Annotated in this window: 60 protein-coding genes (1 of these 60 running past the window's edge); 2 read left to right on the forward strand and 58 right to left on the reverse strand. The window is 40.8% G+C overall.

What is annotated here, in order from left to right; all coding sequences use genetic code 11:
* Positions 1–214 precede the first annotated feature (214 nt).
* From flgG to smc, 38 genes are all read right to left on the reverse strand, one after another.
* Positions 215–1,129: a flagellar basal body rod protein FlgG gene (gene flgG / locus A33I_RS09210; RefSeq protein WP_022628167.1), complete on the reverse strand. Its 915-nt coding sequence runs from the start codon at positions 1,127–1,129 to the stop codon at positions 215–217.
* 74 nt (positions 1,130–1,203) lie between these two features.
* On the reverse strand, positions 1,204–1,596 hold the full coding sequence (locus tag A33I_RS09215) for a TIGR02530 family flagellar biosynthesis protein (protein WP_031311534.1): 393 nt from the start codon (positions 1,594–1,596) through the stop codon (positions 1,204–1,206).
* 9 nt (positions 1,597–1,605) lie between these two features.
* Positions 1,606–2,115, reverse strand: coding sequence for a flagellar hook assembly protein FlgD (flgD, locus tag A33I_RS09220; RefSeq protein WP_022628169.1), 510 nt, complete (start codon positions 2,113–2,115; stop codon positions 1,606–1,608).
* Between the two features lie 9 nt (positions 2,116–2,124).
* Entirely contained in the window at positions 2,125–3,348 is a 1,224-nt protein-coding gene (locus A33I_RS09225) for a flagellar hook-length control protein FliK (protein WP_022628170.1), read from the reverse strand.
* A 32-nt stretch (positions 3,349–3,380) separates the two neighbouring features.
* Complete coding sequence (locus A33I_RS09230; protein WP_022628171.1) at positions 3,381–3,944, reverse strand: MotE family protein; 564 nt, start codon at positions 3,942–3,944, stop codon at positions 3,381–3,383.
* Between the two features lie 9 nt (positions 3,945–3,953).
* Positions 3,954–4,397 (reverse strand): flagellar export protein FliJ, encoded by a 444-nt coding sequence (gene fliJ, locus A33I_RS09235; protein ID WP_022628172.1) that lies wholly within the window; start codon positions 4,395–4,397, stop codon positions 3,954–3,956.
* 10 nt (positions 4,398–4,407) lie between these two features.
* Complete coding sequence (gene fliI, locus A33I_RS09240; RefSeq protein ID WP_022628173.1) at positions 4,408–5,715, reverse strand: flagellar protein export ATPase FliI; 1,308 nt, start codon at positions 5,713–5,715, stop codon at positions 4,408–4,410.
* A 3-nt stretch (positions 5,716–5,718) separates the two neighbouring features.
* On the reverse strand, positions 5,719–6,531 hold the full coding sequence (gene fliH, locus A33I_RS09245) for a flagellar assembly protein FliH (RefSeq protein ID WP_022628174.1): 813 nt from the start codon (positions 6,529–6,531) through the stop codon (positions 5,719–5,721).
* The gene (fliG, locus tag A33I_RS09250; RefSeq protein ID WP_022628175.1) at positions 6,524–7,540 is read right to left on the reverse strand and encodes a flagellar motor switch protein FliG; all 1,017 of its coding nucleotides are present in this window, start codon (positions 7,538–7,540) and stop codon (positions 6,524–6,526) included. The genes fliH and fliG overlap by 8 nt, the downstream gene beginning before the upstream one ends.
* 11 nt (positions 7,541–7,551) lie before the next feature.
* On the reverse strand, positions 7,552–9,126 hold the full coding sequence (gene fliF, locus A33I_RS09255) for a flagellar basal-body MS-ring/collar protein FliF (RefSeq protein WP_022628176.1): 1,575 nt from the start codon (positions 9,124–9,126) through the stop codon (positions 7,552–7,554).
* A 52-nt stretch (positions 9,127–9,178) separates the two neighbouring features.
* Positions 9,179–9,457 (reverse strand): flagellar hook-basal body complex protein FliE, encoded by a 279-nt coding sequence (fliE, locus tag A33I_RS09260; RefSeq protein ID WP_476489876.1) that lies wholly within the window; start codon positions 9,455–9,457, stop codon positions 9,179–9,181.
* A 42-nt stretch (positions 9,458–9,499) separates the two neighbouring features.
* Positions 9,500–9,955: a flagellar basal body rod protein FlgC gene (flgC, locus tag A33I_RS09265; RefSeq protein ID WP_022628177.1), complete on the reverse strand. Its 456-nt coding sequence runs from the start codon at positions 9,953–9,955 to the stop codon at positions 9,500–9,502.
* A gap of 3 nt (positions 9,956–9,958) precedes the next feature.
* Positions 9,959–10,354 carry a flagellar basal body rod protein FlgB gene (flgB, locus tag A33I_RS09270; RefSeq protein WP_022628178.1) on the reverse strand — a complete coding sequence of 132 codons (396 nt, stop codon included), beginning with the start codon at positions 10,352–10,354 and terminating at the stop codon, positions 9,959–9,961.
* A 347-nt stretch (positions 10,355–10,701) separates the two neighbouring features.
* Entirely contained in the window at positions 10,702–11,481 is a 780-nt protein-coding gene (codY, locus tag A33I_RS09275) for a GTP-sensing pleiotropic transcriptional regulator CodY (protein WP_012959395.1), read from the reverse strand.
* Between the two features lie 22 nt (positions 11,482–11,503).
* Positions 11,504–12,898, reverse strand: a complete 1,395-nt coding sequence (gene hslU / locus A33I_RS09280; RefSeq protein WP_022628179.1) for an ATP-dependent protease ATPase subunit HslU — start codon at positions 12,896–12,898, stop codon at positions 11,504–11,506.
* 79 nt (positions 12,899–12,977) lie between these two features.
* Positions 12,978–13,529 (reverse strand): ATP-dependent protease subunit HslV, encoded by a 552-nt coding sequence (gene hslV / locus A33I_RS09285; RefSeq protein WP_022628180.1) that lies wholly within the window; start codon positions 13,527–13,529, stop codon positions 12,978–12,980.
* A 36-nt stretch (positions 13,530–13,565) separates the two neighbouring features.
* Positions 13,566–14,531 carry a tyrosine recombinase XerC gene (gene xerC, locus A33I_RS09290; protein ID WP_022628181.1) on the reverse strand — a complete coding sequence of 322 codons (966 nt, stop codon included), beginning with the start codon at positions 14,529–14,531 and terminating at the stop codon, positions 13,566–13,568.
* Positions 14,532–14,591: 60 nt separating this feature from the next.
* On the reverse strand, positions 14,592–15,899 hold the full coding sequence (gene trmFO, locus A33I_RS09295) for an FADH(2)-oxidizing methylenetetrahydrofolate--tRNA-(uracil(54)-C(5))-methyltransferase TrmFO (protein WP_022628182.1): 1,308 nt from the start codon (positions 15,897–15,899) through the stop codon (positions 14,592–14,594).
* A gap of 258 nt (positions 15,900–16,157) precedes the next feature.
* Positions 16,158–18,230, reverse strand: a complete 2,073-nt coding sequence (gene topA / locus A33I_RS09300) for a type I DNA topoisomerase (protein WP_022628183.1) — start codon at positions 18,228–18,230, stop codon at positions 16,158–16,160.
* A 165-nt stretch (positions 18,231–18,395) separates the two neighbouring features.
* Positions 18,396–19,268 (reverse strand): DNA-processing protein DprA, encoded by an 873-nt coding sequence (gene dprA, locus A33I_RS09305; RefSeq protein WP_022628184.1) that lies wholly within the window; start codon positions 19,266–19,268, stop codon positions 18,396–18,398.
* An 88-nt stretch (positions 19,269–19,356) separates the two neighbouring features.
* A complete protein-coding gene (gene sucD, locus A33I_RS09310; protein WP_012959402.1) occupies positions 19,357–20,271 on the reverse strand; it encodes a succinate--CoA ligase subunit alpha in 915 nt (304 codons plus the stop codon).
* A gap of 98 nt (positions 20,272–20,369) precedes the next feature.
* A complete protein-coding gene (sucC, locus tag A33I_RS09315; RefSeq protein ID WP_022628185.1) occupies positions 20,370–21,530 on the reverse strand; it encodes an ADP-forming succinate--CoA ligase subunit beta in 1,161 nt (386 codons plus the stop codon).
* 300 nt (positions 21,531–21,830) lie between these two features.
* The gene (locus A33I_RS20250; protein ID WP_022628186.1) at positions 21,831–22,004 is read right to left on the reverse strand and encodes a small, acid-soluble spore protein, alpha/beta type; all 174 of its coding nucleotides are present in this window, start codon (positions 22,002–22,004) and stop codon (positions 21,831–21,833) included.
* 107 nt (positions 22,005–22,111) lie between these two features.
* On the reverse strand, positions 22,112–22,387 hold the full coding sequence (locus A33I_RS09320; protein ID WP_022628187.1) for an EscU/YscU/HrcU family type III secretion system export apparatus switch protein: 276 nt from the start codon (positions 22,385–22,387) through the stop codon (positions 22,112–22,114).
* Positions 22,384–24,138 carry a hypothetical protein gene (locus A33I_RS09325; RefSeq protein ID WP_022628188.1) on the reverse strand — a complete coding sequence of 585 codons (1,755 nt, stop codon included), beginning with the start codon at positions 24,136–24,138 and terminating at the stop codon, positions 22,384–22,386. The genes A33I_RS09320 and A33I_RS09325 overlap by 4 nt, the downstream gene beginning before the upstream one ends.
* Positions 24,139–24,162: 24 nt before the next feature.
* Complete coding sequence (locus A33I_RS09330) at positions 24,163–24,945, reverse strand: ribonuclease HII (protein ID WP_022628189.1); 783 nt, start codon at positions 24,943–24,945, stop codon at positions 24,163–24,165.
* Positions 24,946–25,128: 183 nt separating this feature from the next.
* Positions 25,129–25,986, reverse strand: coding sequence for a ribosome biogenesis GTPase YlqF (gene ylqF, locus A33I_RS09335; protein ID WP_012959408.1), 858 nt, complete (start codon positions 25,984–25,986; stop codon positions 25,129–25,131).
* A gap of 9 nt (positions 25,987–25,995) precedes the next feature.
* On the reverse strand, positions 25,996–26,547 hold the full coding sequence (lepB, locus tag A33I_RS09340) for a signal peptidase I (RefSeq protein ID WP_022628190.1): 552 nt from the start codon (positions 26,545–26,547) through the stop codon (positions 25,996–25,998).
* Between the two features lie 155 nt (positions 26,548–26,702).
* A complete protein-coding gene (gene rplS, locus A33I_RS09345; protein ID WP_012959410.1) occupies positions 26,703–27,047 on the reverse strand; it encodes a 50S ribosomal protein L19 in 345 nt (114 codons plus the stop codon).
* A 150-nt stretch (positions 27,048–27,197) separates the two neighbouring features.
* Positions 27,198–27,932 carry a tRNA (guanosine(37)-N1)-methyltransferase TrmD gene (gene trmD, locus A33I_RS09350; RefSeq protein ID WP_022628191.1) on the reverse strand — a complete coding sequence of 245 codons (735 nt, stop codon included), beginning with the start codon at positions 27,930–27,932 and terminating at the stop codon, positions 27,198–27,200.
* Positions 27,929–28,450, reverse strand: a complete 522-nt coding sequence (gene rimM, locus A33I_RS09355) for a ribosome maturation factor RimM (RefSeq protein ID WP_022628192.1) — start codon at positions 28,448–28,450, stop codon at positions 27,929–27,931. Before rimM ends, trmD begins: the two co-directional genes overlap by 4 nt.
* On the reverse strand, positions 28,450–28,854 hold the full coding sequence (locus A33I_RS09360; protein ID WP_022628193.1) for a YlqD family protein: 405 nt from the start codon (positions 28,852–28,854) through the stop codon (positions 28,450–28,452). Before A33I_RS09360 ends, rimM begins: the two co-directional genes overlap by 1 nt.
* 128 nt (positions 28,855–28,982) lie before the next feature.
* Positions 28,983–29,213, reverse strand: a complete 231-nt coding sequence (locus A33I_RS09365; protein ID WP_022628194.1) for a KH domain-containing protein — start codon at positions 29,211–29,213, stop codon at positions 28,983–28,985.
* 24 nt (positions 29,214–29,237) lie between these two features.
* Positions 29,238–29,510, reverse strand: coding sequence for a 30S ribosomal protein S16 (rpsP, locus tag A33I_RS09370; RefSeq protein ID WP_012959415.1), 273 nt, complete (start codon positions 29,508–29,510; stop codon positions 29,238–29,240).
* Between the two features lie 106 nt (positions 29,511–29,616).
* Complete coding sequence (gene ffh / locus A33I_RS09375) at positions 29,617–30,975, reverse strand: signal recognition particle protein (protein ID WP_022628195.1); 1,359 nt, start codon at positions 30,973–30,975, stop codon at positions 29,617–29,619.
* Between the two features lie 11 nt (positions 30,976–30,986).
* Positions 30,987–31,295, reverse strand: a complete 309-nt coding sequence (locus tag A33I_RS09380) for a putative DNA-binding protein (RefSeq protein ID WP_235806183.1) — start codon at positions 31,293–31,295, stop codon at positions 30,987–30,989.
* A 177-nt stretch (positions 31,296–31,472) separates the two neighbouring features.
* Entirely contained in the window at positions 31,473–32,474 is a 1,002-nt protein-coding gene (gene ftsY, locus A33I_RS09385) for a signal recognition particle-docking protein FtsY (RefSeq protein WP_012959418.1), read from the reverse strand.
* Between the two features lie 11 nt (positions 32,475–32,485).
* On the reverse strand, positions 32,486–36,052 hold the full coding sequence (gene smc, locus A33I_RS09390; protein ID WP_022628196.1) for a chromosome segregation protein SMC: 3,567 nt from the start codon (positions 36,050–36,052) through the stop codon (positions 32,486–32,488).
* A gap of 200 nt (positions 36,053–36,252) precedes the next feature.
* On the opposite strand from smc, the gene A33I_RS09395 reads away from it, so the two are divergent.
* On the forward strand, positions 36,253–36,477 hold the full coding sequence (locus A33I_RS09395) for a DUF1128 domain-containing protein (RefSeq protein WP_022628197.1): 225 nt from the start codon (positions 36,253–36,255) through the stop codon (positions 36,475–36,477).
* A gap of 49 nt (positions 36,478–36,526) precedes the next feature.
* On the opposite strand, the gene rnc is transcribed toward A33I_RS09395, so the two are convergent.
* From rnc to A33I_RS09455, 12 genes are all read right to left on the reverse strand, one after another.
* Positions 36,527–37,318: a ribonuclease III gene (rnc, locus tag A33I_RS09400; protein WP_012959421.1), complete on the reverse strand. Its 792-nt coding sequence runs from the start codon at positions 37,316–37,318 to the stop codon at positions 36,527–36,529.
* Positions 37,319–37,412: 94 nt separating this feature from the next.
* Entirely contained in the window at positions 37,413–37,646 is a 234-nt protein-coding gene (gene acpP / locus A33I_RS09405; protein WP_012959422.1) for an acyl carrier protein, read from the reverse strand.
* An 89-nt stretch (positions 37,647–37,735) separates the two neighbouring features.
* Complete coding sequence (gene fabG / locus A33I_RS09410) at positions 37,736–38,479, reverse strand: 3-oxoacyl-[acyl-carrier-protein] reductase (protein ID WP_022628198.1); 744 nt, start codon at positions 38,477–38,479, stop codon at positions 37,736–37,738.
* The gene (gene fabD, locus A33I_RS09415; RefSeq protein ID WP_022628199.1) at positions 38,479–39,426 is read right to left on the reverse strand and encodes an ACP S-malonyltransferase; all 948 of its coding nucleotides are present in this window, start codon (positions 39,424–39,426) and stop codon (positions 38,479–38,481) included. The genes fabG and fabD overlap by 1 nt, the downstream gene beginning before the upstream one ends.
* Positions 39,427–39,444: 18 nt before the next feature.
* Positions 39,445–40,446, reverse strand: coding sequence for a phosphate acyltransferase PlsX (plsX, locus tag A33I_RS09420; protein ID WP_022628200.1), 1,002 nt, complete (start codon positions 40,444–40,446; stop codon positions 39,445–39,447).
* 29 nt (positions 40,447–40,475) lie between these two features.
* Positions 40,476–41,036, reverse strand: coding sequence for a transcription factor FapR (fapR, locus tag A33I_RS09425; protein WP_012959426.1), 561 nt, complete (start codon positions 41,034–41,036; stop codon positions 40,476–40,478).
* A gap of 185 nt (positions 41,037–41,221) precedes the next feature.
* A complete protein-coding gene (gene recG, locus A33I_RS09430; protein WP_022628201.1) occupies positions 41,222–43,270 on the reverse strand; it encodes an ATP-dependent DNA helicase RecG in 2,049 nt (682 codons plus the stop codon).
* The gene (sdaAA, locus tag A33I_RS09435) at positions 43,267–44,154 is read right to left on the reverse strand and encodes an L-serine ammonia-lyase, iron-sulfur-dependent, subunit alpha (protein WP_022628202.1); all 888 of its coding nucleotides are present in this window, start codon (positions 44,152–44,154) and stop codon (positions 43,267–43,269) included. The genes recG and sdaAA overlap by 4 nt, the downstream gene beginning before the upstream one ends.
* Before the next feature lie 26 nt (positions 44,155–44,180).
* Positions 44,181–44,843 (reverse strand): L-serine ammonia-lyase, iron-sulfur-dependent subunit beta, encoded by a 663-nt coding sequence (gene sdaAB / locus A33I_RS09440; protein ID WP_022628203.1) that lies wholly within the window; start codon positions 44,841–44,843, stop codon positions 44,181–44,183.
* A gap of 128 nt (positions 44,844–44,971) precedes the next feature.
* Complete coding sequence (locus A33I_RS09445) at positions 44,972–45,826, reverse strand: DegV family protein (RefSeq protein ID WP_022628204.1); 855 nt, start codon at positions 45,824–45,826, stop codon at positions 44,972–44,974.
* A 21-nt stretch (positions 45,827–45,847) separates the two neighbouring features.
* The gene (locus A33I_RS09450; RefSeq protein WP_022628205.1) at positions 45,848–47,536 is read right to left on the reverse strand and encodes a DAK2 domain-containing protein; all 1,689 of its coding nucleotides are present in this window, start codon (positions 47,534–47,536) and stop codon (positions 45,848–45,850) included.
* A gap of 23 nt (positions 47,537–47,559) precedes the next feature.
* Positions 47,560–47,922, reverse strand: coding sequence for an Asp23/Gls24 family envelope stress response protein (locus A33I_RS09455; protein ID WP_022628206.1), 363 nt, complete (start codon positions 47,920–47,922; stop codon positions 47,560–47,562).
* Between the two features lie 226 nt (positions 47,923–48,148).
* On the opposite strand from A33I_RS09455, the gene rpmB reads away from it, so the two are divergent.
* Positions 48,149–48,337, forward strand: a complete 189-nt coding sequence (gene rpmB, locus A33I_RS09460) for a 50S ribosomal protein L28 (RefSeq protein WP_012959433.1) — start codon at positions 48,149–48,151, stop codon at positions 48,335–48,337.
* 51 nt (positions 48,338–48,388) lie between these two features.
* Here the strand turns inward: rpmB and spoVM are convergent, their stop codons facing one another.
* The 8 genes from spoVM to priA all read right to left on the reverse strand — a co-directional run.
* Positions 48,389–48,469, reverse strand: coding sequence for a stage V sporulation protein SpoVM (gene spoVM / locus A33I_RS09465; protein ID WP_022628207.1), 81 nt, complete (start codon positions 48,467–48,469; stop codon positions 48,389–48,391).
* Between the two features lie 396 nt (positions 48,470–48,865).
* Positions 48,866–49,513, reverse strand: a complete 648-nt coding sequence (rpe, locus tag A33I_RS09470; protein WP_022628208.1) for a ribulose-phosphate 3-epimerase — start codon at positions 49,511–49,513, stop codon at positions 48,866–48,868.
* A 3-nt stretch (positions 49,514–49,516) separates the two neighbouring features.
* Positions 49,517–50,413: a ribosome small subunit-dependent GTPase A gene (gene rsgA, locus A33I_RS09475; protein WP_022628209.1), complete on the reverse strand. Its 897-nt coding sequence runs from the start codon at positions 50,411–50,413 to the stop codon at positions 49,517–49,519.
* A 68-nt stretch (positions 50,414–50,481) separates the two neighbouring features.
* A complete protein-coding gene (gene pknB, locus A33I_RS09480) occupies positions 50,482–52,575 on the reverse strand; it encodes a Stk1 family PASTA domain-containing Ser/Thr kinase (RefSeq protein WP_022628210.1) in 2,094 nt (697 codons plus the stop codon).
* Between the two features lie 5 nt (positions 52,576–52,580).
* Positions 52,581–53,348 carry a Stp1/IreP family PP2C-type Ser/Thr phosphatase gene (locus A33I_RS09485; protein ID WP_022628211.1) on the reverse strand — a complete coding sequence of 256 codons (768 nt, stop codon included), beginning with the start codon at positions 53,346–53,348 and terminating at the stop codon, positions 52,581–52,583.
* A 141-nt stretch (positions 53,349–53,489) separates the two neighbouring features.
* Complete coding sequence (rsmB, locus tag A33I_RS09490; RefSeq protein WP_022628212.1) at positions 53,490–54,836, reverse strand: 16S rRNA (cytosine(967)-C(5))-methyltransferase RsmB; 1,347 nt, start codon at positions 54,834–54,836, stop codon at positions 53,490–53,492.
* Positions 54,829–55,779: a methionyl-tRNA formyltransferase gene (gene fmt, locus A33I_RS09495; protein ID WP_022628213.1), complete on the reverse strand. Its 951-nt coding sequence runs from the start codon at positions 55,777–55,779 to the stop codon at positions 54,829–54,831. The genes rsmB and fmt overlap by 8 nt, the downstream gene beginning before the upstream one ends.
* 68 nt (positions 55,780–55,847) lie before the next feature.
* A protein-coding gene (priA, locus tag A33I_RS09500; protein ID WP_022628214.1) for a primosomal protein N' crosses the window boundary here: on the reverse strand, positions 55,848–57,671 show its 3' portion. It continues 588 nt past the right edge of the window; only the last 1,824 of its 2,412 coding nucleotides appear in the window; its start codon lies beyond the right edge, outside the window — the gene reads right to left on this strand; its stop codon occupies positions 55,848–55,850.

Consider the following 57,671-nt stretch of genomic DNA (forward strand, 5'->3'; position numbering starts at 1 on the left):
GAAAAAGAGAGTGGTTGGTCGAATAAATTCGACCAACCACTCTCAGAAAACAAAAGGACTTTTTCAGTGGCCTCCTCTAGCCCCCACAGGAGTCTTCGTATATTTCATCCGCTAGATTAGTGCTTTGTCCGTATTCTTAGTCAAACACTCTAATTATGCCCCAGCCTCAAACCTCCTTTACCTAGTGGATCACCTAAGTGATACCGCTATATAATTAACGTTTTAGATTTACTAGTTCCTGCAAAATTTCATCCGATGTCGTAATAATACGTGTATTTGCTTGGAACCCACGCTGTGCAACGATCATCTCTGTGAATTCTTCAGATAAATCTACGTTAGACATTTCAAGAGTGCCGGCTACTAAGGTGCCAGCACCGTTTTGATCAGGTGCAGTTAAATAGCTAGTTGTCCCTGCTGCAATATTAAAGTTACCACCTGCAATTGGTGGGATTGTTAAGTTTCCAGAGTTCGCAGTTTGTTGATATAAGTTATCTCCAACTTTTGCTAATCCTTCACTATTAGCGAATTTAGCTAATGCAAGTTGCCCTCCAGTCCTTAAATTATCACCGTCTACAAATACTAACTTTCCATCTTGACCTATACTAAAACTCTCAGCATCTGTAGGGATTCTAATCCTTCCGAATATATCCATATTCTGGTCTGATAATGGGAAATCATCTGTGCTAGCAGCATTATTAATAACATTATTTGAAAGGCCCATGACATACATTCCATCTCCGTTAACCAGGAACCCTTCACTATCAAGGTAAAAGTTCCCCGCTCTTGTGTATCCGTAATTTCCTGTACCATCATCGACTACAAAGTAGCCATCCCCAGAGATCCCCATATCTAGTGATCTGTTGGTATTTTGCAAGCTACCTTGGGTATGAATCGTATCAATACTTGCTAACTGCGAACCTAGTCCTACCTGTCTTGGATTCGTGCCACCTCTACCAGGATCATTTGGTCCACTAGCCCCCGCAATCTGTTGGCTTACCATATCTTTAAATGTTGCGCGGCCTTTTTTGAAACCGAACGTATTCACATTTGCAATATTATTTCCAATTACATCTAATTTTGTTTGGAAGTTTCTCATTCCTGAAATACCCGAGTACATTGAACGTAACATGTCAGTCACTCCTTTTAGTGTATGCTGCATCAGTCAGTCAGCAGCGACAGCCTCCCATAAGGGTCCAGCCTTTTTCAATCAATTACAATCGTTCCATTTATATTCGTGAAAATTTGCGATTTTGCTTCTTGGCGGTCCATGACGGTGATGACAGTGTTATTTTTTGCACTGACAACCAAAGTTGCATCATCCGTTATAACTAGAGAATCGGTTACGCCTTTTTGTTTTGCTTCAGCAACTTTTCGGTTAATTGTCTCCCATTGCGCTGAATTAATTTCGATCCCGCGTTTATCCATCCGTTCGTTGGCGTGCTTGCTTATTTTAAGAGGAGCCGGCTTGACAATCTGCTGCTGTAAGACATCTTTAAAAGATGTTTTAGCTGCTGCATTTTTGGGTATTTCTTTTTTTGAATAAGGTTTCGGCAGAGCATGCACTGATTGGATAGGAAACCCATTATTCAAGGTCATCCCCCCTTTTTATTCTGCTGTTTCTTCACTACTCGAATCTCCGCTTGGCGGATTGGCCGGTTGGTTTTCTTTTACTGCACTAACTTGAGTAAGTTGTTCGTGGTGAATCCAGCGATTATTATCTAGTAAAATTCGGATTGTTCCATCAAATTCTACCTTTACTGATTGAACTTTATTGTCGTTGTATTGAAGTTCCGTCCGGTACTCATCCACATCGACTTCTTGCACCCACTTCACTTCTTTGCCAATCAGTTCACTAAATTGAACAAGGCTTTGACTTGTTTGAACATCCACAAATTTTTGGATGGTGTTATTCATATTAGTCATTTGTTCTAGTGAAGAAAATTGTGCCATTTGCGCAATAAACTCTCGGTCGTCCATCGGGTTTGAAGGATCTTGATTTTGAAGCTGGGTAATTAATAATTTTAAAAAATCATCTTTCCCTAGCATATTTTGACCCGTATTGGATGTCGGCTTCGGTTGATTTTGCAAAAAATAACTTTCATTAATTGTCGGCATCCTATTCACCTACACTTCTTCGTTAAATGTTAGATCCTCTAAATAAGCACGGAAGGTATCATCCTCTTCTGCTGGTTGAGTCTCTTTTTGCTGTTCTCTGTCATCATGAGGTCTTTCTTTATTAGATGATTGGTCATCTTTTATGGATGATTGGTTTTGAGAGAATACTTCCACACGTTCTACGTTAATCTGCTGGCTGTTAAAAGCTTGCCTCAAATGGTGAAGCTGTGATTCTACTAGGTCCTTTGCTGCACTTGAACTAGTTAGCAGTCTTGCTACTAGCACACCTTCTATTTGAGTTAATTGAACATCTAACCTTCCTAAATGAGCTGGAAACAGCCTAATAGAGAATGTGTTCATACCTGCTTCATTTGTTTTAAACAAGCCTCGCTGCATCATTTGCTCAAACTGCCTTAATAGCTGTTGTTGCTGCACTTCTTTCGGCTGCTGGTCACCGAGATGGATGACTGCTTGTTCGGTTCTGCTCATCAAAGGGTTAAACATAACGCCGCTATGCAGCGGTAATAAAGCTGAAGAGTTCTGTTTATCTGCAGCTAAGCTAGCAAATGTGTGAGTTACATCCGGTTTCTCAGTTAACAACCTATTAATCGCAACTTTAATTACTTCATCTGTAGGTGCTTGAGCTTTCTGCTGTGAGAGCGCTCGTTCTACACCCTCTATAAAGCGTTCTATCCTAGAGATATTCGGCTCTTTTTGAGTATCAGACATTACCGGTGGAAGCACCTTGTCAAATGGGATCATGTCTGGAACTTTAGCGGCGCCTTGTGTTTCTATAAACTGACTTAAAAGCACTCCGATAACTGCCAGTTGTTCTTCCGGCCATTCCTTCACCATTCGCTCTACCGCATCTGCAGTAATCGTCAGTCCTTCCCCGTCACTCAGATTATTAAACCAAGCCATAATCTCATCTTTCCATTCAACAGGAAGGATAGAAATCAGTTTCTCCACTGAGTCATTCTCTAACAAGTCTTCTAATTCTTCCTCAATCCTAACTCCAGCTAACGACTGTAACCATTCGCTCAGAGATATTTCACCTTGTTCCTCTTGAGGTATTAGCACGTCCTCGCTAATAAGCTCTGCCGATAACTGCTGGCTCAAAATATTCGAAAAAGGGTCCCCTGATGTTAAATTTCCATTCCCTTGTTTAGGAACAGTAACTGTATTACTTGTCGTTACTGGTGCAAAAAAGTTCATCATCGCGTTCGCATTCATTCTTTCACCTCCTTTCACATTTCTAACTCCAATCATTGACTTGTTAAACGGCTCATTAAATCAGCTGCGGCAGCTGAGTCCATCTTTGCAAGAATCGCTGCTCTTGAATCCGTTTTTAGTTGGGAGAGGTGAAGGAGCGCTTCTTCTGTTTGAAGCTCAGAAATAATCGCTGCTGCATTTTTAGCAGACATCGCTTCGTACGTTTTAGCGATTTCACTAAGTTCTTGTGTTGCGTTATTATTTAATTCTTGTTCAACTAGCAGCCTTTGTTCCATTTCTATGACTTCATTTTCAAGCTCTGTAATCTTTGAATCCTTTTCAGCAATCTGCTGCTGCAATAAGGCAATCTCATTTTGTTCTGCTGTAGTATCTATGTCCTGCTCTTCTGTCTCTGATTCGATAATGTCCTCCTCATCATCTTCCATTAGGCTTGACACATAAGGGATTGATGATGCTGCTTGCTTAGCTGTACCTAACACGTCAAAGCCAATCATATTAAGAATGACACTAAAGAAGATCACCCCAAAAATAACCGGAATAAGAATAACGAGAACAAACATTTGAAGCTTGCTATGCGTTTTTTCCTTTTTACTCATCCTATCCACCTAATTCCAACGCTTTTGAAAAAGTTGTATCGCAATGTCATCCATTTGAGCATTTTCAAGACGACGTTGTTCTTCTTTAAATTGTTCCTGTTTTACTTGTTTCATTTTTTCATATTTTTTAAATTCAATAGAATGCTTAACCATATCCTGCTGTTTTCGATTCATCCGCTCACGGGCTAATTGGGTAGTATGTTGAGTCTCATTGATTGCTTGCTGCAGACGTAATAACTGAGATTGACTACTTTGGAGTTCATATATAGAGATTCCCTTCGTAACCTTTTCTCTTCCTGTTTGTTCAAGCTCCTCTTTCTTTTTAAGCAGGTCATACAGCTCTGTAGCTACTTGTTCAAATTGATTCATCGCTTCTGTGTATTGGTTCTGACTGTTTTTTTGTTCTTGTTCTTTCACGTTCATTACTTTCTGTAGTGCAAAATCAAACGACATCCTCTACACCTCACCCAAATTGTTTCATTAGAAGGCTGGCAGACTCTTCAAATGACATCCGCTCATCAGTAGCTTGAGTTAAAAATTCAATAATCGCTGGATATGCTTGGATCGCTTCATCAATCTCTTTTGAAGAGCCTCGCTTATAAGCGCCTATATTAATTAAATCTTCGGCTTCTTCATATGTAGCGATTAATTTACGAACACGTTCTGCAGCCTGTTTATGAATTGGATTAACAAGATCTGACATCACCCTGCTGACACTTTTTAACACATTTATCGCAGGAAACTGTCCTTTATTGGCTAATTTCCGATCTAAGACTAAGTGACCGTCAAGAATCCCTCGCACCGCATCAGCTATCGGCTCATTCATATCATCACCGTCTACTAAAACCGTATAAAACGCGGTAATACTTCCTTTTGCATCTGTCCCAGACCGCTCTAACAGCTTAGGGAGCATTGCAAAAACTGAAGGAGTATATCCTTTCGTCGTTGGTGGTTCTCCGGTCGCTAACCCGACTTCACGCTGCGCCATCGCAAAACGAGTGACCGAATCCATCATCAAATTGACATCCAGGCCTTGATTTCTAAAATACTCGGCAATCGCTGTAGCCGTCATAGCTCCTTTAATTCTCATTAGAGCTGGCTGATCTGAGGTTGCTACGACTAAGATCGTCCGGCTAAGCCCTTCTGTGCCAAGGTCCCGTTCGATAAAATCTTTCACTTCCCGACCTCGTTCACCAATCAAAGCAATCACATTTAAATCCGCTGAAGAGTTTTTGGCAAGCATTGCGAGCAATGTACTTTTACCAACGCCGCTTCCGGCAAAAATCCCGATTCGCTGACCTTTTCCTACTGTAAACAAGCTGTCTATTGCTCTAACCCCTAGACTCATTGCATTCTCAATACGTGGTCTCTTTAATGGATTTGGCGGCTCATTATCTGTTGGAAAAGATGTTAATCCTTTAGGCAGCTTTTGCTGATCAAGCAGTTCTCCGCACCCATCAACCACCTTGCCAATTAAGCCGCTTCCCACCTTAATCTCAAGTGGACTTCCTGTTGCTTCTACCAAACTCCCGGGAGCAATTTCTTGAATTCCGTTTAAGGGCATTAACAGAACATATTCGTCCCTAAAGCCAACGACTTCTGCCCTTATTCTCGTTTGGTTTTGTTTGCCGACCAGTATGTAGCACAGCTCTCCTACGGATGCGACAGGACCGATTGATTCAATCATCAATCCTACTACTCTAGATACTTTTCCATACCATTTATAGGGTTGAAGTGAGGGAACTGAAGAGATTAATGATTGAGCTTTCATCGCTTAAGCCTCCTCGAGTCGATCATGAAGCTGTTTTTTTAACTGAGTAAGCTGGTGATCAATTGTTGCATCCATTCGGCCGTATTTCGTTTCAATCACACATCCGTTCTCGGCTAGAGCAGGGTCCGCATAAATGTAGAGCTCTTCGCAATGAGTGAGAAATAGGTGTAGTTCTTCTTTTTGCTGTCTCGTTCGTTCAAACCAATCAGGGTGGACGTAAATTTTCACATCTTCATGTTCTTGAACCTCTTTGATGACCTGCTTTACAAATTGATCCCAAACTTCTGGAAGCCCCACTAGTCCATGGCCGATCACTCTTCTGCAAAGCTCTACAGCTAAATCAACAATCACTGGCTCTGCCTGTTCTACAACTTTATGGTATTCATCTTTTGCGCTCATAATAATGCTGTTTGCTTCTTCAATACTTTCTTTGTATTCATTAAATCCATCTTCTCGCCCTTTGAGGAGACCTGCCTGGTAGCCTTCCTCCCTCATCTGCTCATACATATATTCTTGCTCTTTTATCGCTTCACTTTTGTCAAACTCAATTTGCTCGTACATTTCATTAATATGAAGCTCGGCGTCTTCCATCATTTGCTTAACCTTTTGGTCAGCTTCATCCAATTTTTGTTTTACTATCTTATCTGTATCATTACTATTAATTGTACTAGCAGAACTAAAGCTCTCTTCATGCTGCTCCTCTTCTGCATGAATGAGAGGTTGGAAACTTTCGTCCTCAGATAGCTTTCGGATTACAATTTGCTTAGCCTGCTTAAAGCTGGACTTAGAATGGACTGACTTAATAACTTTAGACAATCACATCATCCCCTCCGCCACGGGCAATAACGATTTCTCCTGCCTCTTCTAAGCGGCGGATGACAGCGACAATTCTTGTTTGAGCTTCTTCAACATCTCGTAATCGAACCGGCCCCATAAACTCCATTTCATCTTTAAAGGCCTCGGCCATTCGTTGAGACATGTTGCTGAATACTACTTCTTTCACTTCATCACTTGCCACTTTAAGCGATAATTGTAAATCTTCATTCTCAACATCACGTATTACACGCTGGATGGAGCGGTTATCAAGTGTGACAATATCTTCAAAGACAAACATTCTCTTTTTGATCTCTTCTGCAAGTTCTGGGTCTTGTATTTCAAGCGCGTCAAGGATCGTGCGTTCTGTTGAACGGTCAACACTGTTAAGCACGTCAACGACCGCCTCAATCCCGCCTGCTTCTGTATAGTCTTGTGTCATTGTAGATGACAGCTTTTGTTCTAAGATGGATTCCACTTCATTTATAATTTCTGGCGAAGTGCTGTCCATTAATGCGATCCTTTTTGCAACATCTGCTTGAACTTCCTGTGGCAGTTCAGAGAGAATCGTTCCCGCTTGAGTTGAATCTAAATAACTTAAAATTAATGCAATGGTTTGCGGATGTTCATTTTGAATAAAGTTTAAGATTTGTGAAGGATCTGATTTTCTTGCAAAATCAAAAGGTCTCACTTGTAGAGTAGACGTCAGGCGATTAATAATATCCATCGCATTCGCTTCTCCTAGTGCTTTCTCAAGAATGCTTTTGGCATACCCAATACCGCCTTGAGCAATATAGTCTTGAGCCAAAACAAGAGAATGAAACTGCTCAAGTATATCTTCTTTCATTTCACTATCTACTTTTCTAACATTTGCAATCTCAAGGGTAAGCTGTTCAATTTCTTCCTCCGATAAATGCTTATACACTTGCGCAGATACATCCGGACCAAGTGAGATTAGGAGAATTGCTGCTTTTTGCTTCCCTGTTAATCCTTTTTTTGCTGACTGAGCCAAAGCTCTCCCTCCTAATCTTCAGATAACCATGTACGAAGAAGTTTTGAAAATTCTTCAGGCTTTTCTTTTGCCATACGTTCTAATTGCTTGCGTTTTGTTGCAGATTCACTGGTATCTTCATCTGGAAGATCAGGTACAACTGCTGCTTGCTGCTGAATAACGAGTTCTTCTTCCTCTTCTTGCTTTCTTTTTCTCATTAATAAGACAATAAGCAAAATGATAATAACAACTAAGACCCCTGCAACCACATACATCCAAACAGGTATAACCGTTGATGGAGCTTGAGTTGTATCCGGCTTCCCTTCAAATGGCTGCGAGGAAACATAAATTTTTTCATTAATACCAGCTTCTGTTAACTCATCTGCATAAACACCTGAGATACTTGTCCGTACGATCGTCCCTAAAATTTGCTGTATATCATCTAATCGTTCCTGAGGAAGAACATCCATTCCTTCTGGCGGCTCTACCATGACTTGAATGCCAAGATCACGAATTTTATAAGGGCTTTCTACTATGTCACGGTTAATACGGTTGACTTCATTATTAATTCGATCTTCCGTACGCTCATATTCCGATTCACCTTGTCCTACAGCACCAGGGAAGTTTGGAATACCCTCACCAGTTCCTTCAACCCCGCCGGCTGGCGTTCCTTCTCCTGTATACGTCTCGGTAACTCGTTCAATACTCACTGCAATACCTTCAATATTTTCAGGATCCACTGGTTCTACCAAAGATTCCTGACGATTCTCCTGAGTGAAATCAATATCAGTTGTAACTGACACCAGCACCTTATCCTGACCTACGACGGTTCCTAGCATCCGCTGTAAGTTTAGGGTTAAGTCTCTCTCAATTTCACGTTGAATCGTACGTTGTTGTTCAAAGGCAGATAATGTCGTTGACTGACTTCCATCATTATCATAAAAATAATCCTCAAACATTTGGTTCATTATGACGATATTCTCTATAGGGAGGTTTGGAACACTTTTAGATACTAGATGATAAAGTGCTTTAACCTGATTTTGATCTAATTGGTAGCCAGGGGCTAAATCCACTACGATGGAAGCTGTAGCTGCCTCTTGAGTCGTGTTAAGCCAAACACTCTCCTCAGGCAGAGTAATCATGACATTGGCATGATTTACGCCGTTAATGTTGCGGATTAAGTCTTGAAGCTCCGTTTGCATGAGACCGCGCTCCATCACGGAGAATTCATTATCTGTCATACCAAAGCCCATTTGATCTTGAAAAAAGCTGTAGTCAATGCTGCCGCTTCTAGGAATCCCCTCAGCTGCAAGATCTACTTTTAAACTATCGACCATCGCTTCTGGTACTAGGATCGTTGTACCGTTATCTGATATTTCAGCTAGTATCCCTCTTGCGTCTAACGTTTCTTTAATCTGCCCTGTTTCTTGTAGGGTTAAATTACTATAAAGAGGGACGTTATTCGATCTGTTTCCAAGCAATAACAATAGAATCAATAAAAGAGCGACGGCAATGAAAGCACCTGCATAGATGCTTTTTTGCTTTTTTGTACGCCCGCTCCAGAATTCTGTCAGTTTCTGTTTATATAGTACAAATTTCTCGTTCATGCGCCCTCCCACAACCTACAAAGCAAATGACTATGCAAATTTGTAAACTTGCTTAAACTTGCATTCGCATTATTTCTTGATAAGATTCAATCACTTTATTTCTGATTTCTACTGTAGCCTGTAGCGCTACACTTGCCTTCTGGCCGGTAATCATCACATCATGAAGGTTATCAATCTCCCCACGGGCCAATTGTTCTGTTTTCATAGCAGAAACATTTTGAAGTTCGTTCACTTCTTGAACCGCTTCTGTTAATGCCGCTTTAAACGTCTCCCCTGCCTCGGCTGGAGTTTTCAACGGCTGGTTCTGTACTCCTAGCTGATTATGTAACATAAATGGTGATGAAATACGATTTAACTCCATCTAGTTATCCCCCTACCTTCCTATCTCTAAGGCTTTCATTAACATGTTCTTTGTCGCATTTAGTGACGTCACATTCGCTTCATAAGACCTAGTAGCTGTCATTAAATCCACCATTTCTCTCAGCGGGTCTACATTAGGCATTTCAACGTATCCTTCTTCATTAGCATCAGGATGAGTTGGATCATAGAGAAGTTTGAAAGGGTTCTGGTCCTCAACAATTGCCGAAGCTTTTACTCCAGTTCCGACTTCTGAATTCTGTTTCATCGCACTTCCTAAGAAAGCAGAAAAAGGCTGCTTTTGATTCGGTTCAACGACAACCATCTTTCTTCGATATGGTGTCCACTCACCATCTACCATTCGTGCACGTGTCGTCTCTGCGTTCGCCATATTAGAAGAAATAACATCCATCCTAAGACGCTGTGTGGTAAGTGCTGAGGCACTTGCATTAAATCCACTAAAGAGTGTCATCCGTTAATTCCCCCCTCTGATCACAGTCTGTAAACTTTGAAATCTCCCGTTCATTCGATCAATTAATGCATTGTAATAGATTTGATTTTTAGCTAATTCAGACATTTCATGATCTATATCAACGTTATTTCCATTGTGATTGTAAGTTGTATGAGGATTCGTATAAACCTTAGTCCCTGTATTTGTAGTACTAAAGTCCATATGTTTCGCATTTGTTTTATTTGCTTCTAGGTTTGTGCCCATAGCTTCATTTAATGTATGTTTAAAGCTTACCTTTTTAGCTTGATAATTGGGCGTTCCCGCGTTAGCAATATTATCAGAGATCGCTTTCTGCCTAAGCTGCGAACCATCTAGCCCTCTTTCTAATACTCTAAAAGTCGAGTTAGAAAATAACTCCATACGTGCCACACCTTTCGACAATACTTTCAGTTTTTCACCAAATTACGGCATTAATAAACAAAATAATACACATTTTCACATCATAACCACTACGAAAATTGTAATCAAAATGACCCTAAATGTCTAATGAAGTTTTTAAGAAAAGTGCATTCGATAAAAAAGAACCACCATTTTACACCTACTTTAGACTTAAGTATCCACTTATAGTATTAATTATAAATATATTAATACTTTTTTTAGCCTAATTTATTTACAAAATAATTACATATTAATGATCGTTTTATCTCATAGGACTATTTACACACATAAAAAAGGGCCACAATGTGGCCCTTTTATGAAGAAATAATTTATTTTGTTTTAATTTTTTCAAGTTCAAGCAAGAACTTGTCGTTTAGTACTTTAATATATGTCCCCTTCATACCAAGTGAGCGTGACTCAATCACACCTGCACTTTCAAGTTTACGAAGAGCATTTACAATAACAGAACGTGTAATTCCTACACGATCAGCAATCTTACTCGCAACAAGCAGCCCTTCTTTGCCGTCAAGCTCTTCAAAGATATGCTCAACTGCCTCAAGTTCACTGTAAGATAATGAGCTGATTGCCATTTGTACAACCGCTTTACTACGTGCTTCTTCTTCAATTTCTTGTGTCTTTTCATGAAGAATCTCCATACCTACTACTGTTGCCCCGTACTCTGCTAAAATGAGGTCATCATCATTAAATGAATCATTTAAGCGAGCTAGTACCAAAGTTCCTAGACGCTGACCTCCACCAAGGATAGGTACGATTGTGGTTAAACCGTGTTGGAATAAGTCTTTATTTTCAACAGGGAATGCTGTGTACTCACTTTCAATATCTAGGTTCGGTGACGTTTCTTCTACTTTAAATAATCCCCCTGTATATTCTTCTGGGAATTGACGATCTTCTAACATCTTTTTCATACGTTCATTTTCAATTTCCTGTTTAATAGCAAAGCCTAGTAATTTACCACGGCGGCTAACGACAAAGACATTGGCGCTGATCGCATCACGAAGTGTTTCAGCCATGTCTTTAAAGTTCACATGCTGCCCTCCGGATTTTTGTAACATTTCATTAATTTGTCTTGTTCTTGATAATAAATTCATTAAAAATCTCCTCCTAGATTCACTATAAAATATATTGGCTTAAGTCGCGATTTTTCGCAATGGTAGCTAACTTCTCTTCTACATACTCTGGTGTAATAACAATCTCTTCTAATGTAATATCTGCGGCTTCATACGAAAGGTCTTCTAATAATTTTTCAAGCATCGTGTGTAAGCGTCTTGCCCCTATATTCTCCGTGTCTTGATTTACCTCCGTTGCAATTGTCGCAATCTTACGAACAGCTTCGTCAGTAAATGTAACTTTTATACCTTCCGTTTGCAATAGAGCCGAATATTGTTTTAACAACGCATTATCAGGCTCTACTAAAATGCGAACAAAATCATCGACTGTCAAGTTTTTCAACTCAACACGAATCGGAAAACGACCTTGAAGTTCAGGGATTAAATCAGATGGTTTGGCAATATGAAATGCACCTGCCCCAATAAATAAAATGTGATCTGTTTTCACCGCACCGTACTTCGTAACAATTGTCGATCCTTCAACGATAGGCAGAATATCTCTTTGGACGCCTTCTCTTGAAACATCGGCCGATTGTCCAGAAGATTTACCGGCAACTTTATCAATTTCATCAATAAAAATAATCCCCAGCTGCTCAGCCCTCTCAACAGCGAGCTGTGTAACTTCATCCATATCAATCAGCTTTTGAGCTTCTTCTTCCGCTAGAACATTTCTTGCTTCAGATACAGGCATCTTACGTTTCTTGCGCTTTTTAGGAATCATACTGCCAAGCATATCTTGCATATTCATCCCCATTTGTTCCATACCTGCACCTTGGAACATATCCATGAACTGTTGAGTCTGTTCTTCTACTTCAATGGTAACGATACGATCTTCAAGCTCGCCTAAAGCTAATTGATGGGCCATTCTCCTTCTTTGTTCTTTCATACCCTCTTCTTCACCGTTTGAATCATCGGGCTGCTGTTGACCAGGTTGATTAAAAAGCATTTCAAAAGGATTTTTGTATGTGGATTGTTTTTTGTTAGAAGGCACTAAAAGTTCAACAAGACGTTCATTTGCATGCCTTAAGGCCTCTTCTTTGACGCCTTCCATCTTTTCTTCTTTCACGATACGAACGCTTGACTCTACTAAATCTCTAACCATCGATTCAACGTCACGTCCAACATAGCCTACTTCTGTAAACTTTGTCGCCTCAACTTTTATGAACGGGGCACCTACAAGCTTCGCTAAACGCCTCGCAATTTCTGTTTTACCGACACCCGTTGGACCAATCATCAGGATATTTTTTGGAGTAACTTCCTCTTTAAGCTTATCTTCTAACAAACTTCTGCGATAGCGGTTTCTTAGTGCAATAGCTACTGATTTTTTTGCTCCTTCTTGACCAACGATATATTGATTTAAGCGTTCAACAATTTGTTTTGGCGTTAGATTAGTTTTCACGCGATCACACTCCAGTTATCGTTTTATCCAGCCTCTTCTATTGAAGTTCCTCTATTGAAGTTCTTCTATCGAAGTACTTCTACTGAAGCTCCTCTACAACGAGATTTAAATTCGTGTACACACAAATTTCTCCAGCTGTCTCAAGGGCAGCTGTTGCAATCTCTTTAGCCGACAGATCAGGAGCATGTTTTTTTAGCGCACGTCCTGCTGATAATGCATAATTCCCGCCAGAACCAATAGCAAGAATCCCATCATCTGGTTCAATCACTTCACCAGTACCTGATATTAAGAGAATGTGTTCTCGGTTCATAACAATGAGCATCGCTTCAAGCTGTCTAAGCACCTTATCACTTCGCCATTCTTTAGCAAGCTCTACAGCAGCTCTTTTCAAGTTGCCGTTGAATTCTTCAAGTCTACTCTCGAATTTCTCAAACAGTGTAAAAGCATCTGCTACTGACCCAGCAAAACCAGCCAACACATTCCCCTGATAGATTCTACGTACTTTCTTGGCAGTATGTTTCATTACAACTGCATTTCCTAACGTTACCTGGCCGTCTCCAGCCATCGCGCATCGTCCATTATGCTGCACTGCAAATATCGTTGTCGCGTGGAAAGTCATTCTCTCATTCATTATAAAGACCTCCTAGATAGCTGATATCCCTCTATTTCACGCACGAGGATGATGGTTTTTATATACTTCCCGAAGCCGGTCTTTCGTTACATGAGTGTACACTTGAGTCGTAGAGAGATGTTCATGACCAAGTAATTCTTGAACCACTCTAAGATCCGCTCCATTATTTAGAAGATGAGTTGCAAATGAGTGCCTCAAATCATGAGGGCGGATATGCTTTTGCATAGAAGCCTCTTCCACTCTTTTAGCTAACATCCTCCGTATACTTCGGTCAGTTAACGGTCCTCCGCGATAATTCAGAAAAAGACGTTTAGTCTCACTATTACCTTTTTTAAGTAAGTTTACTCTAGCATCTTCAATATATTCATGTAATACATCGCATGCAAACGAACCAATCGGTACATAGCGCTCTTTATTGCCTTTACCTTTGACAAAGGCAGTGCCAATCCTAAGGTCTATATCCGCTACATCTAATTGACTGCATTCACCTACGCGCATTCCGGTTGCATATAAAAGTTCGAGGATTGCTCGGTCTCTTTTATCAAGAGGAGTGTTTCCTTCAAACGCTTTAAATAACTCATCCATTTCTTCTTCATACAAAAAGCTTGGAAGTTTTGAAGCCTGTTTTGGAAGATGAGTTTCTGCAAAGACATTGCGGGTAAGTTCTTCTTCTCTCATAAGGAAGTGAAATAAACTGCGCATAGAAGAGATCTTTCTTGCCACTGAATTTCTAGCATACGCTTTCTCATAAAGAAACGTCAGATATGAGCGCACAAAAAGATAAGTCACATCAGAAAAAGCAGCACAGTTATGCTCTTTCATGAAGTGACAAAAATCCTCTATATCACTAAGATAGCTTTTAACAGTATGTAGGGAATAATTTTTTTCAACTTGCATGTAGCGTACGAACATTTGTATAGAATCGCTTGTTTTCGTATTGTTGGTAATCGAGTTCTTTATCACTGAATCCTTCATCATCGAATCTTCATTTGATTGATCCATCCGAATCACCTCACAGAGCTACTAAATTCTATCACGATTTAGTAGCTCCCGCAATGATATTTACATTTTTTTCACAAAATTCTGAATTGACCCTAAAGCTCGCTCAGCAAGTTGTTCATAGCGTTCTTTTTTATTTTTAATGCGCTCACTAAGAGGCGGCAGCAAACCAAAGTTCGCGTTCATTGGCTGGAAGTTTTTTGGGTTCGCAGTAGTGATGTAATTTGCCATGCTCCCTAAAACAGTTTCTTCCGGGAACGTAAGCAGTTCCTCATTATTAACAAGCCTTGCAGCATTAATACCGGCAATTAACCCAGCAGCTGCTGATTCGACATATCCTTCAACACCAGTAATCTGACCAGCAAAAAATAAATCGTCGCGATCTTTATATTGATAAGTAGACTTTAATAAATTCGGCGAATTGATAAACGTATTACGGTGCATCACTCCGTAACGCACAATCTCTGCATTCTCTAAGCCTGGTATTAATTTTAAGACTTCCTTTTGCGGTCCCCATTTTAAATGCGTTTGGAAACCAACGATATTATACAATGTACCTGATTGGTTGTCTTGGCGTAATTGTACAACTGCATATGGGCGCTTCCCTGTATCTGGATGCTCGAGGCCGACTGGTTTCATCGGGCCAAATAACATCGTCTTCTTCCCTCTTTTTGCCATAACTTCGATTGGCATGCACCCTTCAAAGAAAATCTCTTTTTCAAATTCTTTTAAAGGAACCGTTTCAGCTGAGATTAACGCTTCATAAAAGCGGTCAAACTCTTCTTCCGTCATCGGACAGTTTAGATATGCTGCTTCTCCTTTATCATAACGAGATTTAAGATACACTTTATCACGATCGATTGAATCTGTTTCGATAATAGGCGCGGCTGCGTCATAGAAGTATAAGTACTCTTCACCTGTTAGTACTTGAAGCTGCTTTGAAAGTCCTTCTGATGTTAACGGACCAGTAGCAATAATTGTCGGTCCTTCAGGTATTTCAGAGATTTCTTCATTAATCACGGTTACATTCGGGTGATTCTTCACACGATCAGTAACATTTTGAGCGAATTCGTGACGATCCACTGCTAGGGCTCCACCAGCAGGTACAGAAGAGTCGTCAGCTGATGAAATTATAACCGAATCAAGCTTCCTCATCTCTTCTTTTAATACACCAACCGCATTTGTTAAGCTGTTTCCACGCAAAGAGTTACTGCATACAAGCTCAGCAAATTTGTCTGTATGGTGTGCTGGTGTTTGTTTTACAGGTCTCATTTCGTATAATCGTACATTTATTCCGCGCTTCGCTAGCTGCCAAGCTGCTTCACTTCCAGCAAGGCCAGCACCGATCACATTTACATGTTGTTGATCCATTTTTTAACGCCTCCACTCAAAAATCATTCAAAAAGGTCTGAACGGTGACTAAGGCAAGGACAAGATAACGAAGCGATCCATTATCCTGGTGAGTACTTGCACATTAGCGGTTCAGACCCTTGGTTTTTCCTTGTTCAATCACCTTGTGGCAATTGTATCAACTAACCATTCTTTGCTGGTGAGTACGTGCTCACCATGACTTTCTATGAATCCTAGTACATCATAATACTTTTTTCGTCAAGATTCAACAAAAACAAATTAATTTGCTTCTTCTTTGTAATCGCATGAAGAACATTGAACATTGACACCTTTTTTCGTTTTCTTCTCAACGAGCATCGCGGAACATTTTGGACACGGACGAGAAATTGGTTTGTCCCATGAGATGAATTCACATTCTGGGTAGCGGTCACATCCGTAAAATGTACGACGTTTCTTACTTTTCCGCTCTACGATATTTCCTTCTTTACAAGTCGGACATTTCACACCGATATCTTTTACGATTGCTTTTGTGTTTCGACATTCAGGGAAATTAGAACATGCCATGAACTTTCCGTAGCGTCCCATTTTATACACCATTTCATGTCCGCATTTTTCACAATCTTCACCAGCAGGTTCATCTTTTATCTCGACTTCTTTCATTTCTTCTTCTGCGACCTTAAGTCTCTTTTCAAAGCCTTGGTAAAAACCATCAATAATGTGGACCCATTCATGATTCCCTTCTTCGATAGAGTCGAGGTCACCTTCCATTTTAGCTGTAAATTCCACGTCTAAAATTTCTGGGAAGAATTCAACGATTAACTCTAATACAATTTCACCTAATTCTGTCGGAACAAATCTTTTTTCTTCAAGAGCCACATATCCACGCTTTTGAATCGTATCAAGTGTAGGCGCATAGGTTGACGGTCTGCCAATCCCTAACTCTTCCATCGTTTTTACTAGTCTCGCCTCTGTATATCTTGGCGGGGGCTGAGTAAAGTGCTGGTTCGGGTCAATCGACTCTTTCTTTACTTTTTGACCTTCTTCAAGGTTAGGCAGCAGGCGGTCTTCCTCTTTCTTTCCGTCATCATTTCCCTCGATATACACTTTCATAAAACCAGGAAACTTCACTTTCGAACCTGTTGCTCTAAATAGTACTCCTTCGTTTACAAGGTCCACAGACATCGTATCCATAATAGCTGGAGCCATTTCACTTGCTACTAAACGTTCCCAGATTAAACGATACAGACGAAGCTGGTCACGTGATAAATAGCTCTTTAAACTTTTAGGATCTTTAAATACAGCAGTAGGACGAATGGCTTCGTGAGCGTCTTGTGCTTTCTTATCTTTCTTCACCGCACGCTGTCCTACTCTCGTGTATTCTTCACCAAATTGCTCTACAATGTATTGCCTTGTTTCATTTTGCGCAGTCTCTGAGATTCGTGTAGAGTCGGTACGCATGTAGGTAATTAAACCAACTGTCCCTTCCTTGCCTAGGTCAATCCCCTCATATAACTGCTGAGCAATCATCATCGTTTTCTTTGCTCTAAAATTCAGCTTTCTTGCAGCCTCTTGCTGCAGGGAAGAGGTAGTAAATGGCGTTACAGGGTTTCTTTTACGTTCTTTCTTTTTTACAGATGCCACATCAAACGACTTACCTTTTAATTGCTTTAAAACCGCTTGGACCTCTTCCTCTGATTTAAGTTCTTGCTTCTTTCCATCTACTCCGTAAAATTTAGCGTCAAAAGCCTCGTCCCCTAAAGAGAACTTTCCTTGAATGGTCCAATATTCTTCAGGTACGAACGCTTGTATTTCTTTCTCACGCTCAATAATCATCTTGACGGCGACAGATTGAACACGACCTGCACTTAATCCTTTTTTAACTTTTTTCCATAAAAGAGGACTAATATTATAGCCCACTAAACGGTCTAAAATGCGTCGTGCTTGCTGGGCATCTACCAAATCCATATTAATTTTTCTCGGTGTTTTAAATGCATCTTTAATTGCCTGCTTTGTAATTTCATTAAACACTACGCGACAATCAGACTTTTCATCAATATTAAGACTATGGGCAAGATGCCAAGCGATAGCCTCTCCTTCACGATCGGGGTCAGCTGCGAGATAGATTCGTTTCACTTTTTTAGCAGCTGTCTTTAATTCTTTTAACACGGGGCCTTTCCCGCGGATTGTAATATACTTTGGTTGAAAATTTTCTTCAACATCTACTCCCATTTGACTTTTTGGTAAGTCTCTGACATGTCCCATTGAAGCCTTTACAATGTATTTTTTGCCTAAATATTTACCAATGGTCTTTGCTTTGGCGGGAGATTCAACGATTACTAAATAATCGGCCATAACAAGCAGCTCCCTCTCTCGAAGTTAAATTAAAATCTTCCCTATTATTAAACAGACTTTTACCATTTGTCAAACAAGAGTTTAAAAATTTCGTATTAAAACGAGTGGAAATTGACAAAAAACGACTATATTATATAGAAGAAACTCGGAAATTTTATGACGATTTTATGTCCATTCGTTTAAAATATCACTCATTTCTACCACTAATTTTGCTCCCTCTTTAATCAGTTGATTTGTGCCCTTTGATAACTGGCTGTCAATAGGACCAGGCACGGCAAATACATCACGATTTTGATCTAATGCTTGGTCGGCCGTAATAAGAGAGCCGCTTCTTTCTTTTGCTTCTATGACCAAAACTCCTTTTGATAAACCACTAATTATGCGATTTCTTGCTGGAAATGTCCACTTTGCTGGAGGTTGATGCGGAGGATATTCGCTTATCACAAGCTGATGGGAAGCCATGTAAGTGAAAAGATTTTTACTCTCTTTTGGATAGAAGTGATGAAAGCCAGATCCTAACACAGCGATCGTATGTCCATTTTGGGAAATGGTCTGTTGATGAGCTGCCGTATCGATGCCAAGAGCTAACCCGCTTACAATACATACGTTTTCCTTCACAAGCGGTTTCACTAGATTTGCAACAGCCCCAAGCCCCCTCTTTGTGGGCGTTCTTGAGCCTACTACTGCCAATTTCAACTTGATTTGCAAAAGACCTATATCCCCTTTGCAATAGAGCACCCAAGGAGGATCATATAATTCTTTCAGCTCTTTAGGGTAATCCGCATCAAAACGAGTTAACGTAGTAATTTGCGAGGCTGCTAGCTTGCTTACATATTCACTTGAGTTTACTTCCTTTAAATAGGTTACTAGTTTTACTGCTTTATCTGGCTTTAAATGGAGATGTTTTATAAAAAAGGCAGAGGGTGAGGTAAATGGTGTCAGAAGTTCTGAGTCATGATTGATCAGTGCGGCAATTTGTTTCCAAGACAAAAACATGCTGCTGTGCAGCACAATCAACCGTTCTCTAAATGTATTCATTTATGAACACTTCCTTTTGTGGAGATGAGGGTAGTGGTGCGGGGTTAATAAGATAAAAAAGCTCCTCAAATAAGAGGAGCTTTTTTGATTATTTTGCTACTTCATGAGTTGTACATTTTTCAAGCAAATCATTTTCTTTAAGAGCTTTGATAAGTGTTTCACCCATAACAGAAGGTGTTTCAGCCACTTTTACGCCGCAGCTCTCAAGTGTTTTGATTTTCTCTGCTGCTGTTCCTTTACCACCAGAGATAATCGCACCAGCATGACCCATACGTTTTCCTGGAGGTGCTGTCTGACCGCCAATGAAACCAACTACCGGCTTCTTCATGTTAGCTTTAATCCACTCAGCAGCCTCTTCTTCCGCTGTACCGCCGATCTCACCGATCATGATCACAGCATATGTTTCAGGATCTTCGTTAAACAACTCTAATACATCGATGAAGTTTGTTCCGTTAACCGGGTCTCCACCAATACCAACAGCTGTCGATTGACCGATACCATTCGTTGAAAGCTGGTGAACAGCTTCATACGTTAATGTACCAGAACGAGATACAACACCTACATGACCTTTTTTATGAATGTAGCCTGGCATAATTCCAATTTTACATTCTTCCGGTGTGATGACACCTGGGCAGTTTGGTCCAATAAGGCGAGTCTTCTTGCCTTCCATGTAACGTCTAACACTTACCATATCCATTACAGGAATGCCTTCAGTAATACAAATAGCTAAATCTAATTCAGCGTCTACTGCTTCCATGATTGCATCTGCAGCGAATGCAGGTGGAACATAAATAACTGATGCGTTAGCTCCTGTAGCTTTAACAGCATCCTCTACTGTATCAAATACAGGGACACCTTCAACTTCTGTTCCGCCTTTACCAGGTGTTACACCACCAACAATTTGTGTACCGTACTCAATTGCTTGTTGTGTATGGAATAAGCCAGTTGCGCCTGTAATTCCTTGTACAATGACTTTTGTATCTTTGTTAATAAGGATACTCATTCTCTTTGTCCCGCCTTTCGTATTAACAATTAAATTGAATCATTTATCTAAAGACATCTTTAACAAGAGTCTTTTAAGTTAGCATTTTAAACCAATTATTACTTAACTAGAGATACAATCTTCTGTGCACCATCAGCCATTGAATCTGCAGCAGTGATGTTCAGACCTGATTCGTTAAGAATCTGTTTACCAAGGTCTACGTTTGTACCTTCAAGACGAACAACTAGTGGAATTTCAAGACCTACTTCTTTTGTAGCTGCTACAACACCTTCTGCGATGATGTCACATTTCATGATTCCACCAAAGATATTAACGAAGATACCTTTAACGTTTTCATCAGATAGGATAATCTTGAATGCTTCTGTAACTTTCTCTGCCGTAGCACCGCCGCCAACATCTAGGAAGTTAGCTGGGTCGCCGCTGTAATGCTTAATGATGTCCATTGTTGCCATAGCAAGTCCAGCACCATTAACCATACATCCAATGTTACCATCTAATGAAATGTAGCTTAGGTCATATTTAGAAGCTTCGATTTCTTTTTCATCTTCTTCTTCTAAATCACGATACTCAAGTACGTCTTTTTGACGGTATAGAGCATTTGAATCAAAGTTTAACTTCGCATCAAGCGCCATTACTTTTCCGTCTCCAGTTGTAACAAGCGGATTGATCTCAGCAATTGAGCAATCCTTTTCAGAGAATGCTTTATAAAGTCCCATCATAAATTTAACAGCTTGTCCTACAAGCTTTTTAGGGATATTAATGTTAAATGCTAGACGACGAGCTTGGAAGCCTTGTAAGCCTACAGCCGGGTCAATTACTTCTTTGAAGATCTTCTCAGGAGTTGCTTCTGCAACCTCTTCGATTTCAGTACCGCCTTCTTCAGAAGCCATTAATACAACGCGGTTTGTCGCACGATCTAGAACTAAACCAACGTAATATTCATTTTTAATATCGCATCCTTCTTCGATAAGTAAGCGCTTTACTTCTTTACCTTCAGGACCTGTTTGGTGAGTAATAAGTGTTTTACCTAAAATCTCATCCGCATATGTACGAACCTCATCCAAGTTCTTAGCAACTTTTACACCGCCAGCTTTACCGCGGCCTCCTGCATGGATTTGAGCTTTTACAACACAAACTTCTGTGCCTAATTCTTTTGCAGCCTCAACTGCTTCTTCTACTGAGAATGCGACTTTCCCATTAGGGACTGCAACTCCGTATTTACGAAGGAGTTCTTTACCTTGATACTCATGAATATTCATTCTCTCTCCAGCCTCCTATCAATTGCATATGATTTCAAGTCGCTCTTTCGTTTATACGTGGATGAACGACAAATTCCTCTTCCATTTTAGCACTTTTTAAAATATTTTGGGAGAGAAAAGTGTAACCTCTTTCAAATTTCTTTTAATTCTAACTTTTTTAGAGTCTAATTCATACAATCAATTTTTACCATACCCTTGGTGTGACAAGGCTTTCTAGCTTTAACGTTAGAATTTATCAACGTTAAAATAAAAATAAAAAAAGCTAGAAATTCTGAGAGAATTTACTAGCTTTTCATTTTACTATTCGCATTTTTCTTTGTTTTGAGCTTTTTGCATGACTGACTTTGTCATATCTTTTGCTTTTGCATCTTGTTCTTGAATAGAGTGATGAACTCCAAATTCTTGAGCATATTCCTCTTTATATTGATTCATAAACGAATCAAGTTCAGGAACATTTAATTTGTTCGGTTTCATAATTCATACCTCCCGCTTAAAGATCACCTGATTAGGTGTGTGGATTAGTATGTCCTTAATGTCCCGATGCTATGACTTGTTCAAATATAAATGGTTCGATTGCATTTCTAGCTTCTTGCAGAGTTTTTATCAACTCTGTATATAAAGGCAAATACTTCTGCTACCGCTTCATAAAGTTCCGGGGGGATCGATTGATTAATGTTTAGTTGGCTTAATAATTCAACTAAAGAGGCATCTTCTTGAATCGGGATATGATGATTTTTTGCTTTTTCAATGATCTCTTCTGCAAGGATGCCCTTCCCTTTAGCAATCACTTCAGGTGAATCCTGCTTCGCCGCATCATACCGTAATGCTACTGCTTGCTTTTTCATCTCGTTATTCATATCCGAATATCCACTCCCTGGTAATCAACGCGTTGTTTATAGGCAGACTCATGATGCGATTGAACCTTATTATGGCTGTATTCATTCATATTTTTCCAAATTAGGGTAGTGAGCTTATAATCAAATCCATCTAATGCATCATGTAAAGTCGGCAGTAATAGATCAATGAGTCTGCTCGGTTTATCCCCCTCATTAAATACGGTAAGTGAAATGACTCTGTTTTGTATTTGCATATCCACGATAAGTTCTCCAAGTGTTTCTAACTCTAAATAAAATAGAATTCGGCAATGATTTGGGTCTAGACTGCCGTCTTCCTGCCGCCTTGCCTCCCATTGCAGTGTTACATCTGTTTGGTAAGAACCTAAGACAAGCGGTAATTGCATAAGCACTTGTTGAAGGGGGCCTTGCTGCTCTTGAGCCATTAATTGACTGCCTGTTATACGCTGAATCATTTCTGTTACTTTCTCTCTTACCGGCTGGGGCAAACTTTGTTCTAGCTGCATGAGCATTCCTTTTAGACGTTCTTGATGGCTTTGTTCATTTACATTCGTTTGTTGAATATGCCTAGCTATTTCGTTTTCATAATGCAAGCCAAGTAATGCTGCCACATTTTGGAGGTGAGAACCAAATCCGCTTTTCGTATCGGTTATGGCAGGTGATACGGAATGATATAAGGCAGACTGCAGCATCGATCGCTCATTCGCTGGCAGCTGCTGACTGACTAAGTGCCTTAGTCCACCTTCTATATCAAGCGCCTTCTGAGATCCTTTTAACCGTTGGAACAATAACTCCAGGCTGCCATTTTCCCCTTGCGGCAAATTGCTTAAGGAGCCTAAGATATGCTGCATTGCTTCTCTCGGCTGCATTTGGACAACTTGGTTGGTCAAATGAGGCGGCAAAAGCGGTCGAACCTCACTGCTTGTTTGCTGCTGATTAAGCACAACCTGATGAAAGCGATGGATAAAGCCGTCTATCGTTTCTTTTGTGTCACTTAAGCCTAGCCTTGTTAAAAGCATCTTAGCAGCCTCGCTTTGTTCAGCTGTTGCAGAGGGGTGGACTAGCTGCTGAAGCAAGTGTAGGACTGGCTGCTTCGTTTGGCCGAATTCGGTTTGGGCATTAAATTGCTTTAAGGCTGACACTAATTTTTCAATCGACGGATGAGAGGCATATTCTGCACTCTGCGCAAGCTGTATAACTTGCTGTATCTGCTGATTCACACCCGTTTCTTTTTGAAATGCTTGTACTGCCCTCACTGCTTCTTCTGATAACGGTAGGTTCTTTTGAATGAGGAGGTGTACTAAATCTACTGTTTGACGATCGTACTTATTTAAAGTCGTCAACAATTGCGCAGCTTCTTTTAATGCATGCTTTGGTAGAGCCAGCTGCTTGACAGCTAACTGGTCCAAAAGAGCATTTATCGCAGTATTTTGAGGCAGACCCAGCTGCCTAATCAATTGTTCATTTACTGGAGGCGGTGACCCTGGGCCTGTTCTCCCTTGATTGTCAATCACTTTTAACTTTGGCAGACCGCTTCCTTCCTGTACTTCAAACCAATACCTTCCCCCAGCTGTTAATGCAGCTTCAAGCCTTGCTGTCACTTGCATCCCATTAATCGAAAGAGAAGCTAGGTGATTAGGAAACAACTTCATAATCTTTCCTTGAAATATGTGACCAGGCACAAACGTGAGGGGAGTCCGCTTTTTTGCACCTGCTGTCGTCACTTCTTGATTACTACTGGTCGTATGTATCATTTTTCTTCTCCCCTCGCCTGATAGCTACGTGCTTTGTTTAATTAAACAGTCAGCTACTGGCTTAAATGATTTTCTGTGTTCTTTTGTGATGCCTAATGTGTTCATCGCTTTTAAATGCACTTCGGTGCCATAGCCTACATGTTTGGCAAAGCCGTAACCAGGATACACCTTCTCAAGTTCCGCCATATACTCATCCCTTGCTACTTTTGCAAGAACAGAACTCGCTGCAATTGTTAAGCTTTTTTGGTCACCTTTAATCAATGATTCTTGGGGAAGAGAGTTAGCTAGTTTCATCGCATCAAGCAGCAAGTAATCTGGTTGAATGTCTAAATTATTGACTGCCCTTTGCATAGCAAGCTTGGTTGCCTCGTAAATATTTACTCGATCAATTTCATCTGCATCTACAAAAACAACCGAATAAGCTAAGGCTTGTTTCTTTATTTCTTCAACAAAAAACTCTCTTATTTCTTTAGATAGCTTTTTAGAATCTGTTAATCCTGGTAAAGACGCATCCTTCGGTAGAATAACTGCTGCGGCTGTTACAGGTCCTGCAAGCGGTCCGCGTCCTACCTCATCTAGTCCTGCTACATAGTTATAACCATTCCGCCAAGCCTCTCGTTCATACATGAGCATGGTTTCATGCATTTGCATTCGTTCAGCTTCTAACGCTTTTTGTTTTTCATATTTACCAAGGAGACGCTGAACTCCTTTACGTTCATCATGCTTAAGTTGATCAATCCATTCCTCACTTACTTCCATTTCATTAAACAATGTTGCTTCAATCTCTTTAATTGCTAACCGTTTCATATTCTCCCCTATCTTTCTCTTACCCTTTTTATCGGTGCTATGGTCCATTTTTTTATAACCTTTTTATCGTACTAGAGATCATTTTTCATTACTAGGCTAAACTGGCAATTGCTTTAATTATCCATAACACAAATTGCCGGGACTGAAAAAAAGCCGCAGAAGACTTTTTATCGTCTCCACGGCTTATACAGTATGCGGCGGCTGCTCGAGTGTAACTTGTCCGAGCGTGCCTGAACGTAGTTCTCTTAAGATAATCTCAGCGGCTTTATCATAATCAATATACCCGCCAGGAAGCAGACAGCCTCGTTTTTTACCAATCGCATCAAATAAAGCAAGCCCTTCCTCCGGTACTTCCTCTAGCTTATACCTTTCCGCAATCCGTTCTGGGTAGTGGTCTTTCATATAGTTTAGTACAAAGAGGGCAATATCTTGAAAATCTAATAACTCATCTTTTATGGCACCTGTTGCAGCTAATCTGTATCCAATCACTTGATCTTCAAATTTAGGCCATAATATACCTGGAGTATCTAATAGTTCTAGTTCATCATTTCCTACCTTAATCCATTGCTGCTTCTTAGTTACGCCAGGTCGATCTCCCACCTTAGCAATTTTCTTTGAAGCAAGACGGTTAATGAGTGTGGATTTCCCAACATTCGGGATTCCGAGAATCATTCCGCGAATCGCCCGCGGCTTCATACCCTTAGATTTCCACTTTTCGATCAAGGGGCTTGCAAGCTTTCGGCATGCACCGCTGATTTTTTCTACCCCTTTTCCTGTTTGGGCATTAATAGCAAGAACGGTAGCACCCTTTTCTTCAAAATATCCAGCCCACTTTTTTGTCATATGAGGATCTGCTAAATCCGCTTTGTTTAATAAAACAAGACGCGGCTTCTGCCCGACAATTTCATCCATCATCGGATTTCTCGAAGACAGAGGCAGCCTTGCATCCACTAATTCAATGACAACATCAATTAATTTAAGTTTTTCAGTTACTTCTCTTCTCGCTTTGGCCATATGACCAGGAAACCATTGTATTGCCAACATATTCACCTACTCTACAAATCCAATATTAGCAAATGGCCAAAAAACAACATTTGCTTTCCCTATTACTTCATCTTTGTGAATCGAACCTATATCCCTTGAATCTAAACTGTTATGTCTATTATCCCCAAGAACGAATAAATGATCATCCGGCACGACATGTCCGCCAATGACTTCTGACAACTCAAAATCTCTTGTGACAAATTCAGGGCCGTATGCAGCTTTCAGGTCATCTAAGTAAGGTTCATCTAAGACCTCTCCGTTGACGTACAGCTGGTCATCCCGATACTCAATATGATCTCCAGGAAGTCCGATTATTCTTTTGATATAATCTTTTCCGCCTGGTGCATGGAAGACAATAATGTCAAATCTTTTAGGCTCAGAGACCACATAACCGATCTTGTTTACAATCATCCGATCGCTATGTTCTAATGTAGGCATCATCGATTGACCATCGACTACAATGGGAGCAAACAAAAAATAACGGATAGTAAATGCGACAAGAACCGCAATGACTACAGCTTTAATCCACTCCATAGAATTCGACTTGCTACTTTCCATTTTTCCGCCCCCAATAATTTGAATCACTTCTCTATTTTATATTAAACGTTCTCTATATGTATCATTTCTTTATTTTAGCATAGGTTTAATCGACGTACATACTTTTTCCAATTTAAAAGAAGGAGCTTAGTTCCCTAAGCTCCTTCTCTCGTTTCTTATCGGATTTCTTTAATACGAGCCGCTTTACCACGTAATGCACGTAGATAGTAAAGTTTCGCACGACGTACTTTACCGCGACGTTTCACGTCAATCTTAGCGATTTTCGGTGAATGTAATGGGAATGTACGCTCAACACCAACACCGTAAGACACTTTACGAACTGTGAATGTTTCGCTAACTCCAGTACCGCGACGCTTAATCACGACACCTTCGAATTTTTGAATACGCTCACGAGTACCCTCAACAACTTTAACGTCGATAACTAAAGTGTCACCAGGACGGAAAGCCGGAAGATCTGTACGTAATTGCTCACTTGTGATTTCACGAATAAGGTTGTTCATCGTATAATTCCACTCCTTCCATACAGATGCTCTTATCAGAATTTCCTGCAGCGGAACATCGTAATCACTGGCCTAAGCCACAAAGAATATAATATCATACAGAAAATAAATATACAAGCATTTCATTATAAATCAACGAAACTTTTACCGCTATTGCTCTCTCTTTATTTCCTGTAGAAGACGTTCTTCTTCAACAGTCAATTCTCTTTCTTCTAGCAGGTCCGGTCTGCGTTCAAGCGTCCTTTTCAAAGACTCCTTTTTACGCCATCTTTCAATATTGGCATGATGTCCTGATAATAAGACATCCGGTACTTCCATACCCCTGAATTCGGCCGGCCTCGTATATTGAGGGTGCTCAAGCAGGCCAGTAGAGAAAGAGTCTGTTACAGCAGATTCTTCATTACCAAGTACATTTGGCAGAAGGCGTGTCACACTGTCGGCAATCACCATTGCTCCTAATTCACCGCCAGTAAGCACATAATCTCCTATTGAAATCTCATCTGTTACAAGATGTTTCCGTACCCGCTCATCATACCCTTCATAATGGCCGCAAAGCAGAATTAAATGCTCTTCTTTAGCAAGTTCTTCTGCTTTAGCTTGAGTATAACGCTCCCCTTGAGGACATAACATAATGATCCGAGGTGAAGCATCATTTTGCCTCTTTAGAACTTCTACAGCATCAAAGATCGGCTGAGGACTAAGCACCATGCCTGCCCCGCCCCCATAAGGATAATCATCAACTTTTTTATGTTTGTTTGTCGTGTATTCCCGAAAGTCGACGGCTTGGTAGGAAACATGACCTTCTTCTTTTGCTTTTTTCAAAATAGATGAGCCAAAAACTCCCTCAAACATCTCAGGAAAGAGCGTTAACACATCGATCTTCATTCGACTAACCCTTCCATTGGATCAATGATAACCTTGTTTTCCTCAAGATTAATTTCAATAACAACATCCTCTATATACGGGATTAAAATATCCTTTCCACCGCCTGCACGGCGAATCACCCATACATCATTTGCGCCTGTTTCAATAATTTCTTTAATTTGTCCTAAATGCTCGTTGTTCGTTTTATACACTTCACAGCCGATGATTTCATGGTAGTAAAACTCTCCTTCATCTAAATCACTAAGCTGGTCTTTTGATACATACAACGTGCTGCCTTTAAATTCTTCTACTTGATTGATGGAATCGTACCCTTCAAAAGTAAGAAGATCAAAGTTTTTATGAACTCGATGATTTGCTACGACAACAGAAATATGCTTTTTCGTATTAGCATCTACAATCCATAGCTCGCAGCCTTTAGCGTAACGCTCATCGGGAAAATCCGTAGATGAGATCACACGAATTTCTCCACGAACACCATGTGTATTTACGATTTTTCCAACCTTTAATAAATCCGCCATTACTTTTGCCCACTTCCTCGAATATCTAGAATAATTCCATCTTTAACAATGATCTCAAGCGGATCTGATGGATTAACCCACTCATCACCAATAGAGAGCTCTGTCATTGTCTCAACTGTTTCTCCCTTCAACTCAGTTCCATTTTGAAGTAAACCAAGCTGATCTAGTTGAAAGGTCTGCGACTTCATTTGCTCTTCTTTTTTTATATATTCTTCTTTATATCGTTTACGAATTGTCTCTTCGTTATGTTTTTGACTCTTTATTGATTTTTGCATTTGAAATGTTAACTGTGCTAATTCCCGTTTGGTTTGGTGTAGTTCAGATTCAAGCTGCTTTTTAATTTCTTCCTTTTTTGCATCTGTTAAAATATACTTTACCTGAGCATTGCGAATTATTTTAAGCATTCATCTAATACTCCTTTATATAAAGAGTTTAGTCACGTTCTAGTTTACGCTGCTTATCCTATTCTATAAAAAGAGCAGATAAACAAAAAAGGAGAGGTTGCCCTCACCCTTTTTTGTATTCATGCTGTTTAATCGACGATGTCTAATCGTACTCGCTTGTGCTCAGGCACTGCTGCCGCATAGACAAGCGAGCGCATTGCTTTTGCTGTACGACCTTGCTTTCCGATCACTTTCCCGACATCGTTTGGATGTACAGAAAGTGTGATGCAAAGCGTGTCCCCTTCTTGCTGCTCTGTTACTCGAACTTCATCGGGCTCATCAACAAGTGCTTTTGCAATGTGTTCAACTAAAGACTTCATCACATTCTCCTTTTTGTAGAAGAATTATTTTTGGTTCTTAGCGTTGTGAACCTTTTCCATTAAACCAGCTTTAGAGAATAGGTTACGAACTGTGTCAGAAGGCTTAGCACCTTTTAACATCCAGTCAACAGCCTTATCTTCTTTAAGATCAACTTTAGCTGGTTGAGTTAATGGGTTGTACGTTCCAATCTCTTCGATGAAACGACCATCACGCGGCGCGCGAGAATCTGCTACTACTACACGATAAAATGGGGCTTTCTTTGAACCCATACGTTTTAAACGAATTTTTACTGCCATTCGTTAGACACCTCCAAAAATAGTTAACACAATGGTATATAATATCATCAATTTTCTTAGATTTCAAGGGAATTTCCTTTACAGTCTAAAAAAAAGGATTTCCTCTTTAAAACGGAAGCTTTAAGCCTCCAAAACCTTTACCTTTTTTCTTGCCTTTACCTGATGTCATGTTAGTCATTTGCTTCATCATCTTCTTCATATCTTCAAACTGCTTCAGCAAACGATTGACGTCTTGAATGGTCGTTCCGCTGCCCTTTGCAATACGGCGGCGTCTGCTTGCATTCATAAGACTCGGATCTTGCTTTTCTGCTTTAGTCATTGATCTGACAATGGCCTCAACACGCACCAGCTGTTTATCATCGACTTTTAGATCCTTTAAGCCTTTAGCCTTATTCATTCCAGGCATCATGTTTAGAATTTCATCAAGCGGTCCCATGCTTTTCACTTGATCAAGCTGCTCTAAGAAATCATCGAACGTAAAATCCATCGTCCGCATTTTTTTCTCTAGCTCTCTTGCTTTTTCTTCATCCACATTTGATTGTGCTTTTTCAATCAGCGTTAACATATCACCCATTCCAAGAATTCTCGAGGCCATACGATCAGGATAAAATGGTTCTAACTGATCGATTTTCTCTCCCATCCCTGCAAACTTAATCGGGGTATTTGTAACGGCTTTAACTGAAATCGCAGCACCACCGCGTGTATCACCGTCAAGCTTCGTTAACACAACACCTGTTACATCAAGCTGCTCATTAAAACTCTCAGCAACATTTACTGCATCTTGACCAGTCATCGCATCAACAACAAGCAGAATTTCATCCGGCTTAGCAATTTTTTTTACCTCTTGAAGCTCTCCCATTAACTCTTCATCAATGTGAAGACGTCCGGCTGTATCAATCAACACGTAATCATGGTGATCTTCTTTTGCCTTAGCAATCGCTTGTTTGGCAATCTCAACAGGGCTTACTTGATCTCCCAGTGAGAATACGGGCATATTTAACTGCTTTCCTAATGTTTCTAATTGTTTTATTGCTGCAGGTCTGTAGATATCAGCTGCTACAAGCATCGGTGTACGATTATGCTTTTTACGGAGATGATTGGCAAGTTTTGCAGTAGTGGTGGTTTTACCCGCCCCTTGCAAACCAACCATCATGACAACCGTAGGCGGTTTATTGGCCACAGCAATTTTACTTTGCTCGCCGCCCATTAAAGCTGTTAATTCTTCATTAACTACTTTAATAACCATCTGCCCTGGGGTAAGACTTTTCATAACTTCCTGCCCGAGTGCTTTTTCTTTCACACTGGCAATAAATTGCTTAACAACTTTAAAGTTAACATCCGCTTCAAGCAGAGCAAGTCGAACTTCACGCATCATATCTTTAACGTCTTGTTCACTTACCTTTCCTTTTCCGCGAATCTTAGTTAATGTATCTTGCAGTCGTTCAGCTAAACCTTCAAATGCCATGTTGTCGCCTCCTAATCCAATTTCTCAAGAGATTGAATGTGCTCTATGATCTCTTCAGGAGCCGCGTTGCTTTGGATTGCTGTTCTTAAGTGATTCAATATCTGCTGGCGTTCTTCAAATCGAACAAGCAGAGACAGCTTTTCTTCATATTCCTCAAGCATCGCTTCTGTACGCTTAATGTTATCATAAACGGCTTGGCGACTAACTTCAAACTCTTCGGCAATTTCACCTAAAGAAAAATCATCAAGGTAGTACAATGACATGTATTTTCGTTGTTTAGGTGTTAATAAAGACTGATAAAAATCGAATAAGTAATTCATTCGAAGCGTTTTGTCCAGCACACCATCCAACTCCTTGTTAAGTGATTTCCCTTTACAAGATAACATCTTACAGGATAGGGATTTAAGTGTCAAGTTTTTTTCTTAACAAACTTAAATCCCTATGTACCACGCATTAAGAGACCCCTGATCGCAAAGAGATATACTACACTCTATAACTTAGTCTTCGATCTCTTCTTTTTCCTGTTCTTCTAAAATATCTTTAAATAGTCCATAGACAAATTGCTCTGCATTAAACGGCTGGAGGTCATCTACTTTTTCACCAAGACCGACAAATTTAACAGGGATATCAAGTTCATGCCTGATCGCAAGTACAATACCACCCTTAGCTGTGCCATCAAGCTTCGTTAATACAATACCTGACACATCTGTACTCTTGCCGAAGGTCTTTGCTTGGCTCATCGCATTTTGACCGGTTGTCGCATCTAATACGAGGAGGACTTCATGAGGAGCAGATGGAACTTCGCGCTCGATCACACGCTTCACCTTTTCAAGCTCATTCATTAAATTCACTTTGTTTTGAAGGCGGCCTGCTGTATCACAAATTAATACATCCACGCCTCTAGACTTAGCGGCTTGAAGTGCATCATACATGACAGCAGCTGGATCTGACCCTTCTTGCTGTTTAATCACGTCCACTCCAACACGTTCTCCCCACACTTCTAGCTGTTCAATTGCTCCTGCACGGAAAGTATCACCAGCTGCAAGCATAACCGATTTCCCGTCCTGCTTCAGGTGATTAGCAAGCTTGCCGATCGTTGTCGTTTTTCCAACTCCATTAACTCCTACAACTAAAATAACCGTCATTCCGTCTGTTTGAATATTTAATGCGGCATCCTCTTCCTCTTTTTGAAGAAGTTCTGCTAATTTCTCTGAAATAACCGGTTGAATATCTTTTGTATCTTTAATATTGCGGATTCTCACTTCATCTTTTAGGTCATCAATTAAGGTCATGACCGTATTGACGCCAACATCAGCACCAATCAAAATGTCTTCAAGCTCTTCAAAAAACTCTTCATCTACTTTTCTGTAACGGTAGACAAGTTCGTTCATTTTCGTCGCAAAAGAATCTCTCGTTTTTTCTAGACCCGTCTTAAATTTGTCAGTCACTTCGGTTGTTTGAGTGGTCAACTTCTCTTTAAGTTTTTTAAAAAAGCTCATGATTCTGCCTCCTATGTCTCCATTAATTGTTTAGTTTCTTCAAGTCTGACAGAGACCAGCCTTGAGACTCCTGACTCTTGCATGGTCACCCCATATAACACATCAGCCTCTTCCATTGTACCTTTACGATGAGTGATCACGATAAATTGTGTCGAGCCGCTGAAATCTTTTAAATAATGCGCAAAACGACTCACGTTTGCCTCATCAAGGGCTGCCTCCACTTCATCTAGTACACAAAACGGCACAGGACGTACTTTTAGAATAGCAAATAATAAAGCAATAGCCGTTAGTGCTCTCTCACCGCCTGATAATAAGCCAAGGTGCTGTAGTTTCTTTCCAGGCGGCCGCACCATGATTTCGACACCCGTTTCAAGAAGATTATCCGGACTAGTTAAGACGAGATCGGCTTCACCGCCTCCAAACAGTTCACAAAACACGCCTTTAAATTCTTTTTGAATCATGACATATGTTTCTTGGAAACGCTTGGTCATCTCAACATCCATTTCTTTAATGACATCGTGTAACGTTGCTTTCGCCTCAAGAAGGTCTGATTGCTGCTCTGTAAGAAAATCATGACGTTCTCTTACTCTCTCGTACTCATCGATTGACCCGATATTCACTGATCCAAGTTCTTCAATAGCTAGCTTTATAAGCTTCACTTTTGTTTTCGCTTGGTCAGGCTCAACCGTTAAATTGTAGGATTCACGCGCAGCCTCATACGACAATTCATATTCATTTCTCAAATGATTGAGCCGACTGTCTAGTTCTACATCAAGGCGATTTACCCGCACTTCAATTTGACGGCATTCATCAGCAATTAATCGGTGTTCACCTTGCTGCATCTTGATCATACTATCAAGAGATGCATACGATTCATCGATCTCTTGCCTTTCTTTCTTTAATTGCTCTAGTTTGATGGTAATCTCTTGTTTATGCTTTTTATTCGCTTCGATTCTATTCGATATACTGCTCTCGCCATCTGTACGATCAGAAGCTTCCATCTGCAGCAGGTTTAATTGATCCTTAAGGTCAGATGCATCTTTTGACACCTCATTGTAACGAGCTTCTGTTCCTTCTTTTTGAGCTTTCGCAGATAAATAGCGCTCCTGTGCAGCTGCATAATTAATTTTTGCTTGATTTAACTGTTGCAAAATCGTTTCTTTAGACTGCTGCTGCTCTTTTTGTCTTGCTTCTAATTCGCTCACCTGATGTTCTAGTCGAGCAGCGCTTGCTTTCATCTCTTCTTCATGCCTGTCAAGCTCACGTAAGCGCTCGTCCATCTTTTCTGTTTCGGTGCTGAAACTAGATTGCTCACGGTCGTAGCGCTTAAAGCGATCTTCCATGCTGCCTGATTCTAGTTCTAACTCTCTTAAACGGGTCTTCGCATCTTGAAATGCATTTCTCGCCTGTTCTCCGTTTGTTTTAAGCGACTCTATATCCGCTTCTAGCGACTGCATTTCTCTTTTTGATTCTTTCACTTCTGTTTCAAGCGCAGCAGCTGAACTTTTTAGTTTATTTAGTTTCGCCACTAATTCATCGAGCTCGCGTTTACGGCCAAGAAGCGGTGTTTGCTTTTGTTTAATGCTTCCGCCAGTCATTGAACCGCCTGGATTAACAACATCCCCCTCAAGGGTGACGACGCGGTATCTATGGTTAAGCATCCTCGCTATTTTATTGGCCCCTTCTAAGTCACGAGCAATAATAACTTGACCAAGAAGCTGCGAAAACAGTTGATGGTACCGTTCTTCATATTGTAATAACTTAGAGGCGATTCCGACAAAAGCTGGTTCCTGTGTTAAGGAATGAAGCAGGTGATCGGGAAGCTGTCTCTCTTTCATAACCGGCAAAGGCAGGAACGTGGCCCGGCCAAGACGATGTTGTTTAAGAAAAGTAATGGCTCCCCTAGCACTTTTCTCACTCTCAACGACGATATGCTGCGAAGCAGCTCCTAATGCTATTTCAAGAGCTGTCTCATATTCTTTTGGTACGGTAGTTAATTCTGCAACCGCCCCAACAATCCCTTCAAGCTTCCCTTCTCTGGCCTTCAGGATTTCTTTTACCCCGTGAAAGAACCCAGAAAAGTCAGCTTGCATTTCTTCAAGCACTTCTGCCCTTGACTGCATTTTTTGAATGAGCTGATAGGCTTCATAAAGTTTAGATTCACGCTTCTGGTAACGTGTTCTTACTTGATCTAATTGGGTTTGACTTTTGCGATACTGGTCTATATTTTGTTCTAGTTCACGTTCTTTTGCTTCAACTTCTACTTTTGCTTCATTCAACCTGCTAGAAAGCTGCTCGCGGCCTTTAAGCAGGTCTTGATTTTCATCTTCTAACCTTGATTGCTTATATGCTTGCTGCCTTTTTTGTTCGACCAAGTAATGGCGTTCATTTCGAATTGATGCTTGTTCATTAAGGACTTCAATATAATCTGATTTCAAACGATCTAACTCTTTATTAACATCTTTTTCAGTTAGCTTTAATCGTTTTTCTTGTTCTGTAATTTCTTCATTTAAAGATTTAACAATGGATTGGGCGGATATCACCTTATCTTCTTGCTCAGTAAGCTCGGCCAAAAGCGCTGCTTGTTGTTCACAAATCCGCTCTATTGACTTCTCTAACTGTTCTTTATTTTGAGAAGCATTTTTCTTTCGTTCTTTTAATACTTCTCGCTTCCCTTCATTTTTCTCAAGTTCTTCACTCACTGCGAGCAAGTTTGCCTGCGTTACGCTGAGCTCTTGATCTAAATGTTTAGAGCGCTCTCTAAGACTCTCAAGTTCTTCTTCCATCTCAATAAGCTTTTGATGTCTTTTATCATGCTCTTGATGCAAGCTTTGGAGTTTTTCCTTTTCACTGTTCCATTCTTGATGCAGTTCTTCGATTTCATGCACCATTAAAGCAATCTCTACTTCTTTTAATTCTTCTTTTTTCTCCAAGTAATCTTTAGCGATCGAAGCCTGAATCTCCAACGGTTCTACTTGAGCCCTCAATTCATGAAGAATATCTTCAACACGCAGTAAGTTATCTTGTGTTTCAGTTAATCGCTTTTCTGCTTTGACTTTTCTCGTCTTATACTTAAGGACACCTGCAGCCTCCTCAAATATCACTCGGCGATCTTCTGCCTTGCTGCTTAAAATCTCCTCTACTTTTCCTTGTCCAATAATGGAGTAAGCTTCTCTGCCAAGCCCTGAGTCTAAAAACAAGTCGATAATATCTTTTAATCGACATGGCTGCTTATTAATTAAGTATTCACTATCACCAGAACGATACACCCGTCTTGTGACACTCACTTCACTATAATCAATCGATAGGTGCTGATCCTCATTATCTAAAATCAAGCTGACCTCTGCGTAGTTTAACCGCTTGCGCGTATCACTTCCGGCAAAAATAATATCTTCCATTTTCGAACCGCGCAGTGACTTAGCAGACTGTTCACCAAGCACCCATCTAACCGCATCTGATATGTTACTTTTCCCACTCCCATTTGGACCAACTACTGCTGTGACCCCTGGGACAAATTCAATATTCATTTGTTCTGCAAATGATTTAAATCCTACGACCTCTAGTCGTTTGAGGAACATAATCCTTCCCCCTAACCTTGTTTAACAACTTTCCTATTTTACCATAATACCTGTATGAATACATCCGTCTCTTCACTCAGGATCCTGCTCCTTAGATCATACTCAATTTAAATTAAACTCAGATTCATTAAACGTTGTAGTACAAATAGACCCTCGTATGATACGATAGGATTTGACTAATTTAAAGATGAGGTGTAAATATGGATCTCTCCACTACAAGCCGTGAAAATATTGAGTATATGATTGAAGAAATTAAGATGAAGTTACAAATTGTAAATGCCGGTGCACTAAACGCAAAGAGCTTTGACACAGATCAGTATGAAGACCTTCGTGATATTTATGAAATGATTATGAGCAAACAATCCTTTTCTGTAAGTGAACTGGATGCCATCGTTTCAGAGCTAGGTAAAATGAGAAAACGCTAATAAAAAACGTGCCTTCCATAACTTATGGATCAGGCACGTTTTTTAATGTCTACTTATCTTTTTTCTCGCTCAGTTTGATAAGAGCTTGCTGAGCTGCGTGCTGTTCGGCTTCTTTTTTAGAACGGCCAGAACCAACACCTAACTTACTTTCATTTAATTGTACTTCTGATACAAACTCACGATTATGTGCTGGTCCGATTTCTTGGACAATCACATATTGAATTTGACCGAGGTTATCTCTTTGAATAAACTCTTGCAGCTGACTTTTAAAATCCATCATATGAGAAAAAGCACCATCGTTAATTTTAGGATACATCGTTTGACTTAAAAATTTATAAACTGCTTCTAAACCTTGATCTAGATACAGGGCGCCGATAAAGGATTCAAACACATCGGCGAGCAGGGCTGGTCTATTGCGGCCGCCCGTCATTTCTTCCCCTTTACCTAATAAAACAAGCTCTCCAAACTCAAGCTCTTCGGCAAAACGGGCTAACGATGGCTCACATACAATAGAAGCACGAAGCTTGGTCATTTCCCCTTCACTCATTGAGTTGAATTTCTTATAAAGAAATTGTGAAACAGCTAGTTCAAGTACAGCGTCCCCTAAAAATTCAAGTCTTTCGTTATCCTGAAACGAATAGATACGGTGCTCATTCACATAGGATGAATGAGTAAATGCTTGGATGAGTAGCTTACGATTTTCAAAAGTCAGATCAATTTTCAAAAGCAAATCATCAAATTGCTTTTTTTGTTCTTCGGTCAAAGTGAGTCGGCGATTATGACGCCGGCGATCGTAATAATTCGATCTCGGTTTACGGTGGTTCTTAGAAGATTGCGGCATGTTGACCTCCAACACTATGAAAATGTACTTGTTTGGGATTATCTGTTTTTGTAAAGCAAGTCCCACATGAATTGCATATGGGACTCCTCACCAACTACTGACGGCTGTTTATGTAATCAACGACATCAGCAACAGTCGAAATTTTCTCAGCTTCTTCATCAGAGATCTCAAGATCAAACTCATCTTCAAGCTCCATAACAAGCTCAACAACGTCTAATGAATCTGCGCCTAAATCATCCTTGAATGAAGCTTCCGGTTTTACGTCTGCTTCCTCAACACCTAAACGATCAACAACGATCGTCGTTACACGTGATAATGTATCTGCCATGTACGTTCACCCCCTCTCAAGTCGTGTGAAAGCTAGAAGAATTTTAACGGTAAAGTAGCAACATGTCAATACCGTATTGAACTTTCCTGTTACTGCATAACCATACCGCCATCAACATTCAGTGTTTGGCCAGTCATGTACGCTGCATCATCACTAGCTAAAAAGTGCACGACAGAGGCAATATGTTCAGGCTTGCCTAGGGCTCCTAAAGGAATCTGCCCAAGCATTTGTGCTTTCATATCTTCTGTTAATTCATCTGTCATATCCGTTGTAATAAAGCCAGGTGCGACAGCATTCACTAAAATGTTTCTGTTAGCAAGTTCTCTTGCCATTGTCTTAGTTAAACCGATGACACCCGCTTTTGCTGCTACGTAATTTGCTTGCCCGGCATTACCTAAAATACCAACTACTGAAGCTACATTAATTATTCTCCCATAGCGCTGCTTCATCATTTGACGGGTCACAGCCTTAGAGCAGTTAAATACTCCTTTAAGGTTTGTATCAATCACTGCATCCCAATCATCTTCTTTCATTCTCATGAGAAGATTGTCACGAGTAATACCTGCGTTATTAACAAGAATATCTACTCGGCCAAATGCCTCGATTGATTCTTTTATCATAGCTTGGACGCTTTCGCTGTTTGCCACATCTGCTTGAACAGCCAGTGCATCCACACCTAATTCTTTACATGACGCAACTACTTCTTCAGCTTTAGCGACACTTCCTGCATAATTCACCACAATATTTGCGCCGTTTTTAGCAAGTTCTAGTGCAATAGCACGCCCGATTCCTCGTGATGCACCTGTTACGACTGCGACTTTCCCTTGTAGCATTATTCCTTCACTCCTTCAAGTTTAGCGACCACTTTATTAAGGCTTTCTCGATCATTTACAGCAAAAGCTTGCGCGCGGCGGTTTACTTTTTTCACGAGACCCGTTAATACATTTCCTGAACCGACTTCAATAAATGTATCGACTCCAAGATCTTGTAATTCTCTAATCGTTTCTTCCCAACGCACAGGAGAATATACTTGCTCTACTAATTTTTGTTCGATCTCATTCGCATCTGTTTGCGCTTTAGCTGTCACATTTGCAATGACAGGAACTTTTGCATCTTTAATATTGATTTCCTTTAATACACCTTCTAATTTATCTGCAGCAGGCTTCATTAAAGATGAATGGAATGGCCCGCTTACCGGAAGTGGAATCACCCGTTTAGCCCCTTTTTCTTTAGCACGTTCACCACATAGAGCAACGCCTTCGCTAGAACCAGAAATAACAATTTGCCCAGGACAGTTTAGATTCGCAAGTTCTGCCACATGCCCTTTTGCTTGAATCTCCTTACATACTTCGGCTAAGAGATCTACTTCCATACCAAGAACAGCAGACATGGCGCCTTCCCCGTAAGGAACAGCTTCTTCCATAAATAAACCGCGATTATGTACTGCATACACAGCATCTTCAAAAGATAGAGACCCGGCAGCAACTAGCGCACTGTACTCTCCTAAACTGTGGCCAGCTACATAATCAGGCGTTATATTTTCTTCTTTTAATAGTTCTAGAACCGCAATACTCATTGTTACAAGTGCAGGCTGAGTATTCTCAGTGCGGCGGAGCTTCTCTTCTGGCCCCTCTGCCATAATTTTTGTTAAAGAATATCCGAGCCTGGAATCAGCACGATCTAGAATTTCCTTACATTTTGGCTCATTCGTTCTGAGTTCTACTCCCATCCCAACAGCTTGTGAGCCTTGTCCTGGAAATAAAAAAGCGATTTTCCCCATTAGCTTCCTCCCCATTCTCTACTTGCTTTGTGTAGAATTTATTGCAGCAACTTCTGTTTCAATGATGGTTGTAACCTGCTCTTCTACCATTTGTCTTGCTTGTCTGATCGCATGGTATACTGCCACTTCATCAGAGGAACCATGCGCTTTAATGACAGGCGCCTTAAGCCCAAACAGTCCCGCACCGCCATACTCTGAATAACTTAGTTGACTTTTAATATCTTTAAAGCTTGACTTAAGCATTCCAGCTGCAAGTTTATTTTTCACAGATTTCGTTAGTTCCTTTTTCAACAAAGAAAATAAAGTTCCTGCTGTTCCTTCAATTGTTTTTAAAACTAAATTCCCTGCAAAGCCATCACAAACTACTACATCAGCGACCCCGTTCATAAGGTCCCTGGCCTCAACGTTTCCGATAAAATGAAAATTAGCTGCTTCTAGGAGCGGGAACGCTTCTTTTGTTAATTCGTTTCCTTTTCCGCTCTCAGTACCGACATTTAATAGTCCTACACGAGGCTTTTTAACTTTTTGTACTTTTTCCATATATGTATTGCCAATGATTGCATATTGAAGCAGCTGCTCTGGTTTTGCATCCATATTAGCCCCTACATCAAGCAGTAAAAATCCATTGCCGTCAAGTGTTGGCAGCATTGGCGCGAGGGCTGGTCGATCAATTCCTTTAATCCGGCCAACATGCAAGAGCCCTGCTGTCATTAAAGCGCCCGTATTTCCTGCCGATATGCTGGCATCAGCACGACCTTCTCGTACTTCACGCACACCAAGAACCATCGAAGCTTCCTTTTTTCTGCGGACAGCTGTTGTCGGCTGATCTGTATCTTCAATTTTTTCTGTTGTATGAAGAATCGTAATATTTGTATCATCTTTTAAATGTGGACGAATGTCTGATTCGTTGCCCACGAGCGTTATTTCCAGCCCGGAAAAATCTTTCACTGCTTGCTCGGCAGCTGCTACTTGGGCACGCGGTGCATGATCTCCGCCCATTGCATCAATTGCAATTCTCATTTTCATTCTCCTTTTTTATTCAACCTATATCAACCTATATCATTGTTGCGATACATCACAAACTCACCCTGAAAAACCATTTCTTGGTCTACAAAGCTCTCTACTTTAACAGTGGTACGTCCTTGTTCTGTCAATAATACACTCGCTTTGGCTATAACCCTTTCACCGGCTTTAACCTGTCTTGTAAAGTGAATGACAGCCCGCTGTGTCAGTGCAAGCGGATCATCTATGATCGCCACTGCCAGCGAATTCGCTTGGGCAAATAGATGGTGCCCTCTTGCAATACCTGAACGACTAAAGACATGTTCGTTTTGTACGTCTAAAATGGATATCGCTCGTTCATCAAGCTGTAAATCGACAATTTCTCCGATCACCTCATCAGGATGAAGCGCACGAACATCATCAAGCTGTTGTTTAGCAACATCTTTAATTCTCTCACGAAGTTCAGGGATTGCAAGTTCCATTCTATCAAGCCTAATCGTTTGAATACTTACGGAAAAACGCTTGGCAAGCTCTTCATCTGTCATAAACGGATTACTTGCCAGCGTTTCTTGTAAAATCGATTGGCGTTCCTTTTTACGTCTTTTCATATCTTGCCCTACCACCCTTTACCTAGGTGCAGACACCTCACAATTTGACTTTTCAAGCACAGCTATAGAATGGTGCATGAAAAGCATGTGACGATCGCAGCCCTGTTGGTTCAATCAAACAACTCATAATTTATATGACTAGGTACTAAGAGTAGTATATAATTGCACACTTATAATTTCAATAGTTAATCAAGCTTTTCTCCAGCAAATACACCAGACTCCTCTAAGTACTTTCTAAAGTAGCTGTAGACAGGGTTTTCAAAGAAATCAGCTTTGTTTACTAATTCAGCTGCATCTTGCCTAGCCACTTCAAGCGCCCGGTAATCATGAACCACATCAGCTACTTTAAAATTAGGAAGTCCGCTTTGTTTTGAACCGAAAAAATCCCCAGGTCCGCGCAGCTCCAAATCTCTCTCAGACAGCACAAACCCATCATTTGTCTCGGTCATAATCCGCATCCGCTCTTTTCCAACTTCCGACTTAGGGTCAGCGAGCAATATACAATAAGACTGAGCTTCACCTCGTCCTACCCTGCCTCTTAATTGATGAAGCTGAGCAAGTCCGAAGCGTTCGGCGTCATAAATAACCATAACTGTAGCATTAGGCACATTCACACCGACTTCAACCACAGTAGTCGATACTAAAATTTGTGTCTCGTTCTCACTGAACGCTTCCATCACTTCATCTTTTTCCTTTGGATGAAGACGCCCATGCATTAAGCCGACTTTAAACTTCCCGCTGTAATGCTGCTGGAGGATCGCATGTACATCAATCGCATTTTGCACATCGAGTGATTCCGACTCTTCAATAAGCGGACAAATGACATAGGCTTGTCTCCCTGCTTGCAACTCTTTTTCAATAAAACCAAGCACACGGTCTAGCATGTCATGTTTTGCCCAATACGTTTCAATTACCTTCCGCCCCGCAGGCATCTCATCAATAATTGATACATCCATATCACCAAAAACGGAAATAGCAAGCGTTCTAGGAATTGGCGTTGCCGTCATAAATAATACGTCAGGATGCTCCCCTTTATCTCGAAGCACTCTTCTTTGTTCTACACCGAAACGATGCTGCTCATCTGTAATGACTAGACCTAAGTCGTGAAAGATGACATCTTCTTGAATGAGCGCATGAGTGCCAACAGCAATATGCATCTCCCCTGATTCAAGGCGCTCGAGTCTCTCTCTTCTTTTCTTCCCTTTGACTGAACCTGATAAGAGCTCAACTTCAATACCGAATGGTTCAAGAAGAGGTTTAAGCGAGGAAACATGCTGCTCAGCTAATATTTCTGTCGGCACCATAAGTGCTGCTTGTTTTCCGGCTTGAACAACGGCATACATACACACAGCCGCAACGATGGTTTTACCGGATCCAACATCCCCTTGCAAAAGGCGGTTCATTCGGTAATCAGATTCAATATCATGAAGGATATCTTTCACTACTCTTTTTTGAGCACCCGTTAGCGGGAATGGGAGGCTGCTCACAAAATCTCTCACTTTGTTTCGATCAAGCTTAAGAGGCACACCGACCGATTGCTCACGGTTTATTTTTCGATACGCTTGCATTTTTAACTGAAAGAATAGAAATTCCTCATAGACCATTCTTCGCCGTGCATGTTTTGTTGCTTCATCTTTTGATGGATAATGCAGACGGTAGGTCGCTTCTCTTTTAGTTGGAAGCTTGTATTTTTCTAAAAACGATTCCGGAAGCACCTCAGGTATATCCTCGCCGTATTGCTGCATCGCTTGATAAATATATTTCTTTAATGATTTTGAGGTCAATTTGCCTGATACCGAATAAACAGGAACGATTGTCTGTTCTTTTTCTACTCTGCCTGGATGGCACTCGCTGCCGGCTATGGTCATTCTATGCTGATCCCATTTACCGGTAACGGTTACCTCCTGCCCGATTGTAAAGTACTTTTTTAGGAATGCTCGGTTAAAAAAAGTAACGGTGATTAAAATTTGATTGACTAACAACCTTACCGATAAGCGGTTTTTTTTCTTTCCGTAATAGCGGATCGATGGTTCACTCTGCACCACACCGACAACTGTCACTCTCTCATCATGCTTTGTATCTTGTAAATCTTTTAACTGGTAATCTTCATACCGAAAAGGGAAATGCTCGATTAAATCTTGGACTGTATGAACATTCATACCAGCCATTTGTTTAGCTGTTTCCTCACCGACTCCCTTAACTTCGGTAACCGGTAAACTCATGTTTTGATTCATTTCTTATCAAGCGACACACCAAAAATTTTGGCTTCTAGCTCCCGTCCAGTTGGTGTCGCTGCTAATCCTCCTTGCGCTGTTTCACGGAGAGCTTCCGGCATGGTTTGACCAATTTTATACATCGCATCAATTACTTCATCACACGGAATTCTGCTTGTAATTCCTGCTAATGCCATGTCTGCTGCCACAACTGCATTTGATGCACCCATTGCATTACGTTTCACACATGGCACCTCAACAAGCCCTGCTACAGGGTCGCATACAAGACCGAGCATATTCTTTAAAGCGATTGCCATCGCTTCTGCGGATTGACTCGGTGTGCCGCCAGCAAGCTCTACTAATGCAGCTGCTGCCATTCCGGTTGCAGACCCCACCTCAGCCTGGCACCCCCCAGCCGCACCAGAGATAGAGGCATTATTTGCTACTACAAAACCAAAAGCACCTGATGCAAATAAATAACCAATCATCTCGTCTTCTGTCGGATTTAATTTTGCTTCTAATCCAAATAATACGCCCGGTACAACTCCTGCGGCCCCTGCAGTTGGTGTGGCACAGATTGTTCCCATTGCAGCATTTACTTCATTCGTTGCAACAGCTTTACTAACTGCATCTAAAAGGACATCACTAGATAAAAAATTGCCTTTTTTAATATATTCTTGTAACTTAACCGCATCTCCGCCAGTTAGGCCGGATACTGAACGAACATTTTCAGAAATCCCTCTTTCAACTGCGGCCCTCATCACTTTCAAATTTTCTCTCATTTGATTCATGACGACCTCTCGTGATTTGCCGCTTACTTCTACTTCCTGTCTGATCATCACTTCAGAAATAGGTATGTCTTGTGATTCAGCTAATTCTACAAGCTCCGCAACATTACGAAACATATTCATTCCTCCTACTAGCATTCCGCCTAATCATGAATCTTTGTCACTTTCACGATATTTGGCAGGCTTTCTAGTTCTTTTAAAATCGTATTTGGTACATTTTGGTCAACTTCTATTACCATAAGAGCTTCTTTCCCTTTTTCTTTTCGCGATACTTCCATATGTCCAATATTAATTTCATGCTTTGCAAGCACATTCGATACGCCTGCTATCACACCATACCGGTCATTATGAACGACTAATATAGCAGGATGATTTCCAGAGAGTTTTAATTTAAATCCGTTCAGTTCAATGATTTCTATTTTACCGCCCCCAATGGAGATACCAACCAGTTCAATTGTGACCTCTCCTTTTGTTAACACCACTTTGGCCGTATTGGGGTGATCCGTCAAGGCTTCTTCTTCATGAAAATGAATATCAATCTTTTCTTCTTTTGCAATTGTAAGCGCATTCGTAATCCTAGAATCGAAGGTGTCAAAGTCTAATATTCCTCCAACAATCGCTACGTCTGTTCCATGTCCTCTATACGTTTTGGCAAATGATCCATAAAAATAAATATCTGCACGATCTGGTTTTTCTGCAAACAATGTTCTTGCTACTCTCCCTATCCTCGCTGCTCCTGCAGTGTGAGAACTTGAAGGCCCAATCATAATAGGTCCAATAATATCAAACACTGTACGATACTTCATAACGTTCCTCCTGTTATTATCATCCGTTTAGTACTACATTTCTCTAGAAATGAAGAAATGAAACCTATCTATAAAGCAAAAATATCCCTACCTAGCTATGGTGTAGGCAGGAATATCCTTATGATTCATCATGCTTTTGTGATGGAAAAGGCAACAGTGCCCGGGCCGACGTGTGCACCGATTACGGCTCCGATATCTGTGATCACTTCTGATTCCACATTAAATTCAGCTCGCATTCGATCCAGCATTTCACGAGCGAGCTCTTCATTTACAGCATGTGAGACGCCAACATGAACACGCTCTTGTCCATATTGATCACGCAGCACTTCTAAAATACGGCTTAACGCCTTCTTCTGACCGCGTACTTTTTCTACAGGGTAAACTTCCCCGTCTTCTGTCAGGCTGAGAATGGGCTTAATTTTCAACAATGAACCAAGCATAGCTGACGCTTTCCCGATTCGGCCATTCTTTTGCAGAAACTCAAGCGTATCTACTAAGAAATACACCTTCGTGGCGTTCATTAACTCATCAATACGGCTAAGACATTCTTCAACTGACTTTCCTTCATTAGCCATCTTCGCAACTTCAACAACGATGATTCCAATCGCATAGGATGCTCGCTTCGAGTCAATCACATGAAGCTTATCAGAAAGATCTAGTGATTGCTTTGCAATCATGGCAGCTTGGTAGGTCCCGCTCATTTTAGATGATAAATGAATCGAGATGATCGTAGTATCTTCTTCTGTAAGCAGCTCACGATACAATTCTTCAAATTGATAAGGAGTCGGCTGAGATGTTGAAGGGATCCGATCTTCTGCTACAACCTTCTCATAAAACTCAGTCGATGTTAAAGTGACTCCATCTTGATACGTCTCCTCTTCAGAGAAGATCACGTTTAATGGAATGACCGTAATGTTTAATTGTTCAGCAAGCTCCTTTGGAATATCCGCTGTGCTATCTGTTACCACTACTACTTTTGACATACAATCCAACCCCCGTACGGATTATTCAACCGAGAAAATATATGAGTATAGTGGCTGATTACCTAAATGGATATCTACCTCTACATCTGGATACTCACTCTCAATATAGGCAGCTAACTCATCTGTTAACTCACTGCTTGCATCTTCCCCTTGCAGGATTGTAATAATCTCACTATTTTCATCCATTAACTTTTGCAGCAGCTCTTTTGTAACTTCTAGTACATCGGCACCCGAGCTGACGATCTTTTTCTCTGCTATTCCCATGAAATCTTCTTTTTTAATATCAATACCATCAATATTTGTATCACGAACAGCGAATGTAACTTGTCCTGTTTTCACATGAGACATTGCCTCTTTCATTCCTTGTGCATTTGCATCAAGCGCATCTGATGGGTTAAATGCGAGTAATGCAGCAAGTCCTTGAGGAACAGTTTTAGAAGGAATAACAACCGCTTTTGCATCCACTACTTGCGCAGCCTGTTCTGCTGCCATAATGATATTCCCGTTGTTAGGAAGAATAATAACTTTTTCTGCGTTTACTTCTTCAATGGCACGCACAATATCCTCGGTACTTGGATTCATCGTTTGCCCGCCTTGAATGACAGCACTTGCTCCTAAGCCTTCAAACAGCTTGGCAATACCATCGCCCATAGATACCGTTACAATACCGTATTCGCTCTTTTCCTTCGGTGCAGCCGCAGGAGCTTCTTCTTCGCCTCCATAAACAGCTTTCGTTTCGTCTAGAAGGTGGGTATGTTGTTCACGCATATTCTCGATTTTAATGTTGATTAGGTCACCAAAACGTTGAGCTTTCGATAGAACCGCTCCTGGTTCCTCTGCGTGAATATGTACTTTCAGAAGATCTTCATCAGATACAACTAAAAGTGAATCACCATGTTCACTTAGTTCATTACGGAATGATGTTTCATCAAATGGATTAGCAGCTAATTTCTCTTGCTCAAAACGAACCATCACTTCTGTACAATAACCAAATTCAATATCTTCTGTAGACATATGACTTTGAGCATTATGATGTTCAATTTTTACTAGATCCTCCATTTGCGGCTCTTCAGGCAATGAATCTGACAGCTTTTCACCTTTAAGCACTGCTAAAAATCCTTCGTAAATATAAACTAATCCTTGTCCACCAGAATCAACCACTCCAACCTCTTTTAATACAGGGAGAAGATCCGGTGTTCTTTTTAAAGAAGCACGTGCTTCTTTAAGCACTTCTTCCATCATGGCTATGACATCTTTTTCATGTTTGGCTGTTTTCACAGCGTGTTTTGCCGCATCTTTTGCGACAGTTAGAATTGTTCCTTCAACAGGTTTCATAACCGCCTTATATGCTGTTTCAACACCATGTTCAAATGCCTTAGCTAAATCCAGTGCACCAATTGACTCTTTCCCTTCTACATCTTTAGAGAAACCGCGGAATAATTGAGATAAGATAACACCGGAATTACCACGCGCTCCCATTAAGAGTCCTTTTGCAAAAGAGGCAGCGACCTTACCTGCATCATCACTAACTTGTGCTTTCACTTCTTTTACCCCAGAAGTAATGGACAAGTTCATATTTGTACCTGTATCTCCATCCGGAACAGGGAATACATTAAGTGAATCCACCACTTTAACATGTTTTGATAAATTAGCTGCCCCTTCGACAAACATATGGGCAAGTTTTTTTCCTTCAATCAAATTTACTGACACAACAAGCTCCTCCTAACTACACCTTACGGATTAGTAACGCGGACGCCTTGAACAAAAATATTCACGGAATCAACATCTAACCCTAACATTTGTTCTAACTGATACTTCACTTTCGTTTGGACATTGTAAGCTACTTCAGAAATTTTTGTACCATAGCTTACGATAATGTACATATCGATATGAATTTCCTCATCGATCTCACGAATTACCACACCGCGGCGAAAGTTTTCTTTTCCTAACAAATCAGTAATACCATCCTTGATTTGCTTTTGGGAAGCCATCCCAACAATACCGTAACAATCGACTGCTGCTCCGCCAGCAATTGTAGCTACTACATCTTTAGAAACATCTACAACACCTAGTTGGGTTTTCATTTCAATGGACATAAATGATTCCTCCTTCTCGAATTCAAGACTTCGGTCATTATCGTCATTTTACTATACTCAAAGGGTTTTTTAAAGTTGTTTTAAAATAAGGGGGGCAAAGATACACTGTCAAGCAAGTTTACTTGATAAACTTTCCGTGTAACTATTGCATTCGTATAGGGGCTGTGCTACTATAGTCAAGTATGATTTCTGTGGTCATCGCTATTGGTATAAGGAGGTGCAGATCATGGCTCGTAAATGTGCAATTACTGGAAAACAAGCAAAAAGCGGCAACAAGCGTTCTCACGCATTGAATAAAACAAAACGCCGTTGGGGTGTAAACGTACAAAAGGTTCGTATTTTAGTAGATGGTAAGCCTAAGCGTGTATATGTTTCTACTCGTGCGCTTAAGTCTGGTAAAGTTGAACGCGTATAATTTACTTCGTTTATAACAAAAAAGCACCGTGTTAACGGTGCTTTTTTGCATTTACCCCTTTTTGAATGAGTTCAGCATGGCCCTTACGAATCCACCTAAAAATTTGGGCAGTTTGATTGTGTAGAATTTCATAGCTCCTCCTCCTCAACGTAAAACCCATGAGTTAATGATAAAGAACTTTAGCTAGCGACCAGAGCGGGCGGTAGCAAAGCTTGCTTCACCCTTTCGATAAAAAGACTTGCAGTATAATAGAGAAAGGATAAAAACAATACTCTTTTCTACTAGTATATTCACAAGCTAAGAACTATACCTACTTTTTCCGAGAATTCTCTAACCTTGTCTTCCTACCTTATACATATGCATTTCTTTACTAGATATGTCTTGGACTTTTGGAGTAAGTACACCTCTTTATCTGACCCTAAAGCACATAATACTTATATGCATTAGTTGACCCAACTGTTCCCTGCAATTAAAAAGAACCTAAGAAAACAAAAAAAACGTTAGTCGAATGACTAACGTTCACACAGATTAAGATCCTCTAATATCAGCAATGGCCTTCGCACGGTCTTCTTTATTGTAAATAGCTGAACCAGCTACTAACACATTAGCACCAGCTTCCACACATTGTTTAGCTGTTTCCGGATTCACTCCTCCGTCCACTTCAATCTCAACATCTAAGCCTTTTTCTTTAATGTAGGAAGAAGCTTCTTTGATTTTTGGCAGGACAGATGAAATGAAAGACTGGCCGCCAAAACCTGGATTTACGGTCATAAATAAAATCATATCCAGATCCTCCACTATTGGCTTAACTGCGTCAAACGGAGTATGAGGATTTAAAACGACTCCTGCCTTGCAGCCATTCTCTTTAATTAAGTGAATAGTTCTGTGAAGGTGCGGACACGCTTCTACATGCACAGTAATGATATCTGCACCTGATTTTGCAAACTGCGGGATATATTGATCAGGATTTTCGATCATTAAGTGAACATCTAACGGCAGTTTAGTAACGGGGCGGATCGCATCCACTATTAAGGGACCGATCGTAATATTTGGAACAAAATGCCCGTCCATCACATCAACATGGATGTAATCGGCACCGCCTGCCTCTACTTCTTTAATGTCTTCTCCAAGGGTAGCGAAATTAGCTGAAAGAATCGATGGTGCAATTTTAATCATGATCTAATACCTCCGTTTAGTGTTCTTAATTTCATCTAAAAAAACAAGATAGTGCTCATAACGGCCGTTGTCAATTTCACCTTGCACAAGCGCTTCTTTTACTGCACATTTAGGTTCAGAGGTGTGCGTACAGCCCCGAAACTTGCATAGATTATGGACGCTTGCCATTTCAGGAAAACAGCTTGATAAGTCTTCAAGCTCCATTTCAATAAAATCAAGCGAGCTAAAGCCCGGGGTATCTGCAATTAATCCCCCGCCCACTGATAATAATTCTACGTGTCTTGTTGTATGCTTGCCTCGACCTAGATGACTTGAAATTTGATTGGTTTCAATTTCTAGTTCCGGTTTTAGTACGTTTAGCAGAGAGGATTTACCTACTCCTGACTGACCCGCGATAACGGTGACTTGATCTTTGATACAAGATAAAATTTCTACCATTTCGTTCGTTTGATTTGATGATTGGTTTTGATTTGTTGTTAAAATGACGGTATACCCAATGGCTTCATATTGCTTTTGATATTCTTTTATTTCCGCTAGTTCATTTGGTAATAATAAATCGACCTTAGAAATAATAATAACCGGTTTGATATTGTTTGCTTCGATATGTACTAAAAAACGGTCGAGCAACAGCGGACTGAAGTCAGGTTCCTTCGCTGAAAAAACAAGCAATGCTTGATCGATATTAGAAATAGGCGGACGTACCAGTTCATTCTTTCGATCAAATACATCTAAAATATAACCATCTGTACGATTTTCGGCTTCAAATTCCACCTCATCTCCTACAAGCGGTTTAATCTTGCGCTTTCTAAAATTTCCACGACCTCTGCATTGGAATATTCCATCTTCATTTTGAACGTAATAAAAACCACTTAAGGCTTTTACAATCATACCAGTTGCCATGCATAACCTCCTTAATTTTCCCCAAAGCAAGTAGAGAGAGCTTAGCTTACTCACTAAGCTCTCTTCTTTTAATTGAATGTATATTGCTTAGAACTATGAGCTTGGTTTCCGTTGACATAAACATCAAATGAACCTGGATATTCCTCACTTACCTCTAGAGGTATGGAATAGGTTTTCGGTTCAGTTATTGATTCCTCAACAAATACTTCATCAGCCCCATTTGTTGTCGCATCACGATAAATGATACGGATCTCATAACTGTTACCGGCCTCTTGGTCCTCTGGCGATACGTCAACAGGCTGATTCACTTCATATTGTTTTGTTGCTGGTGTTTCTGGTTCAGGATCTGGCTCTTCGGTGCTTCCGCTATCTTCTGGCGTATCCTCTGACGCTGGTGGTGGTTCTTCTTCTCTAGGTCCGCTTGAGACAATTAACTGCACATCATCACCCGGCTGCAGCATCGTAAATGCTCCAGGTGATTGACGTATGATTAGACCTGCCTCCACTGAATCAGAGTACTCATTTTGGAAACGGCCGTTTAAGCCTGCCTCAGTTAAATACTCACGAGCGGCATCTTCGCTTTCGCCCTCTAAATTACGAAGCCTAATCTCTGATTGAACCGCATACGTTAAATAAACCGTTGTTTCACCTGCTACCACTGTTTCACCAGCACCAGGACGCTGCTCGGTAACGATGCCAGGTGTTTGGGTCGAATCTTCCTGCTCAATACGTTCGACCGATAAGCCTTGTTCATCGAGAAGGCGCTCTGCCCTTTCAATAGGAAGCCCAATAACATCATCGAGTTCAAAGCTCGCGTCTTCTATATTAACATACAGGATCACTCTTGATTGTTCCTTTACTCTCGAACCTGCCCTTTGGCTTTGCCGCGCAACATGTCCAGGTTCAACACCTTCTACCTCCTCATCCTCGCGCTCGACTACAAGGTTAAGGCCAAGAAGCTTTTCTTCAGCCTCTTCATACGGCATACCAACAACATCAGGAACTTCAACCTCTGCCACATAGAAGAGATTAGGAAACAGGACAAAAGCCGCTGCCGTAGAACCGATTAATAATAACAACGCGATCAGGCTGATAATCAGCCATTTTTTCTTCTTTTTCTTTTTAGGTGCAGGCTCCGCAGGCTCTTCACCTGCCTCAGCTTGCTCAGACGCAGGCTTTGGAGGCGGTGTAGGGGCAGCAACAGGAGCCGTTCGTTCATTGGATTTTATTTCAATTGTTTTGTCGACATCATCTTCTTTTAAATCGTCATCTTTAATGATAGGAATAGCCTTTGTCATGTCTTCTTCAACATCATTAGCATAGTATACATCTTCATTTAGTCTGTCTGGATTTAAAACCGTTTCGACATCTTCTTCCATATCATGAATCGTTGCATATCTTTTTAACGGATCTTTAATTGTCGACCTTCTAATAACATTTTCAATGCTTTGCGGCAGTCCTGGGACGATCGATTTTGCAGAAGGTACCTCATTTTGTAGGTGCTTAATTGCAATAGACACGGCCGTATCACCCTTAAAAGGCAGCGTACCTGTGACCATTTCAAACAAGACAATTCCCATAGAATAAATGTCAGAGCGGTACGTAACATGACCTCCGCGTGCTTGTTCTGGTGACAAATAATGCACAGAACCCATAACTGAATTAGTATGCGTGATCGTAGCCGATGAAATCGCACGCGCAATTCCAAAGTCTGTGACCTTAGCAACGCCGTCCTTACTCACTAATATATTATGTGGTTTAATATCACGGTGGATAATTTGGTTTGCATGGGCGTGCGAGATCGCAGCCATCATTTGCTTGAGCAGATCAAGCACCTTTTCAACAGGCAGAGGACCTTCCGATTGAATTAATTCTTTCAACGTAAATCCTTCTACGTATTCCATTACAATGTAATACGTATTGCCCTCTTCTCCGACATCAAAAATATTAACGACATTCGGATGGTTTAAACTTGTTGCAGCTTGTGCTTCCCGGCGAAAACGTTTAATAAACTGTTCATCTTCTGAGAACTGTGGTTGGAGAACTTTTACTGCAACATGACGGTCTAAAATGACATCTAATGCTTTATACACATTTGCCATTCCGCCGCCGCCGATTACTTCAAGAATTTGATATCGGCCCGCAATACGAGTACCTATCATTTCCCTCACCTAGCCTTGTCCGTATCTAAGGCATGATTAGAATGTTCTTCATACTTAACGATTGCAATTGAAATATTATCTTCTCCACCACGTTCATTCGCCTTTTTAATGAATGATTCCGCTATCGCCTCTATCGATTGTTCTGCCGTAAGCATATCTTCCATCTCAGCTGTTTCGATTTTGTTAGATAAACCGTCTGAGCAAAGCATAATTAATTGATCGTCTTCTACTTGAAGTGTCTGCACATCGACTTTAATAACAGGTTCCGTACCAAGAGCCCGTAAAAGTACATTTTTTCTTGGATGATGTTCAGCTTCAGCTTCTGTGATTTGACCCGTATTCAATAATTCTTGTACGAGTGAATGATCAGATGTTTTGAGCTTAAAGCCAAACTCATTTTTAATATACACTCTGCTGTCTCCCACATGAGCAATTGAGACAAACTCTTCTGTACACAGAGCGGCAACAATTGTCGTACCCATGCCTTGGCACTCTTTATTGTCTAATGCATGTTGATAGAGATGTTCATTCAGTTTCAAACAGCTATTTCTTAGCCAGTGCTCTGCTTCTTTAGCAGAAAAAGGTGAGCTTACTTCACTCCATTCCTTTTCTAGAAACGATACAGACATGGAACTTGCAACATCTCCTGCTAAGTGTCCACCCATTCCATCAGCTACAACGGCCAGAATTCCGCTCGAATTCTCAAATACGCCTCCGCTGTCCTCATTATGTGTACGCACTTTCCCAACGTTTGTCATAAACGTATACCGCATCCTACTACCACCTACCTCTTCTCCCCAAATCAAATGAGCTGAACTCTCCTTATCGCTCATCCTAATAAGGTTTCATACCCTCTAACTTCGCCGCCAACATTGGCATTCCCTCTACGGCATTCCCTCTAAGCTATTTTAAGGTTACTGTTTAACCAAGCTTGAAATAAAGAAGCCGTCACTGTTAAAATCTTGGGGCAATATTGTAACCATCCCTGATTTAAATCGTTTTGAGTCAACCACCTGCTTAGGAAGGCGATTTTTTAAATCTTCATCTTTAACAAATGAAGGGTGCTCAGCTAAAAACGCTTCAACGGTTTCCTCATTCTCATCTTTATCCACTGTACACGTACTGTATACTAATGTACCGTCTTTTTTTAATAACGGGGCAACAGCATTTAATATCGCCTGCTGAATGGATTGAATCGCTTTAATGTCTGCTTCTTTCTTGGCCCACTTGATATCTGGCTTTCTCTTTATAACACCAAATCCAGAACACGGCGCATCTACAAGAATGCGGTCGAAGCTCTCTGGCTCAAATTTCTCAGCCAGCTTACGTGCATCTGCCGCCTGGGTATCAATAATTGATAAATCAAGCCTTGCTGCTTGTCCTCGTATTAGCTTCACTTTATGATCATGTAAATCAAAAGCGAGAACGCTGCCTTCGTTATTCATTTGTTCTGCAATATGAGTTGTTTTACCGCCAGGGGCAGCACATACATCCGCAACTCTTTCACCACTGTTTGCCCCAAGCGCTCTGCCTACAAGCATAGAACTTTCATCTTGAGCCGTCACATACCCTTGTTTAAACGCTTTCGATTCAAACACTTGTCCGGACTTAATAATAAGAGCGTCCTCACTAAGCTCTCCTTTGACAGCCGCAACCCCATCAGCTTCAAGCATGCTGATCACTTCTTCTCTTGTTGCTTTTGTTTGGTTGACACGCACTGTAACAGCAGGAGAGACTAAGTTCTCTTCACACATTAAGCGGGTATCTTCCTCACCAAATTGCTTAACCCAGCGAGCTACAAGCCACTCTGGATGACTCGTTTCTAAAGCTAATCGTTTAATAGGGTCTTTTTCATCTTTAATATCAGGAACGCCTTCTCGTCCGATACTGCGTAAGACTCCATTGACCATCCCGCTGATTCCTTTATGGCCTCTTTTTTTGGCGATCGTTACCGCTTCATGTACAACCGCCCTGTCTGGAATACGATCGAGATATACAAGCTGATAGACTGATAACCTAAGCAATACTTTTACCCAATCTTCTAACTTATCAATACCCTTCTTAACAAAAGGAGCAAGAAAGTAGTCGAGAGTATCTCTACGTTGAATTGTTCCATAGACAAGCTCCGTTAGTAAACCAATATCTCTGCGGTCAAGATTTGATTTATTGATCGTTTGATTCAACAAAAGATTACTGTAAGCTTGATTTTTTTCAATTTGTAATAACACATCTACTGCTACTTCACGTACATTTTTACTCATTTTCATCTCCAAGTTTCATCCCTATTTCTAGTGAACTCCCTGCCCCGCGCAAGAAGTCCTCAGCAGTCATTCTTTTTTTTCCAGATGGTTGAAGCTCCATAATTTCAAGAGCTGTTTGATTACCAGTAGCAACGACAAAAGAGTCATCTCTAATTTCGATCACCGTACCTGGTTCCTGTTCTGTTGCTACGTTCACTTTCTTTGCCCACCACACTTTTAACGGTTTTTGTTGAAGGGTCGTAAATGCAACCGGCCATGGATTCAGTCCACGGACTTGGTTGTATAATTCCTCACCCGTTTTACTCCAGTCCATTTTCTCCATCTCACGCGTGATATTTCTAGCAAACGTTACCTTCGTTTCATCTTGCTTTTGCGGAGTAATTTCACCCTTAATTAAAGCTGGGATCGTTTCACTTAACAATTTAGCACCTGCAGCACTTAATTTATCATGCATCGAACCAACATGATCCTCTTCTAAGATTGGAACACGCACTTGCGTTAACATATCACCTGCATCTAGCTTCTCAACCATATACATAATGGTAATACCGGTTTCTTTCTCACCATCAATAATTGACTGGTGAATAGGTGCTCCGCCGCGATACTTCGGTAATAGAGAAGCATGAACATTAATACAGCCGTACGCTGGCTTCTCTAAAATATCGTTAGGCAATATTTGACCATAAGCTGCTGTAACGACCAGCTCAGGTTCATATCCTAATACACGTTCAATTTCTTCTTGATTTCTAATGCGTTCTGGCTGAAGCACAGGAATCCCGTGTTTCATTGCTTCTACTTTTACCGGAGGTGGTGTCATAACCTTTTTTCTGCCTACAAGGCGGTCCGGCTGGGTGATGCAGGCAGCAATGTTATACCCATCCATCACTAATTGACGCAACACCGGTACTGAAAAGTCCGGTGTTCCCATAAATACAATCTTCATATTCTAATCCTGCCTTTCAAAAATAACGTGCGAATGTATCTCGTACAAACTTTAATTAAATAGTTAACTTACATAAATAAATAAGGATGTAAATCAATTGATATATTCAGCTGGCCTTGATTCATTTCTTTTAGATAATGCTGCTGAATTTCACGCAATGTAGTTACAAGCTTCGGTTCATTTTTGTATTTTATCATGCATTGATAGCGATATCTATCTTTTATCCGAGCAATAGGCGAGGCTGTAGGGCCTAAAACAACCGTTTCATCTGACAGCTCTCTTTTTAAAAATGAGGTGATTTTTTCCGTTACGCCAATCACTTTAGTAATTTCCGGATGAGAGACATTAATTAACGTCAGATAAAAATAAGGCGGATAACCAGCATGTTTACGCTGAGCCATTTCCATTTCAAAATAAGCTTCATAGTTATGCGACTTTACAAGCTCGATACTATAGTGTTCTGGAGTGTACGTTTGAATAACAACTTCGCCAGATAATTCATGCCGCCCGGCTCTTCCGCTTACTTGTTCCATCAGCTGAAACGTTCTCTCACTCGCCCTGAAGTCAGGTATATGCAGCATGGAATCTGCAGCGAGGACACCAACGAGGGTTATGTTTGGAAAATCCAGGCCTTTAGCGATCATCTGAGTGCCTAGCAAAATGTCCGCTTCTCCTTTGCCAAACGACGTTAAAAGCCGTTCATGAGAGCCTTTTTTTCTTGTTGTATCTACATCCATCCTAATGACTCTAGCAGAAGGAAGGACTTTCGCGATTTCTTCTTCCACTTTCTGTGTTCCTGTCCCAAAAAATCGAATGTGTTCACTCCCGCAGGACTCGCATACAGTCGGCATCGCTTCCTCATGACCGCAATAATGACACTTAAGTTGATTCTGACTTCGATGATATGTCAGAGATATATCACAATGATCACATGTTGCTACATACCCGCAATCCCGACACATCACAAAGGTTGAGTACCCTCTGCGGTTTAAAAATAGAACCGTTTGTTCATCGCGATCCATTCTCTCTTGCATCTTTTCAAGTAAAGCAGCTGAGAACATTGACCGGTTGCCTGCTCTTAACTCTTCACGCATGTCTACAACATTCACTTCTGGCATTGCACGATTATTTACACGTTCGGTCAGAGGCAACAAAGTATATCGACCCTTTTTCGCCCTGGCATACGATTCTAGCGACGGAGTCGCACTTCCTAAAATTACCGGACATTTATGATACCGGCCCCTGAACATCGCCACATCTCTAGCATGATAACGAGGGTTTTCCTCTTGCTTATAGCTTGATTCATGCTCTTCATCTATAATAATAATTCCTAAGTTTTTAAACGGAGCAAAGATAGCTGACCTCGCCCCGACAACTACCTTCACTTCATCACGATGAATCTTGCGCCACTCATCGTATTTCTCTCCCATTGAAAGACCGGAATGTAGAACAGCTACTTTAGAGCCAAATCTGCCCTTAAAACGGTTCACCATTTGCGGGGTAAGAGCAATTTCTGGGACGAGCACAATGGCTTCTTTCCCATCCTTTAATGTGCGGTCAATCGCTTGAAGATAAATCTCTGTTTTGCCGCTGCCAGTCACTCCGTGTAATAAAAATGGTTCGTGAACCTCACTTTCAAGACTTTTGAGAATAGGCGCAATCACAGCTGCTTGTTTTTCAGTCAATTCAAGCGGCATTGTTTCTTGGATATCCAATCCTTCAGTTGGGTCACGGTACACTTCTTCTTCCGTCTCATTAAGTAGTCCTCTTTTAAGAAGAGGAGTTATCGTCGCACGAGTGGTTTCTAATATACGCAAGAGCTCATTCGTTTTGATTGGATTCTTTTGGTTATATAAAAACGAGATTACCTCTCGCTGTTTTGCCGCACGCGC

Origin of the sequence: Alkalihalophilus marmarensis DSM 21297 (assembly GCF_000474275.2) — a bacterium.
GTDB classification, from domain to species: domain Bacteria; phylum Bacillota; class Bacilli; order Bacillales; family Bacillaceae_D; genus Alkalihalophilus; species Alkalihalophilus marmarensis.

Excerpts from the sequence above, each read along its gene's own strand:
- A33I_RS09485 (WP_022628211.1), bottom strand. The coding sequence starts at position 53,348 with ATGCGGTATACGTTTATGACAAACGTTGGGAAAGTGCGTACACATAAT.
- flgD (WP_022628169.1), bottom strand. The coding sequence starts at position 2,115 with ATGCCGACAATTAATGAAAGTTATTTTTTGCAAAATCAACCGAAGCCG.
- A33I_RS09215 (WP_031311534.1), bottom strand. The coding sequence starts at position 1,596 with ATGACCTTGAATAATGGGTTTCCTATCCAATCAGTGCATGCTCTGCCG.
- A33I_RS09225 (WP_022628170.1), bottom strand. The coding sequence starts at position 3,348 with ATGAATGCGAACGCGATGATGAACTTTTTTGCACCAGTAACGACAAGT.
- rpsP (WP_012959415.1), bottom strand. The coding sequence starts at position 29,510 with ATGGCAGTAAAAATTCGTTTAAAACGTATGGGTTCAAAGAAAGCCCCA.
- A33I_RS09325 (WP_022628188.1), bottom strand. The coding sequence starts at position 24,138 with ATGATACATACGACCAGTAGTAATCAAGAAGTGACGACAGCAGGTGCA.
- trmD (WP_022628191.1), bottom strand. The coding sequence starts at position 27,932 with ATGAAGATCGATGTGTTAACGCTCTTTCCTGAGATGTTTGAGGGAGTT.
- A33I_RS09360 (WP_022628193.1), bottom strand. The coding sequence starts at position 28,854 with ATGCTTAAAATAATTCGCAATGCTCAGGTAAAGTATATTTTAACAGAT.
- sucC (WP_022628185.1), bottom strand. The coding sequence starts at position 21,530 with ATGAATATTCATGAGTATCAAGGTAAAGAACTCCTTCGTAAATACGGA.
- pknB (WP_022628210.1), bottom strand. The coding sequence starts at position 52,575 with ATGATAGGTACTCGTATTGCGGGCCGATATCAAATTCTTGAAGTAATC.
- A33I_RS09455 (WP_022628206.1), bottom strand. The coding sequence starts at position 47,922 with ATGTCCATTGAAATGAAAACCCAACTAGGTGTTGTAGATGTTTCTAAA.
- A33I_RS09320 (WP_022628187.1), bottom strand. The coding sequence starts at position 22,387 with ATGAATAACGAGATGAAAAAGCAAGCAGTAGCATTACGGTATGATGCG.
- rimM (WP_022628192.1), bottom strand. The coding sequence starts at position 28,450 with ATGGCGGATTTATTAAAGGTTGGAAAAATCGTAAATACACATGGTGTT.
- A33I_RS09365 (WP_022628194.1), bottom strand. The coding sequence starts at position 29,213 with ATGAAGTCTTTAGTTGAACACATTGCAAAAGCACTTGTTGATGAGCCC.
- acpP (WP_012959422.1), bottom strand. The coding sequence starts at position 37,646 with ATGGCAGATACATTATCACGTGTAACGACGATCGTTGTTGATCGTTTA.
- fliI (WP_022628173.1), bottom strand. The coding sequence starts at position 5,715 with ATGAAAGCTCAATCATTAATCTCTTCAGTTCCCTCACTTCAACCCTAT.
- A33I_RS09395 (WP_022628197.1), top strand. The coding sequence starts at position 36,253 with ATGGATCTCTCCACTACAAGCCGTGAAAATATTGAGTATATGATTGAA.
- rplS (WP_012959410.1), bottom strand. The coding sequence starts at position 27,047 with ATGAACAACCTTATTCGTGAAATCACAAGTGAGCAATTACGTACAGAT.
- smc (WP_022628196.1), bottom strand. The coding sequence starts at position 36,052 with ATGTTCCTCAAACGACTAGAGGTCGTAGGATTTAAATCATTTGCAGAA.
- rnc (WP_012959421.1), bottom strand. The coding sequence starts at position 37,318 with ATGCCGCAATCTTCTAAGAACCACCGTAAACCGAGATCGAATTATTAC.
- A33I_RS09445 (WP_022628204.1), bottom strand. The coding sequence starts at position 45,826 with ATGTCAAAAGTAGTAGTGGTAACAGATAGCACAGCGGATATTCCAAAG.
- trmFO (WP_022628182.1), bottom strand. The coding sequence starts at position 15,899 with ATGGATCAACAACATGTAAATGTGATCGGTGCTGGCCTTGCTGGAAGT.
- sucD (WP_012959402.1), bottom strand. The coding sequence starts at position 20,271 with ATGAGTATCCTTATTAACAAAGATACAAAAGTCATTGTACAAGGAATT.
- fliE (WP_476489876.1), bottom strand. The coding sequence starts at position 9,457 with ATGTTACATAATCAGCTAGGAGTACAGAACCAGCCGTTGAAAACTCCA.
- ffh (WP_022628195.1), bottom strand. The coding sequence starts at position 30,975 with ATGGCATTTGAAGGTTTAGCTGAACGACTGCAAGATACATTAACTAAG.
- codY (WP_012959395.1), bottom strand. The coding sequence starts at position 11,481 with ATGAATTTATTATCAAGAACAAGACAAATTAATGAAATGTTACAAAAA.
- fliF (WP_022628176.1), bottom strand. The coding sequence starts at position 9,126 with ATGAACGAGAAATTTGTACTATATAAACAGAAACTGACAGAATTCTGG.
- A33I_RS09380 (WP_235806183.1), bottom strand. The coding sequence starts at position 31,295 with ATGAATTACTTATTCGATTTTTATCAGTCTTTATTAACACCTAAACAA.
- flgC (WP_022628177.1), bottom strand. The coding sequence starts at position 9,955 with ATGACACTCTTTAGTGGATTTAATGCAAGTGCCTCAGCACTTACCACA.
- fabG (WP_022628198.1), bottom strand. The coding sequence starts at position 38,479 with ATGCTACAAGGGAAAGTCGCAGTCGTAACAGGTGCATCACGAGGAATC.
- rsgA (WP_022628209.1), bottom strand. The coding sequence starts at position 50,413 with ATGGCAACTGGTATGATTGTAAAAGCCTTAAGTGGTTTTTATTACGTT.
- spoVM (WP_022628207.1), bottom strand. The coding sequence starts at position 48,469 with ATGAAATTCTACACAATCAAACTGCCCAAATTTTTAGGTGGATTCGTA.
- rpe (WP_022628208.1), bottom strand. The coding sequence starts at position 49,513 with ATGATTAAAATTGCACCATCGATTCTTTCAGCTAATTTCGCTACCCTT.
- sdaAA (WP_022628202.1), bottom strand. The coding sequence starts at position 44,154 with ATGTTTCGTAATGTTGCGGAGCTTGTAGAATTAGCTGAATCACAAGAC.
- hslV (WP_022628180.1), bottom strand. The coding sequence starts at position 13,529 with ATGAATGAGAGAATGACTTTCCACGCGACAACGATATTTGCAGTGCAG.
- dprA (WP_022628184.1), bottom strand. The coding sequence starts at position 19,268 with ATGAATACATTTAGAGAACGGTTGATTGTGCTGCACAGCAGCATGTTT.
- A33I_RS09230 (WP_022628171.1), bottom strand. The coding sequence starts at position 3,944 with ATGAGTAAAAAGGAAAAAACGCATAGCAAGCTTCAAATGTTTGTTCTC.
- fapR (WP_012959426.1), bottom strand. The coding sequence starts at position 41,036 with ATGAAAAGACGTAAAAAGGAACGCCAATCGATTTTACAAGAAACGCTG.
- xerC (WP_022628181.1), bottom strand. The coding sequence starts at position 14,531 with ATGGATCAATCAAATGAAGATTCGATGATGAAGGATTCAGTGATAAAG.
- lepB (WP_022628190.1), bottom strand. The coding sequence starts at position 26,547 with ATGGAAAGTAGCAAGTCGAATTCTATGGAGTGGATTAAAGCTGTAGTC.
- flgG (WP_022628167.1), bottom strand. The coding sequence starts at position 1,129 with ATGTTACGTTCAATGTACTCGGGTATTTCAGGAATGAGAAACTTCCAA.
- fliJ (WP_022628172.1), bottom strand. The coding sequence starts at position 4,397 with ATGTCGTTTGATTTTGCACTACAGAAAGTAATGAACGTGAAAGAACAA.
- flgB (WP_022628178.1), bottom strand. The coding sequence starts at position 10,354 with ATGGAGTTATTTTCTAACTCGACTTTTAGAGTATTAGAAAGAGGGCTA.
- sdaAB (WP_022628203.1), bottom strand. The coding sequence starts at position 44,843 with ATGAAGTATCGTACAGTGTTTGATATTATTGGACCTATTATGATTGGG.
- rpmB (WP_012959433.1), top strand. The coding sequence starts at position 48,149 with ATGGCTCGTAAATGTGCAATTACTGGAAAACAAGCAAAAAGCGGCAAC.
- recG (WP_022628201.1), bottom strand. The coding sequence starts at position 43,270 with ATGAATCAAAACATGAGTTTACCGGTTACCGAAGTTAAGGGAGTCGGT.
- fmt (WP_022628213.1), bottom strand. The coding sequence starts at position 55,779 with ATGAAGATTGTATTTATGGGAACACCGGACTTTTCAGTACCGGTGTTG.
- plsX (WP_022628200.1), bottom strand. The coding sequence starts at position 40,446 with ATGAGAATTGCAATTGATGCAATGGGCGGAGATCATGCACCGCGTGCC.
- A33I_RS20250 (WP_022628186.1), bottom strand. The coding sequence starts at position 22,004 with ATGAAACCGAACAAATTAAATGTTCCTGAACTTGATTCGTTTATGAAT.
- rsmB (WP_022628212.1), bottom strand. The coding sequence starts at position 54,836 with ATGAGTAAAAATGTACGTGAAGTAGCAGTAGATGTGTTATTACAAATT.
- A33I_RS09330 (WP_022628189.1), bottom strand. The coding sequence starts at position 24,945 with ATGAAACGGTTAGCAATTAAAGAGATTGAAGCAACATTGTTTAATGAA.
- topA (WP_022628183.1), bottom strand. The coding sequence starts at position 18,230 with ATGGCCGATTATTTAGTAATCGTTGAATCTCCCGCCAAAGCAAAGACC.
- fabD (WP_022628199.1), bottom strand. The coding sequence starts at position 39,426 with ATGGGGAAAATCGCTTTTTTATTTCCAGGACAAGGCTCACAAGCTGTT.
- ftsY (WP_012959418.1), bottom strand. The coding sequence starts at position 32,474 with ATGAGCTTTTTTAAAAAACTTAAAGAGAAGTTGACCACTCAAACAACC.